Annotated in this window: 49 protein-coding genes (2 of these 49 cut by a window edge); 25 read left to right on the plus strand and 24 right to left on the minus strand. The window is 64.5% G+C overall.

Translation table 11 applies throughout. The features are described from left to right. The 5 genes in view from AC5ZFO_RS02615 to AC5ZFO_RS02635 are tightly spaced (at most 21 nt apart) and all read left to right on the plus strand, a layout consistent with a single transcriptional unit that may run on beyond the window. Nucleotides 1-88, plus strand: the end of a protein-coding gene (locus AC5ZFO_RS02615; protein ID WP_496121268.1) for a CpaD family pilus assembly protein. The gene continues 647 nt to the left of window position 1, outside the view; 88 of the gene's 735 nt are visible here — the last part of the coding sequence; the start codon falls outside the window, past its left edge; the stop codon is at nucleotides 86-88. Beyond that, entirely contained in the window at nucleotides 85-1350 is a 1266-nt protein-coding gene (locus AC5ZFO_RS02620) for a CpaE/TadZ family protein (protein WP_282519995.1), read from the plus strand. Before AC5ZFO_RS02615 ends, AC5ZFO_RS02620 begins: the two co-directional genes overlap by 4 nt. Nucleotides 1351-1371: 21 nt before the next feature. After that, a complete protein-coding gene (locus AC5ZFO_RS02625; RefSeq protein WP_282519994.1) occupies nucleotides 1372-2835 on the plus strand; it encodes a TadA family conjugal transfer-associated ATPase in 1464 nt (487 codons plus the stop codon). 16 nt (nucleotides 2836-2851) lie between these two features. Then, nucleotides 2852-3829 (plus strand): type II secretion system F family protein, encoded by a 978-nt coding sequence (locus AC5ZFO_RS02630; RefSeq protein WP_028148367.1) that lies wholly within the window; start codon nucleotides 2852-2854, stop codon nucleotides 3827-3829. A gap of 9 nt (nucleotides 3830-3838) precedes the next feature. Continuing rightward, on the plus strand, nucleotides 3839-4813 hold the full coding sequence (locus AC5ZFO_RS02635; RefSeq protein WP_063980966.1) for a type II secretion system F family protein: 975 nt from the start codon (nucleotides 3839-3841) through the stop codon (nucleotides 4811-4813). A gap of 63 nt (nucleotides 4814-4876) precedes the next feature. Here AC5ZFO_RS02635 and AC5ZFO_RS02640 read toward each other — a convergent pair whose 3' ends face one another. The 4 genes from AC5ZFO_RS02640 to AC5ZFO_RS02655 form a co-directional block, all read right to left on the minus strand. After that, a complete protein-coding gene (locus AC5ZFO_RS02640) occupies nucleotides 4877-5689 on the minus strand; it encodes a tetratricopeptide repeat protein (protein ID WP_282519993.1) in 813 nt (270 codons plus the stop codon). Nucleotides 5690-5783: 94 nt separating this feature from the next. Beyond that, nucleotides 5784-6194, minus strand: coding sequence for a hypothetical protein (locus tag AC5ZFO_RS02645; RefSeq protein WP_496121271.1), 411 nt, complete (start codon nucleotides 6192-6194; stop codon nucleotides 5784-5786). Between the two features lie 38 nt (nucleotides 6195-6232). After that, nucleotides 6233-7285, minus strand: coding sequence for a metallophosphoesterase family protein (locus tag AC5ZFO_RS02650; protein WP_496121273.1), 1053 nt, complete (start codon nucleotides 7283-7285; stop codon nucleotides 6233-6235). 253 nt (nucleotides 7286-7538) lie between these two features. After that, entirely contained in the window at nucleotides 7539-7742 is a 204-nt protein-coding gene (locus AC5ZFO_RS02655; protein ID WP_018454690.1) for a hypothetical protein, read from the minus strand. 220 nt (nucleotides 7743-7962) lie between these two features. On the opposite strand from AC5ZFO_RS02655, the gene AC5ZFO_RS02660 reads away from it, so the two are divergent. Together AC5ZFO_RS02660 and AC5ZFO_RS02665 are read left to right on the plus strand one after the other, a co-directional pair. Next, entirely contained in the window at nucleotides 7963-9336 is a 1374-nt protein-coding gene (locus tag AC5ZFO_RS02660) for a leucyl aminopeptidase family protein (RefSeq protein WP_496121276.1), read from the plus strand. Then, nucleotides 9329-10183, plus strand: coding sequence for a C40 family peptidase (locus tag AC5ZFO_RS02665; protein ID WP_282519990.1), 855 nt, complete (start codon nucleotides 9329-9331; stop codon nucleotides 10181-10183). Before AC5ZFO_RS02660 ends, AC5ZFO_RS02665 begins: the two co-directional genes overlap by 8 nt. A 111-nt stretch (nucleotides 10184-10294) precedes the next feature. Here AC5ZFO_RS02665 and AC5ZFO_RS02670 read toward each other — a convergent pair whose 3' ends face one another. Next, on the minus strand, nucleotides 10295-10546 hold the full coding sequence (locus tag AC5ZFO_RS02670) for a hypothetical protein (RefSeq protein ID WP_282519989.1): 252 nt from the start codon (nucleotides 10544-10546) through the stop codon (nucleotides 10295-10297). 289 nt (nucleotides 10547-10835) lie between these two features. Here AC5ZFO_RS02670 and AC5ZFO_RS02675 point away from each other — a divergent pair, with 289 nt between their 5' ends. Beyond that, a complete protein-coding gene (locus AC5ZFO_RS02675; protein ID WP_282519988.1) occupies nucleotides 10836-11117 on the plus strand; it encodes a hypothetical protein in 282 nt (93 codons plus the stop codon). A gap of 37 nt (nucleotides 11118-11154) precedes the next feature. After that, nucleotides 11155-11385 carry a hypothetical protein gene (locus AC5ZFO_RS02680; RefSeq protein WP_496121279.1) on the plus strand — a complete coding sequence of 77 codons (231 nt, stop codon included), beginning with the start codon at nucleotides 11155-11157 and terminating at the stop codon, nucleotides 11383-11385. Between the two features lie 89 nt (nucleotides 11386-11474). Here AC5ZFO_RS02680 and AC5ZFO_RS02685 read toward each other — a convergent pair whose 3' ends face one another. From AC5ZFO_RS02685 to AC5ZFO_RS02710, 6 genes are all read right to left on the minus strand, one after another. Beyond that, a complete protein-coding gene (locus AC5ZFO_RS02685) occupies nucleotides 11475-13112 on the minus strand; it encodes an ABC transporter ATP-binding protein (protein WP_282519986.1) in 1638 nt (545 codons plus the stop codon). 7 nt (nucleotides 13113-13119) lie between these two features. Further along, nucleotides 13120-14298 (minus strand): ABC transporter permease, encoded by a 1179-nt coding sequence (locus AC5ZFO_RS02690; RefSeq protein WP_085401891.1) that lies wholly within the window; start codon nucleotides 14296-14298, stop codon nucleotides 13120-13122. Next, nucleotides 14298-15407, minus strand: a complete 1110-nt coding sequence (locus tag AC5ZFO_RS02695) for a microcin C ABC transporter permease YejB (protein WP_028148358.1) — start codon at nucleotides 15405-15407, stop codon at nucleotides 14298-14300. Before AC5ZFO_RS02695 ends, AC5ZFO_RS02690 begins: the two co-directional genes overlap by 1 nt. A gap of 2 nt (nucleotides 15408-15409) precedes the next feature. Further along, entirely contained in the window at nucleotides 15410-17293 is a 1884-nt protein-coding gene (locus tag AC5ZFO_RS02700; protein ID WP_282519985.1) for an extracellular solute-binding protein, read from the minus strand. A gap of 14 nt (nucleotides 17294-17307) precedes the next feature. Continuing rightward, nucleotides 17308-19209 carry an extracellular solute-binding protein gene (locus AC5ZFO_RS02705; RefSeq protein ID WP_282519984.1) on the minus strand — a complete coding sequence of 634 codons (1902 nt, stop codon included), beginning with the start codon at nucleotides 19207-19209 and terminating at the stop codon, nucleotides 17308-17310. A 212-nt stretch (nucleotides 19210-19421) separates the two neighbouring features. Continuing rightward, nucleotides 19422-19976: a c-type cytochrome gene (locus AC5ZFO_RS02710; protein WP_282519983.1), complete on the minus strand. Its 555-nt coding sequence runs from the start codon at nucleotides 19974-19976 to the stop codon at nucleotides 19422-19424. A 219-nt stretch (nucleotides 19977-20195) separates the two neighbouring features. Between AC5ZFO_RS02710 and AC5ZFO_RS02715 the strand changes: the two genes are divergently transcribed. Together AC5ZFO_RS02715 and AC5ZFO_RS02720 are read left to right on the plus strand one after the other, a co-directional pair. Continuing rightward, nucleotides 20196-20936, plus strand: coding sequence for a 3-deoxy-manno-octulosonate cytidylyltransferase (locus tag AC5ZFO_RS02715; RefSeq protein WP_282519982.1), 741 nt, complete (start codon nucleotides 20196-20198; stop codon nucleotides 20934-20936). Between the two features lie 21 nt (nucleotides 20937-20957). Then, entirely contained in the window at nucleotides 20958-21818 is an 861-nt protein-coding gene (locus AC5ZFO_RS02720) for a prephenate dehydratase (RefSeq protein ID WP_496121283.1), read from the plus strand. 168 nt (nucleotides 21819-21986) lie between these two features. Here AC5ZFO_RS02720 and AC5ZFO_RS02725 read toward each other — a convergent pair whose 3' ends face one another. Continuing rightward, nucleotides 21987-23003, minus strand: coding sequence for an LLM class flavin-dependent oxidoreductase (locus AC5ZFO_RS02725; RefSeq protein ID WP_282519980.1), 1017 nt, complete (start codon nucleotides 23001-23003; stop codon nucleotides 21987-21989). Nucleotides 23004-23401: 398 nt separating this feature from the next. On the opposite strand from AC5ZFO_RS02725, the gene metF reads away from it, so the two are divergent. From metF to AC5ZFO_RS02740, 3 genes are all read left to right on the plus strand, one after another. After that, nucleotides 23402-24343 carry a methylenetetrahydrofolate reductase [NAD(P)H] gene (metF, locus tag AC5ZFO_RS02730; protein ID WP_166345253.1) on the plus strand — a complete coding sequence of 314 codons (942 nt, stop codon included), beginning with the start codon at nucleotides 23402-23404 and terminating at the stop codon, nucleotides 24341-24343. A gap of 6 nt (nucleotides 24344-24349) precedes the next feature. Beyond that, nucleotides 24350-28201, plus strand: coding sequence for a methionine synthase (gene metH / locus AC5ZFO_RS02735; protein ID WP_282519979.1), 3852 nt, complete (start codon nucleotides 24350-24352; stop codon nucleotides 28199-28201). 698 nt (nucleotides 28202-28899) lie between these two features. Next, nucleotides 28900-29688 (plus strand): hypothetical protein, encoded by a 789-nt coding sequence (locus AC5ZFO_RS02740; protein WP_496121286.1) that lies wholly within the window; start codon nucleotides 28900-28902, stop codon nucleotides 29686-29688. Nucleotides 29689-29700: 12 nt separating this feature from the next. Here the strand turns inward: AC5ZFO_RS02740 and AC5ZFO_RS02745 are convergent, their stop codons facing one another. Beyond that, nucleotides 29701-30330, minus strand: coding sequence for a glutathione S-transferase family protein (locus tag AC5ZFO_RS02745; RefSeq protein ID WP_282519977.1), 630 nt, complete (start codon nucleotides 30328-30330; stop codon nucleotides 29701-29703). Between the two features lie 225 nt (nucleotides 30331-30555). Here AC5ZFO_RS02745 and AC5ZFO_RS02750 point away from each other — a divergent pair, with 225 nt between their 5' ends. Then, complete coding sequence (locus AC5ZFO_RS02750; protein WP_282519976.1) at nucleotides 30556-31680, plus strand: BBP7 family outer membrane beta-barrel protein; 1125 nt, start codon at nucleotides 30556-30558, stop codon at nucleotides 31678-31680. Between the two features lie 17 nt (nucleotides 31681-31697). On the opposite strand, the gene AC5ZFO_RS02755 is transcribed toward AC5ZFO_RS02750, so the two are convergent. The 10 genes from AC5ZFO_RS02755 to AC5ZFO_RS02800 form a co-directional block, all read right to left on the minus strand. Beyond that, nucleotides 31698-32291, minus strand: coding sequence for a GNAT family N-acetyltransferase (locus tag AC5ZFO_RS02755; protein ID WP_282519975.1), 594 nt, complete (start codon nucleotides 32289-32291; stop codon nucleotides 31698-31700). Between the two features lie 192 nt (nucleotides 32292-32483). After that, complete coding sequence (locus AC5ZFO_RS02760) at nucleotides 32484-34931, minus strand: penicillin acylase family protein (protein ID WP_282519974.1); 2448 nt, start codon at nucleotides 34929-34931, stop codon at nucleotides 32484-32486. Nucleotides 34932-35052: 121 nt separating this feature from the next. Next, the gene (gene glpK, locus AC5ZFO_RS02765) at nucleotides 35053-36558 is read right to left on the minus strand and encodes a glycerol kinase GlpK (protein WP_282519973.1); all 1506 of its coding nucleotides are present in this window, start codon (nucleotides 36556-36558) and stop codon (nucleotides 35053-35055) included. A gap of 263 nt (nucleotides 36559-36821) precedes the next feature. Further along, complete coding sequence (locus tag AC5ZFO_RS02770) at nucleotides 36822-37214, minus strand: endonuclease domain-containing protein (protein WP_282519972.1); 393 nt, start codon at nucleotides 37212-37214, stop codon at nucleotides 36822-36824. A 103-nt stretch (nucleotides 37215-37317) separates the two neighbouring features. After that, on the minus strand, nucleotides 37318-38091 hold the full coding sequence (locus AC5ZFO_RS02775; protein ID WP_282519971.1) for an SDR family NAD(P)-dependent oxidoreductase: 774 nt from the start codon (nucleotides 38089-38091) through the stop codon (nucleotides 37318-37320). Between the two features lie 163 nt (nucleotides 38092-38254). Then, complete coding sequence (gene pimD, locus AC5ZFO_RS02780; RefSeq protein ID WP_282519970.1) at nucleotides 38255-39397, minus strand: pimeloyl-CoA dehydrogenase small subunit; 1143 nt, start codon at nucleotides 39395-39397, stop codon at nucleotides 38255-38257. Nucleotides 39398-39579: 182 nt separating this feature from the next. Continuing rightward, on the minus strand, nucleotides 39580-40770 hold the full coding sequence (gene pimC, locus AC5ZFO_RS02785; protein WP_085403564.1) for a pimeloyl-CoA dehydrogenase large subunit: 1191 nt from the start codon (nucleotides 40768-40770) through the stop codon (nucleotides 39580-39582). 52 nt (nucleotides 40771-40822) lie between these two features. Beyond that, the gene (locus AC5ZFO_RS02790; protein ID WP_282519969.1) at nucleotides 40823-42010 is read right to left on the minus strand and encodes an acetyl-CoA C-acyltransferase; all 1188 of its coding nucleotides are present in this window, start codon (nucleotides 42008-42010) and stop codon (nucleotides 40823-40825) included. After that, nucleotides 42007-43689: a dicarboxylate--CoA ligase PimA gene (pimA, locus tag AC5ZFO_RS02795; RefSeq protein WP_496121290.1), complete on the minus strand. Its 1683-nt coding sequence runs from the start codon at nucleotides 43687-43689 to the stop codon at nucleotides 42007-42009. The genes AC5ZFO_RS02790 and pimA overlap by 4 nt, the downstream gene beginning before the upstream one ends. 217 nt (nucleotides 43690-43906) lie before the next feature. Next, entirely contained in the window at nucleotides 43907-46003 is a 2097-nt protein-coding gene (locus AC5ZFO_RS02800; protein ID WP_282519967.1) for a 3-hydroxyacyl-CoA dehydrogenase NAD-binding domain-containing protein, read from the minus strand. Nucleotides 46004-46133: 130 nt separating this feature from the next. On the opposite strand from AC5ZFO_RS02800, the gene AC5ZFO_RS02805 reads away from it, so the two are divergent. From AC5ZFO_RS02805 to AC5ZFO_RS02845, 9 genes are all read left to right on the plus strand, one after another. Beyond that, on the plus strand, nucleotides 46134-47000 hold the full coding sequence (locus tag AC5ZFO_RS02805; protein ID WP_014498264.1) for an IclR family transcriptional regulator: 867 nt from the start codon (nucleotides 46134-46136) through the stop codon (nucleotides 46998-47000). 66 nt (nucleotides 47001-47066) lie between these two features. Beyond that, complete coding sequence (locus AC5ZFO_RS02810) at nucleotides 47067-47864, plus strand: ABC transporter ATP-binding protein (RefSeq protein ID WP_282519966.1); 798 nt, start codon at nucleotides 47067-47069, stop codon at nucleotides 47862-47864. Further along, complete coding sequence (locus AC5ZFO_RS02815) at nucleotides 47861-48574, plus strand: ABC transporter ATP-binding protein (RefSeq protein ID WP_282519965.1); 714 nt, start codon at nucleotides 47861-47863, stop codon at nucleotides 48572-48574. Before AC5ZFO_RS02810 ends, AC5ZFO_RS02815 begins: the two co-directional genes overlap by 4 nt. Before the next feature lie 12 nt (nucleotides 48575-48586). After that, entirely contained in the window at nucleotides 48587-49465 is an 879-nt protein-coding gene (locus AC5ZFO_RS02820; protein ID WP_063980940.1) for a branched-chain amino acid ABC transporter permease, read from the plus strand. 2 nt (nucleotides 49466-49467) lie between these two features. Continuing rightward, nucleotides 49468-50487, plus strand: coding sequence for a branched-chain amino acid ABC transporter permease (locus AC5ZFO_RS02825; protein ID WP_166345291.1), 1020 nt, complete (start codon nucleotides 49468-49470; stop codon nucleotides 50485-50487). A gap of 40 nt (nucleotides 50488-50527) precedes the next feature. Continuing rightward, nucleotides 50528-51757, plus strand: coding sequence for an ABC transporter substrate-binding protein (locus AC5ZFO_RS02830; RefSeq protein ID WP_282519964.1), 1230 nt, complete (start codon nucleotides 50528-50530; stop codon nucleotides 51755-51757). Nucleotides 51758-51884: 127 nt separating this feature from the next. Then, complete coding sequence (locus AC5ZFO_RS02835; RefSeq protein ID WP_282519963.1) at nucleotides 51885-53111, plus strand: ABC transporter substrate-binding protein; 1227 nt, start codon at nucleotides 51885-51887, stop codon at nucleotides 53109-53111. 241 nt (nucleotides 53112-53352) lie between these two features. Further along, on the plus strand, nucleotides 53353-54582 hold the full coding sequence (locus AC5ZFO_RS02840; RefSeq protein WP_282519962.1) for an ABC transporter substrate-binding protein: 1230 nt from the start codon (nucleotides 53353-53355) through the stop codon (nucleotides 54580-54582). A 184-nt stretch (nucleotides 54583-54766) separates the two neighbouring features. Then, on the plus strand, nucleotides 54767-56050 hold the full coding sequence (locus AC5ZFO_RS02845; RefSeq protein WP_282519961.1) for a glycerate kinase type-2 family protein: 1284 nt from the start codon (nucleotides 54767-54769) through the stop codon (nucleotides 56048-56050). A gap of 207 nt (nucleotides 56051-56257) precedes the next feature. Here AC5ZFO_RS02845 and AC5ZFO_RS02850 read toward each other — a convergent pair whose 3' ends face one another. Next, nucleotides 56258-56779 (minus strand): MarR family winged helix-turn-helix transcriptional regulator, encoded by a 522-nt coding sequence (locus AC5ZFO_RS02850; RefSeq protein ID WP_282519960.1) that lies wholly within the window; start codon nucleotides 56777-56779, stop codon nucleotides 56258-56260. 177 nt (nucleotides 56780-56956) lie between these two features. Here AC5ZFO_RS02850 and AC5ZFO_RS02855 point away from each other — a divergent pair, with 177 nt between their 5' ends. Further along, nucleotides 56957-57671 carry the 5' portion of a branched-chain amino acid ABC transporter permease gene (locus AC5ZFO_RS02855; RefSeq protein WP_282519959.1) on the plus strand. It continues 326 nt past the right edge of the window, so the window shows 715 of its 1041 coding nt (coding positions 1-715); it begins with the start codon at nucleotides 56957-56959; its stop codon lies off the right edge, out of view.

The raw sequence follows: 57671 nt of genomic DNA on the forward strand, positions 1-57671 counted from the left end.
GGCCTTCGAGAAGTATCGCAAGGGAACGACGACGACGACCATCTATCCTGAGGCCGACAAGGCCAAACTCAGCGACACCGGCAAATGATCAGCTACGCTCGCCAGACTCAAGAAGAGCAGCCCGAGGCGCCGACGCCGGTCGAGGAGCATATTGCTCCCTCGCCGCGCGTGTCGGTCCAGGCTTTCTGCGAGACCGTCGAGACCGCTGCCGCGGTGCAGTCGGCCGGCGAAGACCGTCGTCTCGGCAAGGCCCATCTGAAGATCCAGATGGGCGGCATGGCGGCCGCGATCGAAGCCTACCGCTCGGCGCCGACGCCGAACGTGATCGTGCTCGAGAGCGACGGCCGCAACGATCTTCTGACCGGCCTCGACCATCTCGCCACGGTCTGCGACGCCGGCACCCGCGTGGTCGTGATCGGCCGCATCAACGACGTCACGCTCTACCGCGAGCTGGTGCGCCGCGGCGTCAGCGACTACGTGCTCGCGCCGGTCGGCGCGATCGACGTCGTGCGCTCGATCTGCAACCTGTTCTCGGCGCCCGAAGCCAAGGCGGTCGGCCGCATCATTGCCGTGGTCGGCGCCAAGGGCGGCGTCGGCGCGTCCACCATCTCCCACAACGTCGCCTGGGCGATCGCGCGCGACCTCGCAATGGACTCGGTCGTCGCCGATCTCGACCTCGCCTTCGGCACCGCCGGGCTCGACTACAACCAGGACCCGCCGCAAGGTATTGCGGATGCCGTGTTCTCGCCGGATCGCGTCGACACCGCCTTCATCGACCGCCTGCTGTCGAAATGCACCGACCATCTCAGTCTGCTGGCGGCGCCGGCGACGCTCGACCGGGTCTATGATTTCGGCACCGACGCCTTCGATGCCGTGTTCGACACGCTGCGCTCCACCATGCCGTGCATCGTTCTCGACGTTCCGCATCAATGGTCGGGCTGGACCAAGCGCGCCCTGATCGGGGCGGACGACATCCTGATCGTGGCAGCGCCTGATCTCGCCAATCTGCGCAACACCAAGAACCTGTTCGATCTGCTGAAGGCCTCGCGGCCCAACGACCGGCCCCCGCTCTACTGCCTGAACCAGGTCGGCGTCCCGAAACGGCCCGAAATTGCCGCCGCCGAGTTCGCCAAGGCGATCGAGAGCCCGCCGGTCGTCTCGATCCCGTTCGAACCGCAGATCTTCGGCTCGGCGGCCAACAACGGCCAGATGATCGCGGAGATCTCCGCCAACCACAAGTCGATCGAGATGTTCCTTCAGATCGCCCAGCGCCTGACCGGCCGCAGCGAGACGAAGAAGCAAAAGTCGTCCCTGCTTTCACCCCTGATTGATAAGTTGCGGGGAAAATAAGCCGCCGCATGGAGTTGTTAAGTGTTCGGTAAGCGTAGCGGAACAGACACCGATACTCGGGCTCCCAAGCCCGGCGCCGTGGCGCCAGAGCCTGCCCAGGCTCCGGCGCCCGCGGTGTCGCGCGCGCCGCCCCCGCCGGCCGTCGCCTCGCCGCCGCTTGCCCCCGCCCGGCCGGCGCCGGCCATGGAATCCCGTCGCTCGGACAATTACTACGAGGTCAAGGCGACGATCTTCGGTGCGCTGATCGAGGCCATCGACCTCGCCCAGCTCGCCAAGCTCGACTCCGAGTCCGCGCGCGAGGAAATCCGCGACATCGTCAACGAGATCATCGCGATCAAGAACATCGTGATGTCGATCGCCGAGCAGGAAGAGCTGCTCGACGATATCTGCAACGACGTTCTCGGCTACGGTCCGCTGGAGCCTCTGCTGTCGCGCGACGATATCGCCGACATCATGGTCAACGGCGCCGACACCGTCTACATCGAGGTCGCCGGCAAGATCCAGCGCACCGGCATCCGCTTCCGCGACAACCAGCAGCTCCTCAACATCTGCCAGCGCATCGTCAGCCAGGTCGGCCGGCGCGTCGACGAATCCTCGCCGATCTGCGACGCGCGCCTCGCCGACGGCTCCCGCGTCAACGCCATCGTGCCGCCGCTGTCGATCGACGGGCCCACGCTCACCATCCGAAAATTCAAGAAGGACAAGCTGACGCTGGATCAGCTGGTCAGGTTCGGCGCGATCTCGCCGGAGGGCGCGGAAATCCTCCAGATCATCGGCCGCGTCCGCTGCAACGTGCTGATCTCCGGCGGCACCGGCTCCGGCAAGACCACGCTGCTCAACTGCCTGACCAACTACATCGAGCACGACGAGCGCATCATCACCTGCGAGGACGCGGCCGAGCTCCAGCTCCAGCAGCCGCACGTGGTGCGACTCGAAACCCGTCCACCCAACATCGAGGGCGAAGGCCAGGTCACCATGCGCGAACTGGTGCGCAACTGCCTGCGTATGCGCCCCGAACGCATCATCGTCGGCGAAGTCCGCGGACCCGAGGCGTTCGACCTGCTCCAGGCCATGAACACCGGCCATGACGGCTCGATGGGCACGCTCCACGCCAACAACCCGCGCGAAGCGCTGTCGCGCTGCGAATCCATGATCACGATGGGCGGCTTCTCACTGCCCTCGCGCACCATCCGCGAGATGATCTGCGCTTCGATCGACGTCATCGTCCAGGCCGCGCGCCTGCGCGACGGCTCGCGCCGCATCACGCACATCACCGAGGTGATGGGCATGGAAGGCGACACCATCATCACCCAGGACATCTTCCTCTACGACATGGTCGGCGAGGACGCCAACGGCAAGATCATCGGCCGGCACCGCTCGACCGGCATCGGCCGCCCGAAATTCTGGGAGCGTGCGCGCTATTACGGCGACGAGAAGCGCCTTGCCGCCGCGCTCGATGCGGCGGAAGTCGCGCCGAAGACATGAGCAGATCGGCGCAGCCATGAACATGCAGGTCCTTGCCCTCGCCTTCCTCGCCACTGCCGCCGTCGGCGGCATCGCCTGGGTGTTTCTTTATCCGCTCCTGTCCGGAGAGCGGAAGGCGGAAAACCGCCGCGCCTCGATCGCGCGCGCCGATGCGCCCGCGGCCAAGCAGACCGAAAAGAGCCAGCGGTCGCGCCGCGAGCAGGTCGAGACGTCGCTCAAGGATCTCGAGGCGCGGCGCCAGCAGGAGAAGAGCGTCCCGCTCGGTGTTCGCCTGTCGCAGGCAGGGCTCGACTGGACGCCACAGAAATTCTGGATCGTGTCCGCCGTCGTGGCGGGAGTGCTGTTCGCGATCGCCCTGTTCGTCGGCGGCGGCCTGCTTGGCGCCGCCGGTCTTGCCTTCGCCGGCGGCTTCGGCCTGCCACGCTGGGCGCTGGGCTTCCTGAAGAAGCGACGCGAAAACAAATTCCTGGCGGCGCTGCCCGATGCGGTCGACGTGATCGTTCGCGGCATCAAGGCGGGCCTGCCACTGTTCGAATCGATCAAGGTCGTCGCCGCCGACTCGCCTGAGCCGCTGCGCAGCGAGTTCCTGGCCATCATCGAGACCCAGGCGATCGGCATGCCGCTCGGCGAGGCCTGCTCGCGTCTCTACGAGCGCATGCCGCTGCCGGAAGCCAACTTCTTCGGCATCGTCATCTCGATCCAGCAAAAATCCGGCGGCAACCTCTCCGAAGCGCTCGGCAACCTCTCCAAGGTGCTGCGCGACCGCAAGAAGATGAAGGAAAAGATCCAGGCGATGTCGATGGAGGCCAAGGCCTCGGCCGGCATCATCGGTTCGCTGCCGCCGATCGTGATGTTCCTCGTGTATCTCACGACTCCGCACTACATCTCGCTGCTTTGGACCCATCCGACCGGCCAGCTCATGCTGGTCGGCTGCGTCGTCTGGATGTCGATCGGCATCATGGTGATGAAGAAGATGATCAATTTCGATTTCTGACGGTGCCGTATGGTCGAATTCCTCGTTTCGAAACTGCATGATGTCCGCTTCATGACCATGCTGCTGGCGGCCATCGCCGCCAGCGCCACCGTGTATACGCTGGTGATGCCGCTTTTCGCCGGCGAAGGCCTCGCCAAGCGCATGAAGGCGGTGGCGAGCGAGCGCGAACGCATCCGCCAGCGCGAGCGCGAGCGTCTCAACAAGAGCGAGAAGGTCTCGCTGCGCCAAACGCCGAAGCAGGTCGTCTCCCGAGTCGTCGAGGACTTCAACCTCACCAAATGGCTCGCGCAGGAAGCCGCGCGCGACAAGCTCATCATGGCGGGCTATCGCGGCCAGGCGCCCTACATCACCTTCCTCTTCGCCCGCATGGTGGCTCCGCTCGTGCTGTTCGTCGGCTCGATCATCTACGTGTTCCTGATCGCGCATATGCAGCAGTCGATGCCGATCAAGATCGGCATCTGCATCGGCGCGGCCTATCTCGGCCTTCAGGCGCCCATGCTGTTCCTCAAGAATGCGATTTCCAAGCGCCAGCTATCGATCAAGCGCGCCTTCCCCGACGCACTCGACCTGCTGCTGATCTGCATCGAGTCCGGCATGTCGGTCGAAATGGCGTTCCGCAAGGTCGCCACCGAAATCGTGGGCCAGTCGATCGCGCTGTCCGAGGAGTTCACCCTGACCACGGCCGAGCTGTCCTATTTGCAGGATCGCAAGGTCGCCTATGAGAACCTGGCGCGGCGCACCGGGCTCGAGGGTGTCAAGTCGGTGTGTCTCGCGCTTCAGCAGGCGGAGCGCTACGGCACCCCGCTCGGGCATTCCTTGCGCGTCATGGCGCAGGAAAACCGCGACATGCGCATGAACGAGGCCGAGAAGAAGGCCGCCGCGCTGCCGCCGAAGTTGACGGTGCCGATGATCCTGTTCTTCCTGCCGGTGCTGTTCGTCGTCATTCTCGGACCGACCGGCATCAAGATCAGCGAGCTGCACTGACGGTTAAGACGCGGACCGCGCGCGGTCCGCCGCCAGCTTCAGGATTGCAAGATCAGGTTCTGATCAGCCGGGCTGGCTGAGCGAGGCGATCGGCGTCCGCTTCGGCGCGCCGCGCGGAGCGTCGCTGCGGCTCAGCATTTCCTTCAGGTAAGCGACATTGGCCGCGGCCTGGTCCGGCGGCAGGTCGGCCTTCACGATCGTCTCGGCTTCGGCGAAGCGGCCCTGGAGACCGACGACGAGGCCGAGATTCTGCCGCACCCGGGTACTGGCACGCGGCGAGGCGTAGGCCTGCCGCAACGTCTCTTCGGCCTTCGGCAGGTCCTTCGACAACATGTAGGACAGGCCGAGATTGGAGAGCACGCCGGGATCACCCGGCGCGATCCTCAGCGCGCTCGCATAATAGGAGCGCGCTTCGTCGTGGCGGCCCATCTGATCGAGCGCGGTGCCCTGCACCGACAATAGGCGCCAGTCCGGATTGTCGGGCGAGTGCGCCTTCGACAGCACGTCGAAGGCCTGCTGAAAATTGCCATTGTCGGCGAGCGCGCGGCCATACTGCGCGAGCAGCGCCTTATTGCCGGGATTGGCGATGGTCGCCTGCTCGAGCACGGCGGCGGCCTGGGCGCGCTGGCCGTTGGCGCGCAAGGCCTGGCCGTAGCCGAGCGCCGCGTCGGCGTCCTTGGGATTGGCACGGTAGCGCTCGCCATAGACCTCGACGGTGCGCGCGGGATCGGCGGGGGCGGCTTCCGTCCGCGGTCCGACAGAGCCGGTGACGTCGGAGAGTTTCGACATGGCGGTGCAGCCGCCGAGGCCCATGGCCACTGCCGCCACCAGCGAAGTGGACGCGAGAAGCCGGGCAAGACTGAACCGTTGACGCATGACGCTTTTGACTCACGAGCCGATTGATCGAGCCGAACGCGCCAGCAATAGACTGTTAACCCTAACGGCCGGTTAACGTCAGCCTGGCTGCCCCTCACGGCGGTGTCTGCGGCGGCGGGTCGCCACCGAGGGCGAGATCGAGACCGAGCACCTTCACCGGCTCGTTCAGGTCGTGCAACAGCAATTGCAGCCGGCGCCGCGCCTGAGCAACATCGACGCCCGGGCTCGGCATCCCGGGCCATTCGCGCCGGAAGTCGTTGCGGTTGACCAGCCGCTTCGCAAGGAGCTCGTCGAGCTGAACGTCGTCAATGCCGAGCACGTCGGCGCAGTGCTCGACCAGGCGGCGCAGCAGCAACTTCACCGCGGCCAGCGCCTCGGCGTCATCCCTGCGCTCCGATCTCGCGAACTTGCCCGCGATATCGGCCCAGGCCCATGACGTGACGAGATAGGCGTGGAGCGCGCTCGGCCAGTCCACCTCGCCGTCGGCGTAGAAAGCGCGGCGCATCAGGAGCCGCCGGGCCTGTGCGGCAACTTGATCACGCTTCAACATCGCACATGAGGCGATCTCGATGGCCGACTGGACGGCGGGATCGCGGGAAAATCCCGTCCTGCCGGCAACCTGATGACGCCGTCCGGCAGGTTCGAGTCGAGCAGCCCGAAGGTGCCGTCGTTGCGCGGCCGCGAATAGCGCGTGATCGCGAACTGGTGCTCCGTGCGGCCGGCCCGGGACGATGCGCCAAAATGAATGATGTTGAATCCGGCATCGTCACCGGCCTGCCCGGTCGAGGACGGGCAGGAGAGCACGTAGATCGTACGCCAGAAGGCTTCGCCGCTCGCGCTGCGCGTGGCCCGCGGATCCGGGATCGAGTAACGGGTGAGCCCCTCGACATGCCGGTGTCCGTGCAGGACCAGATTGACGTTGAGCGACGTCGCCGCTTCGAGGAAGGTTGCGGGCGCCGCGAGATACATCAGCGGTTCGTCGGGGACGCCGAGAAACCGCTTTCCTTCGCCGGTCGCCTGCGGCAGCGGATGATGATGCAACGCCAGCACGCGCACCAGGTTTTCCGCCGGCTCGGCATAGTCGGCGCGTCCCACGGATCCCATGCTGCCTGCGAGCTCGACGCTCAGCCGGGCGGAATCCGCGACAAGCGCGCTGTAGGCGCTCTCGTCGATATTGCCGCTCGCGAGCGTTGAGAGGCTCGCGCGGTTGGAGTCGAGCAGCACCAGATCGAGGCCAGCCTGGCGGTAATAGACGCTCTTCGAGCTCCGCGGCAGATGCAAATAATCATAGACGTCGTGGCGGCCCGCGCGCTGGCTCGGGCGCTTGACGTCGTGATTGCCCGCGACCGCCTGGATGTCGGTGAACAGTCCGGTCTGCCGGAAGGACGCGATGACGGCGAGCGCTTCGTCCAGGGCGCGCGGCGTCGGGTCGTCCACGAGATCGCCTGTGATCAGCAGAATGCGATCTGGAACGTCCGCGAAGTCCGCCATCGCCTTGCGGATTGCGGCACTGAGCGCCTCGATCGTCGCCAGCAGCCGGCCTGACCCATCCAGATGCAGGTCGGAAATCTGCGCAATAACGAACGCTCTATCCATTTTGCGCCGCTCATTTGCGAATGCTGCGCCCAAACGATGAGAAGAATGCTTTCGACGAACAGGTTTGGCCGGATATCAAGCCGAGCCGCCGCGTTGTTGCGCTCGATGCCAGCAGAACCGCACGACACAATCTAAAATATTCGTCAATAATGCCACAACCGCGGCGCTAGTAAAGCCCCGCGGCCGCGCTCTCGTGAACGGCAGTTCTCAGCATGGATACGAGATCCGCCCGGCGATGGTTTCGCTGACCCGATCAATATTCGATGGCAAGCCGCTTGCGGATTTCGTCGATGCGCTTGTCGAGCGCATCGAACCGCGCGTGGACGGAGCGGTCGTGGAGATAGAAGACGTAACCGCCGGCAAGGAACGCAAATATCCAGTGATGATGCTCGACATAACCAAAGATCGCCTCGACGGCCTGGCCGATGAATGTGACCACGCTCCACACAAATTCCATTGCAGTTTCCTCCCGGCAGGCCTCGTCTTCGGTGGCCGGTCATCTCCTGCACAGTTTTCCCAGTCGATCCGGCGGCCGTTGCCGGAACCTAGCATGGGCCCCTTGCGGCGAGTAGCGGGTCGCTGAACGGTGACAGCAAAGCCGATTGCAGCCGCGGCGAAACTCTGCGAAGTCTCGTCCGTTCGCATGACCTGCTTGATCAGACGATCCGGACCCGCCAATGCCTTCTGTCTTCGAGACATCGCCCACCGCCATCCCGATCACCTTCGTCACCAAGTCGAGCTGGGATCAGGTCGCCGAGAAATTGCCGCCGGTGCAGCGCCGGTTCGCCACCGCCAGCGCCTTTGCCGCCAAGCCGGGCGGCTATCTCGCGCTGCCCGCGCCGGACGGCGCGATCGCGCAAGTGCTGTTCGGACTGGAGGACGAGGGCGCGAGATCACGCGACCTGTTCCGGCCGGGCGCCCTGCCCAGCCTGCTGCCGCTGGGCATCTATCGATTTGCCAATGCACCGCACGATGCGCGGCTGGCATCGCTTGCCTTTGCACTCGGCAGCTACCGCTTCGCCCGCTACCGCAAGGCTGACCGCCCCGCCGTCCGGCTGGTGCCGCCCGATGGCGTCGACGCGGCCGAGATCAATCGTGTGGCGGACGCCGCGATGCTGGCGCGCGACCTCATCAACACGCCGTCCAACGACATGGGGCCGGAGGAGCTGGCCGCGGCCGCGCAAGCGCTCGCCACGGAATTCGGTGCGAGCTTTGCCTGCACCATCGGCGAGGATCTGAGGACGAAATTTCCACTGATCCACGCCGTCGGCATGGCCTCGGACCGCGCGCCGCGCCTGATCGACATCGGCTGGGGCGATCCTGATGATCCCAAGGTGACGCTGGTCGGCAAGGGCGTCTGTTTCGACACCGGCGGACTCGACCTCAAGCCGTCGAGCGGCATGTTGATCATGAAGAAGGACATGGGCGGCGCCGCCAACGTGCTGGCGCTCGCGCGCATGGTGATGGATGCGAAGCTCAAGGTCCGCCTGCGCGTGCTGATTCCGGCGGTCGAAAATGCCGTCTCCAGCAATGCCTTCCGGCCGCTCGACATCTTCACCTCGCGCAAGGGCATCACGGTCGAGATCGGCAACACTGACGCTGAGGGCCGGCTCGTGCTCGCCGACGCGCTGGCGCTGGCCGACGAGGAAAAGCCGGACCTTCTGATCGATCTGGGCACGCTGACCGGCGCGGCGCGCGTCGCGCTGGGGCCGGATTTACCGCCCTTTTACACCAATGATGAGACGCTGGCCGCCGACGTCGCGCGGTGCGCGGCGAAGGAGAACGATCCGTTGTGGCGCATGCCGCTGTGGCCGCCTTACGATGCGTGGCTGGACTCCAAGACCGCCACCATCACCAACGCACCGTCCGGCGGCTTTGCCGGCTCGATCACCTGCGCGCTGTTCCTGCAACGGTTCGTCGAGCAGGCGAAAAGCTGGCTGCATGTCGATATTTACGGCTGGACCCCGTCGGCAAAGCCGGCGCGGCCCGAAGGCGGCGAATGCCAGGCCGCGCGCGCCATCTACGCATTGCTGAGCGAGCGCTATGCATGATCCAGGACACGATCCAAGGCTAACGCCGGCGCGGGGCGACATCGCCGCGAAATACCTCGAAGGCGAGGTGCAAGCCGACCGCTTCGTCACGGGCGAGGAATTCGAGGTGTTCGAGGCGATCGCGCCCGTGCGCGAGCAGCCGTCGTCGAACGCGATGCTGATGACGGAGGCGCTGCGCGGCGAGCGCGTCACGGTCTACGACCGCAACGGCGAGGGCTGGGCCTGGGGCCAGCTTGGTGGCGATGGTTATGTCGGCTGGCTCCCCGACGCAGCGCTGATGAAGCCGGCCGCCGCGTCAACCCACACGGTGAGCGCGCTCCGGACATTCGCCTTCCCCGGTCCCTCGATCAAGCTGCCGCCGGCCGGCACACTCGTCATGGGATCGAAGGTCGCAGTCGCGCGCGAGGACCGCAGCTTCGCCGTGACGCGCGACGGACAATATCTGCCTAGTGGCCATCTCGCCCCGCTCGATCATCGCGAGCCGGACTTCGTCGCGGTCGCCGAACGCTTCGTCGGCACGCCCTATCTCTGGGGCGGCAAGAGCAGCCTCGGCATCGATTGCTCCGGCCTCGTGCAGATCTCGCTGACAGCAGCGGGCATCGGCTGCCCGCGCGACAGCGACATGCAGCAGGCAGGGCTCGGCCGCGCGCTGGAGCCGCATGAGCGGAGCAAGCTGCAACGCGGCGATCTCATTTTCTGGAAGGGCCATGTCGCCATCGTCCGCGATGGCAGCACCATGGTTCACGCCAACGCGCATCACATGGCAGCCGTGATCGAGGCGACCGAGCCGGCGATCGCACGGATCAAGGCGGCAGGCAGCGAAATCGCCGCGATCAAGCGGCTCTAGGGCGGGCACTCGTGAATTCGTCGCGTCCGCTTTGATTTCGGAAGGCCACGTTGAAACCGATATGGCCGCATGTCGATCTTGGGCCCGAAGCGGATCCGCATCTGATGCATGTCAGACGTCGCCATGTTGCTTGGGGACATTGTCGACGCTGGTCTTCGGCTTGGAAATCGGAGGGATGCAGCTGCCGAAGCGTGGATCGAGCGGATCATAACGCGACCTTGTTCTAGCGACGATATACAGCACCGCCAATGCAAAGGAGCCAAGCAGCAGCAGTAGCCACACGGGTGGCCGAATTGCGATCAAAAGCGCCGTTGTTCCGACCAGCAGCAAGGGAACAACGCCCGAAGACAGCTTCGAAGCCATCACCGCCTCCGCGGTAAGCTCTCGGTTCGGATATTATCGTGGATATCGATATATTTGAGCGAAGCCGACTGCGACACTCCAGCGCAGATAGAACCGGAAGTCTCGCACGTTCCCCAAGCTCATTTTTCCGGGGAACACACGCGCGATCATTCATGCAACCCGTCATTCGAAGGGCAGCCCGCGGCCGGCTCATAGGCACTTCGCGGTGCAGCTACGGAACAACGTTACAACTGAGAGATTCGCGGAACGAAAGACGTCGTCAGTCTTTCTCTGCCTTTGGGAGGTGCCCATGAATTCTCAGGCCCGAGAAGGCGCGTGTGCGTTCGCTTGGCGGAACTACTTGCTGCTCCACAGTGGCATCAGCGAGAATGACAACAGGCGTGCCGCCCTCGACCGCTACATCGCCAATCTTCGCGATACCGGCGAAGATGATTTCGATCTCTTGCAAATAGCCGCAGTCGCCTACTTGAAGAAAATGGATGAATTGCATGACGACCAATGTGCCCGACTCGCGGCAGATCAAATCTTGGCCGAGTGTTTGGAAGCACGCAATTCACAACCCGAGAGGTGACTTTAGGCCACAACACCAGAACGAAGGAGCGAGCACCATGGCAGACAAGACCGGTACTGCAAACCATCTCGCACACGACCCACAACGGCGCATCGCCGCAGCGACAGCAATCGGCATGAATGCCTTGAAGCCGATGATCCACTTTCAGGTCTCAATATTGAGGATGTGGGCCGATAGTATTGAGAAGCTTGCGGGCAATTACGAAAAGAGGTTGGAAGAAACAGCGACCACGGTCGAGGCACGGTCAGACAAGGAACGCGCCGCATAGATCAACGCGACTGGCAGGTGCAAGCCCGCAAGCAGAAGCGTCCCCGGGGTTCGCGCTACCGCGCGCCCCGGAATCGCGCCCCGGAGGAATCAGGTCGCCACCGCCCCGTTCCCCGCCGTCTCCAGCCGGAATGCCGCCGCGAACAGCGCGCGCGTGTAATCGGTCTTTGGGCTCTTGAACAGTTCGGCGGCCTGTCCCTCCTCGACCACCTTGCCGCCGCGCATCACGATGAGATGGCTGGCGAGCGAAGCAACGACGCGCAAATCGTGAGAGATGAACATGTAGGTGAGATCGCGCCTGCGCTGGAGCTCCCGCAAGAGATCGACCATCTGTGCTTGAATCAGCATGTCGAGTGCGCTGGTCGGCTCGTCCAGCACGACGAAATCCGGCTCCAGCACCACCGCCCGCGCGATGCTGATGCGCTGGCGCTGGCCACCGGAGAATTCATGCGGATAGCGGTAGCGGGTGTCCGCCTTCAGCCCGACGTCCTCGAGCGCCTTGACGACGCGCGCCTCGCGCTCCTCGCGCGACAGCTCTGGCTGATGCACGGTGAGGCCCTCGGCGACGATGTCGGCGACCGACATGCGCGGGCTGAGCGAGCCGAACGGATCCTGGAACACGATCTGCATGTCGCGCCGGAACGGTCGCATCTCCTTGAAGCGCAGGCCCTGGATGTCCTTGCCGAGGAACACGATGCGGCCGTTCGAGGAGATCAGCCGCATCAGCGCCAGCCCGAGCGTGGTCTTGCCCGAGCCGGACTCGCCGACGACGCCGAGCGTCTCGCCCTTGCGCACGGCAATGCTGACGCCGTCGACCGCCTTGATGTGGCCGACCGTCTTGCGCATCAAGCCGCGCTTGATCGGAAACCAGACCTTCAAATCATCGGCGGACATCACCACCGGTGCACTCGGCTGCGGCGGCGCCGGATCGGGCTTCGGCTCCGCCGCGAGCAGGTCGCGCGTATAGGGATGGTTCGGGGTCCTGAAGACCTGCTCGACCGGCCCCTGCTCGACAATCTCGCCGCCCTTCATGACACAGACATGGTCGGCGATGCGGCGCACGATGCCGAGATCGTGGGTGATGAAGAGCAAGCTCATGCCGAGCCGCGCGCGGATCTCGGCGAGCAGCGCCAGGATCTGTGCCTGCACGGTGACGTCGAGCGCTGTGGTGGGCTCGTCCGCGATCAACAGATCCGGCTCGTTCGCGAGCGCCATGGCGATCATCACGCGCTGACGCTGGCCGCCGGAGAGCTGGTGCGGATAGCTGTTGAGCCGCGTTTCGGGCTCGGGAATGCCGACTTGCGTCAGCAGTTCCAGCGTCCGCTTGCGCGCCTCGGCATTGCTGGTCGGATTGTGGAGCTGGATGATCTCGCCGATCTGCGCCTCGATCGTGTGCAGCGGATTGAGCGAGGTCATCGGTTCCTGGAAGATGATGGAGATGTCGCTGCCGCGAATCTCCCGCATCTCACGCTCCGACTGGTCGATCAGCTCCCGCCCCTTGAAGCGGATGCTGCCCGAGGGATGCGAGGCATTCGGATAGGGCAGGAGCTTCAGGATCGAGAGCGCGCTGACCGACTTGCCGGAGCCGGACTCGCCGACAAGCGCGACGCATTCGCCGCGCTTGATCTGAAACGAGACCTTGTCGACCGCAAGCGTCGTGGCGCCGCCCTGGTGGAAGGCTACCGAGAGGTCGCGGACGGCAAGCAGGGGCTGGTTGATCGCGTCCATCACGCCCTCACTTGAACGTCTTGCGCGGATCGAAGGCATCGCGCACGGCTTCGCCGATGAAGATCAAGAGCGACAGCATGATCGCGACCGAGAAGAAGCCGGAGAAACCGAGCCAGGGCGCCTGCACGTTGGACTTACCCTGCGACAGCAATTCGCCGAGCGACGGCGAGCCGGGCGGCAGCCCGAAGCCGAGGAAATCGAGGGCCGTGAGCGTCATGACCGACGAGGAGACGATGAACGGAAGGAACGTCATCGTCGCGACCATCGCGTTCGGCAGCAAATGCTTGAACATGATCACGGCGTTCGACACGCCAAGCGCCCGCGCGGCCTGGATGTACTCGAAATTGCGCCCGCGCAGGAATTCCGCGCGCACGAGCCCGACCAGCGACACCCAGGAAAACAGGAGCAGGATACCGAGCAGCACGAAGAAGCCGGGCACGAGCACCGACGAGAGGATCAGCAGAAGGTAAAGCGAAGGGATCGCAGTCCATATCTCGATGAAGCGCTGGAACAACAGGTCGACCCAGCCGCCGAAATAGCCCTGCACCGCACCGGCGGCGATGCCGACAACCGAGGAGACAATGGTCAGGCACAGGCCGAACAGCACCGAGATGCGGAAACCGTAGATCAGGCGCGCAACCACGTCGCGGCCCTGATCGTCGGTGCCGAGCCAGTTGTATTCCAGGTCGCGGCAGCTCTTGAGGCCCTTCTTCTCGACGACAGGCTTGCACTGCGCCTCCGTCAACATCCAGGTCGGCGGTGACGGGGCTGGCGTCGGCAGATCAAGATTGTGGGTGTCGTAGGAATAGCGGATCAGCGGCCAGACGATGCTGCCGCCCTTGTCCTTGATCAGCTTCTGCAAATAGGGATCGCGGTAGTCGGCCGCCGTCTCGAAGTCGCCGCCGAAGGTCGTCTCGGAATAGGTGACGAAGGCCGGCCAGTAGAGATGGCCGTCATACTTGATCAGGAACGGCCGGTCATTGGCGATCAGCTCGGCAAACAGCGACACCACGAACAGGATCATGAAGATCCAGAACGACCAGTAACCGCGCCGGTTCGCCCTAAAGTTCTGCCAGCGCCGGCGGTTGAGCGGCGATGGCACGAACGGCTTGCGCGTGATCGGCACGGCATCGCCGAGCGGCGACTTTGCGGTGGTTTCGATCGGGGTCGGGGCGGCCAGTGTCATCAGACCTCCCGCGCCTCGAAATCGATCCGCGGATCGATCCACATGTAGGTCAGGTCAGAGATCAGGTTGATCACGAGGCCGACGAGCGAAAAGATGAAGAGCGTGCCGAACACCACGGGATAGTCGCGGTTGAGAACGCTCTCGAAACTCAGCAGTCCGAGCCCATCCAGCGAGAAGATGGTCTCGATCAGAAGCGATCCCGAGAAGAATGCGTGAATGAAGGTGCTGGGAAAGCCCGCGATCACGATCAGCATCGCGTTGCGGAAGACGTGACCATAGAGCACCCGATTCTCGCTGCAACCTTTCGCGCGCGCGGTCATCACGTATTGCTTGCGGATCTCGTCCAGGAACGAGTTCTTGGTCAGGAACGTCATGGTGGTGAACGCGCCGAGCCCCATGGCGATCAGCGGCAGCGTCAAATGCCAGAAGTAATCGATGATCTTCCAGTACCAGGGAAATTGCGACCAGCCGTCCGACGTCAGTCCGCGCAATGGGAACCAGTTGAAGAACGAGCCTCCGGCGAACAGGATGATCAGGAGGATCGCGAACAGGAAGCCGGGAATCGCGTAGCCGAGCACGAGCACGCTCGACGTCCAGGTATCGAAGCGCGTTCCGTCCTTGACCGCCTTGCGGATGCCGAGCGGAATCGAGATCAGGTAGGTCAAAAGCGTCAGCCAGATGCCGAGCGAGATCGAGACCGGCAGCTTTTCCTTGATCAGCTGGAGCACGCTGACGTCGCGGAAATAGCTGTTGCCGAAATCGAAGCGGGCGAAATTCCACACCATCAGCGCGAAGCGCTCGGGGGCCGGCTTGTCGAAGCCGAATTGCTTCTCCAGCTTCTTGATGAAGTCAGGGTCCAGCCCCTGCGCGCCGCGATATTTCGAATTGATGGCATCGCCACCAGCGCCCAGCTGACCCGGCGCGCGCTGAGCGAAATCACCGCCGCCCGAGATGCGCGAGCTGCCGCCGGTGTCGGCGCCCGAGAGCTGCGCAATCACGCGCTCGACCGGCCCGCCCGGCGCGAATTGCACGACGACGAAGGAGACGAAGAGGATCCCGAGCAGGGTCGGGATCATCAGGAGGATGCGGCGGGCGATATAGGCGCTCATGATTATTTCGCCTGCTCAAGCTTGGCCGCCTTGGCGGCATCGAACCACCAATTCTCTGGCGCGCCGACGCCTTGCGCATATTTCGCCGGCTTGTCGGGATGGCTGAACTGGTCCCAATAGGCCACGCGATGAAAGTTTGCGTACCACTGGGGCACCCAGTAGCGCCCGGCCCGGAACACGCGATCGAAGGCCCGGCATGCTGTGGTCAGTTCCGCCCTCGTCTGGGCGGCAATGATCTTCTCGATCAGCGCGTCGACGATCGGATCGGAGATGCCGGCGAGATTGTACGAGCCTTTGGTCTTGGCCGCCTGGGAGGAGAAGAACGCCCGCATGGCGTCGCCGGGCGTCGCCGACATCGAGAAGCGTTGGATCGTCATGTCGAAATCGAAATCCTCGAGCCGCGCGCGGTACTGCACGGCGTCGACCAGGCGGAACGTGGCGTCGATGCCGAGCGTTGCGAGGTTCTTCAGGTACGGCCCGTGATGCGGCTGGATCGACTGCTCGTCGTTCAGGAACTCGATCGTGAAAGGCTCGCCATTGGGCAGCACCCGCTTGCGATCCTTGATGACGTAGCCCGCCTCGTTGAGCAGCTCGCCCGCCTTGCGCAGCAGGCTACGGTCCTGTCCCGAGCCGTCAGACACCGGCGGCACGAAAGGCTGGCCGAACACTTCGTCAGGCACCTTGCCGCGGAGGGGCTCGAGCAGCGCGAGCTCTTCGGGTGAAGGCGGGCCTGATACCATCATGTCGGAGTTCTGGAATGGCGAGTGCGTGCGCGCGTAGGCGCCGTACATGATCGACTTGTTGGTCCATTCGAAGTCGAAGGCGTAGATCAGTGCCTCCCGCACGCGTGGATCCCTGAATTTGTCGCGGCGGGCGTTGATGAACCAGCCCTGCGCACCCGACGGGGTCTCGTCCGGCAGCTGCTCGCGCTTGACGCGGCCGTCCTTGATCGCCGGGAAATCATAGCGCGTGGCCCAGATGCGCGAGGTGAGCTCCTCGCGGAACAGATAGTTCTTGCCGGTGAAGCCTTCGAAGGCGACGTCGCGGTCGCGGTAGAATTCGTAGCGCACCGTGTGGAAATTGTAGCTGCCGCGGCAGACCGGCAGGTCGGCGCCCCACCAGTCTTTGACGCGCTCGTATTCGACGTAGCGGTTGACCTCGAACCTGCCGACCCTGTACGGGCCGGAGCCCAGCGGCGTATCGAGCGTCGATTCGTCGAAGGCGCGCGTGGCATAATAGGCCTTCGAGAAGATCGGCAGGCTCGCGACATAGAGCGGCACGTCGCGCGCGCGGTTCGGCGCGAAGGTGACGGCCACGGTGGCGTCGTCCAGCGCCTCGGCCTTCACGAAATCGCGGAGCTGCACGATGATCAGCGGATGGCCCTTCTCCTTCAGCGTGTTGAGCGAGAAGGCGACGTCATGCGCGGTGAGCCGGGAGCCGTCGTGGAAGCGGGCCTCGGGCCGTATCGTGAAGGTGTAGGTCAGCTTGTCCGGCGAGATTCGCACCGATTTCGCCGCAAGCCCGTACATCGCGTCGGGCTCGTCATTGGCCCGCGCCATCAACGGCGCGAAGGTCATGTCCATGCCCTGCGCACCTTCGCCCTTCAGGATGTAAGCGTTGAGCGAAGAGAACGTGAAATAGGACTGGTTGTAGGCCCGCACCGAGGGAATGAGCGAGAACGCGCCGCCCTTCGGCGCGTCGGGATTGACGTAGTCGAAATGGTGGAAATCGGCGGAATATTTGAGATCGCCGAACGCCGAGATACCGTGCGCCTCGGTCCCCGCTTCCGATGCGCGTGCGCCGGGCAACATCAGTGCGCCGAGGGACGCACCGAGAGTGCCGCCGACACCCAAGACCAGCACATGGCGGCGTGACATCTGCGTCATGCGGGGGGTGTCCTTCACGACTTCTTTGCGATCCGTGCCGCCTTGTCTGCGTCATACCACCAGATGAACGGGAAGCCGGACTGACCGTATCTGGGCAATTCCGCCGGTCGGCCGAAGCGATCCCAGCGCGCGGTGCGGATCTTCGAATAGGTCCATTGCGGAACGACGTAGTGATTCCACAGCAGCACACGGTCGAGCGCTTTGGTTGCCGCGACTAGATCGTCGCGACCCGTGGCGTAGATCAGCCTCTCGATCAGCTTGTCGATCGCCGGATTCTTGATGCCGGTAATGTTGCGCGACCCGGGGATATCGGCGGTCTTGGACGACCAGAACTCGCGCTGCTCGTTGCCCGGCGACTGCGACTCGCCCCATGAGTTGGTGACGACGTCGAAATCCCAGTCCCGAGTCCTGTTCTCGTACTGAGTCGGGTCGACCGTGCGCACGCTGACCGCGATGCCGAGCCGTTCTAGAGACGGCTTGTAGAACAGCGTGACCCGCTCGAAGCTCGGATCCTGGTTCAGCAGCTCCAGGGTGAACTGCGCACCGGTCTTGACGTCGATCAGCTTGCGGTCGCGCACCTCGTAGCCGGCCTCCTTGAACAGGCGCAGCGCCTCGCGAAGATTGTCGCGCACGGCTTCCGGACTGCCGCCGACCGGATTGGTGTAGGCCGTCGTGAACACTTCCGGCGGGACCTCGGCGCGGACGGTCTCGAGGATCTCGAGCTCTTTCCCCTGCGGTAACCCGGTCGCCATGAGCTCGTCGATACCATCGAAATAGCTGCTGACGCGCTTGTACTGACCGTAGAAGATCTGCTTGTTCATCTCCTCGAAGTCGAACGCATAGTTGAGCGCACGACGCACGCGAGGATCTCTAAACTTTGAGCGGCGCAGGTTCGGCACGAAAGCCTGCATGACGCCCGAGCTGCGATTGGCGAACTCCTCGAGGATTACCCGCTTTTCGGTCACGGCCGGGAAGTCGTAGGCGGTCGCCCAGTTCTTCGCACTGTTCTCGGTGCGCCAGTCCACCTGATCGGCCTTGAAAGCCTCGATCGCCACGGTGGCATCGCGGAAATACTCGTAGCGCATCTCGTCGAAATTGTTGCGGCCCACATTGGCGGCGAAATCGCGCCCCCAATAATCCTTGACGCGCTCCAGCGCGATCGACCGTCCCGCCACGAATTCCTTGACCTTGTAGGGGCCGGAACCGAGCGGTATTTCGAGCGTGGTCGCGGAGACATCGCGCTTGCGGCCTTGCGCGTCGGTCCCCTCCCACCAATGTTTCGGCAAAACCGTGAGCTGCCCGACGATCTGCGGCAGCTCGCGGTTGCCCGGCGCGTCGAACACGAACTTCACCTCGCGCTCGCCGACCTTCTCGGCCTTCACCACATGGCTGTAATAGGCCGAGTACATCGGGTGATGCTTCTTGAAGGCATCCAGCGAGAAGATCACGTCGTCCGCAGTGACCGGCTTGCCGTCATGCCATTTGGCCTGCGGCCGCAAACGATAGGTGACGAAGGAAAAGTCGGCCGGGTGGCTGACGGCCTCGGCCAGCGCGCCGTATTCGGTCGAGACCTCGTCGAGCGACGGCGTCGTGAGGGATTCGTAGATGAACGCGACGGCACCGGCGACCTGCCCCTTCACCCCGGCCACCACGATATTGAAATTATCGAAGGTGCCGACGGCGATCTGGCGCGCGACACCGCCTTTGGGCGCTTCCGGATTGACGTAATCGAAGCGCTTGAAGTCGGCGGGATATTTGACCTGTCCGAACAGCGACAGCGCGTGGCGCCAGGGCGCCTCACTGGCGGATTGCGCCGCGGCCGTGCCGATGACGGGAAGGCCCCCTACGGAACCGAGGGCGGGGAGCACTACGGCGGCAGTGCCGGTGAGCAGGAGATCGCGTCGGGTAATGGCCAAATCAACATTCCTGATCTTGAAGGAGGTTACCCCTTTAAGTGCTCAATATAGGCGAGGTTTCGACGGAATATGTTGCTTTTTCCTCATGTTGGAAGCCCGCGTGGCCCGGCGAATGCGGCCAAACGCCCCGATAAACTCACCGCGAGGCCCGGATAAGCAAACGGCCAGGCTTTTCAGCCTGGCCGTTAATTCCAAGACAGGTTTTTGACGCCTTACTTCGACGCCGTCGGGATCGGCTGAGGATGCTCTGACAGCGAATTCAGATAGGCGATGACGTCGGCGCGCTCGGAGTCCTTCGGGATGCCGGCGAAGCCCATCGCGGTGCCCGGGATGAAGCCCTTCGGGCTGGCGATGAACTTGTTGAGATCGTCGAACGACCAGGTGCCGCCCTTGGCCTTCATGGCGGCCGAGAAGTTGAAGCCGTTGCGGCCCTCGCCCCTGGCTTCGCCAACGACGCCATAGAGGTTCGGACCGACGCGATTCGGGCCGCCCTTCTCGAAGGTGTGGCAGGCGCCGCACTTCTTGGCGGCCGCCGCGCCCTTCTCGACGGACGCGGTCTGGAGCAGCTTTTCGATCGGCTCGGAGGCAGCGGCAGCACCGCCGCCTTCCTTGCCGTGGCCGGCGTCTTCCTTCACGGCAATCTCGAAACCCGGCTTCTCGAGCGGCTTCGGCGTGAACAGCGCCTGGGCGGTGAAGCTCGTCACCAGCAGGATGAGACAGGTGCCCAACACGGCACCGAGAATCTTATTGAGTTCGAAAGAGTCCATTTCCGGCCAGGCCCCACACCACAGTAAGGAAATAGCGGCCTCGCGGCCGCCAGGACGAGCCTCGGGAGAATCAAACGTTCCTTATTGTTTCCCCGAGTTTTGCCATTGAGATATCGGTTTGCCCGGGGTCTGGCAACCCGTATAAGCGACCCGGCTTTCAGCCCGTCCCCACCCCATTTCTCGACGCGGAAAACCTCTCGTTTCCAGGCCCTTGACCCGATGATCGATCCCCGCATCCTGGTGCTGATCCCGGCCCGCATGGCCGCCACCCGCCTGCCCGGCAAGCCGCTCGCCGACATCGCCGGCCTGCCAATGATCGTGCATGTGATGCGGCGAGCAGAGGCCGCCGGCATCGGCCGGGTCGCGGTCGCAACCGATACGGACGAGATCGCCTCCGTGGTCACCGCCCATGGCGGCGAAGCCGTGATGACCCGCCCGGAGCACCCCTCCGGCTCGGACCGCATCCACGAGGCGATGCAGAAGCTCGATCCCTCAGGCAAGGCCGAAATCGTGGTCAATCTCCAGGGCGATTTCCCGACCATTACGATCGACAACATCCGCGAGGTGCTGCCGCCGCTGCAAGACCCGGCGGTGGACATCGCGACGCTGGCCTCGCAGATCCATACCGAGGAGGAGGACCTCGCGCCGAGCGTCGTAAAGGCGATCGGAACCTCGCTGGGCGGGAAACGCATGCGCGCACTTTATTTCACCCGCGCGACCGCTCCGACCGGCGACGGACCGCGCTACCACCATATCGGCCTCTACGCCTATCGCCGCGCCGCGTTGGAGCGCTACGTCCGGCTTCCGCCATCCCCGCTGGAATTGCAGGAGAAGCTCGAGCAGCTCCGGGCGCTGGAGGCCGGGATGCGGATCGACTTCACCATCGTCGACACCGTGCCCCGCGGGGTCGACACGCCCGCGGACCTGGAGACCGCCCGCAGCATCCTTTCCAAATCCTGAGCCGCTGTTACAAGGCCGATCATGAGCAAGCTGAAAATCGCATTCCAGGGCGAGCCTGGGGCCAATTCCCACATCGCCATCGTCGAGGCCTATCCCGACGCCGAGCCGATGCCATGCGCCACCTTCGAGGACGCGCTGTCGGCGATCTCGTCGGGCGAGGCCGATCTCGGCATGATCCCGATCGAGAATTCGGTCGCGGGCCGCGTCGCCGACATCCATCATTTGCTGCCGGCCTCCGGCCTCTTCATCATCGGCGAATGGTTTCTGCCCGTCCGCCATCAGCTGATGGCGGTGAAGGGGACGAAGCTCGGGGACATCAAAAGCGTCGAGAGCCACGTGCATGCGCTCGGCCAGTGCCGGCGCATCATCCGCAAGCTCGGCATCGAGCCGATCGTGCACGCCGACACCGCCGGCAGCGCCCGCGACATCTCCGAGCGCAACGACAAGGCCGTCGCCGCGATCGCCTCGCGGCTTGCGGCAAAGATCTACGGCCTCGACATCCTGGCCGAGGACATCGAGGACGAGGCGCACAACACCACGCGCTTCGTGGTGCTGGCGCGCGAGCCGAAATGGGCGGCGCAGGGCTCCGGCCCGCTGGTCACGACTTTTGTATTTCGCGTGCGCAACTTGCCCGCCGCGCTCTACAAGGCGCTCGGCGGCTTTGCCACCAACGGCGTCAACATGACCAAGCTCGAGAGCTACATGGTCGACGGCAATTTCTTCGCCACGCAGTTTTATGCCGACGTCGACGGCCATCCTGACGACAAGGGGCTCGCCTTCGCGATCGAGGAGCTGAAGTTCTTCTCCCGCGAATTCCGCATCGTCGGCGTGTATCCGGGGCACCCCTTCCGCGCGACGTTCAGCGAGACGCAACAGGATTGATTGGCCACCCTCCCCTGGAGGGGGAGGGTCGATCGCGCGCAGCGCGAGCGGGGTGGGGTGATCTCTCCATTCGGGCAGTATTCGTCGCCGAGAGACCGTCACCCCACCCCGCTACGCATTTTGCTTCGCTCAATGCCTAGCGACCCTCCCCCTCCAGGGGAGGGTAAGCTACGCCGCGGCCGCTTTCAGCCCGAACGCCTCCGCCAGCAGCGAATACGACTTCTTCCGCGCGTCGTGGTCGTACACGGCCGTAATCACCATCAACTCGTCCGGCTTGCTCGCATCGATCAACGGCTGCAGTTTCTTCTGCACCGTCGCCGGACTGCCGACGAAGAGGCGCGAACGGTTGCGCGAGATCGAAATGCGCTCGGCGTCCGTATAGGGATAGGCCAGCGCCTCCTCGACGCTCGGCAGGGGCAGATATTGACCGCGGTCGCGGCGCAGGCGGTTGAGATCGAACGAGGTGGCGAGCTTTTCGGCCTCCTCATCCGTATCGGCCGTGATGACGGCGACGGCGAGGATCGCGTGCGGGCTCGCGCTCCAGGCCGAGGGCTGGAAACGGTTGCGGTAATGCACCATCGCATCGATCGCGTCGTGGGATGCGAAATGATGGGCGAACGCGAAGCCCATGCCGACTTGCGCGGCGAGCTCCGAGGAATAATCGCTGGAGCCGAGCAGCCAGATCGGCGGCAGCTTGGTGTCGTCGGGCATCGCGACGACGTTGTTGTAGGGATGCCCTGCGGGAAATTCGCGGGTCTCCCACAGAATCAGTTCGTGCAGCCGCTCCAGGAAATCGTCGCCCTCGCGGCGGTCGAGACGGCTGCGCAGCGCATAGGCGGTGGCGCCGTCGGTGCCGGGGGCACGGCCGAGACCGAGATCGATGCGGCCGGGAAACAGCGCCTCCAGCATCTTGAAGCGCTCGGCCACCACGAGCGGGGCGTGGTTGGGCAGCATCACCCCGCCGGAGCCGACGCGGATGCGCTTCGTCATCGCCGCGATCTGCCCGATCATCACATCGGGGGCCGGGCTCGCCACCGAGGCGAGGTTGTGATGCTCGGCGAGCCAGTAACGGACATAGCCAAGCCCGTCGACATGGCGCGCCAGATCGATGCTGTTGCGCAGCGCCGCGGCGGGTCTTGTACCTGTGGTGACGACGGAGAGGTCGAGGACTGAGAGCGGGATCATGGCGCGCTAAGGTAGTGAAGGCCGGCGCGGCGGCAATGGGCAGACTGCGCAGGTCTGGCGTGTGCAGGCCGCGAACCCGCACGGCAAGGCCGGTTGAGGCGATGGGACAAGATTTGTCGCGGCAACACCGTCTTCACACTGCCCACGCCCCTTATTTGCTCCTACTCGCCGCCAAATCCGTTACAATTTGTTGATTTATATAACATATTATCGGATCTACGCACTTCCCACTTACACCCTCTCCGTTCAATATTTCCACCGTTACCGGTGAAAGTGGGCCACTTCCCATCCCTGATGGGCTGTCGAGTGCGACCGCTTTGGCTTATCTTGGCCACATCCAATCGAGACCCGACTGCCGGCCGCCGAAAGCCGGACGAGCCCCTGGAGTGAGTGGTGCCATGACCGATCTGACGACGCCTGCCCGAGCCGAAGGGCAAGACGGGCACCTCCAAAACGGGCACCTCTCCTCGAAGCGGCCTGCGATCTCCTTCGAGTTCTTTCCGCCCAAGACGGAGGAGATGGAGCGCAATCTCTGGGAGACCATCAACCGGCTCGCCCCGCTTGACCCGAAATTCGTCTCCGTGACCTATGGGGCCGGCGGCTCGACCCGCGAGCGCACCCATTCGACCATCACCCGCATCCTCAAGGAAACCGCGCTGCTGCCGGCCGCACATTTGACCTGCGTCGGCGCCTCGCGCGGGGAGATCGACGAGATCGTCGACCGCTATCACGAGGTCGGCGTCCGCCACATCGTCGGCCTGCGCGGCGATCCCGCCGGCGGCATCGGCACGCCCTATTCCAGCCATCCCGACGGCTACCAGAGTTCTGCCGACCTCGTTGCGGGCATCAAGAAGCGGCACGGCGACATCGAAGTGTCCGTGTCCGCCTATCCCGAGAAGCACCCTGAAGCGCGCGATTTCGACGCCGACATCGACACGCTGAAGGCCAAGGTCGATGCGGGTGCGACGCGCGCGATCACGCAGGTGTTCTTCGATAACGACCTCTACTTCCGCTATCTCGACCGCGTGCGTGCCCGCGGCATCGACATCCCGATCGTGCCCGGCATCATGCCCATGCACAATTTCAAGCAGGCCCGCAATTTCGTCACCCGCGCCGGCACCTCCGTGCCGGACTGGCTGGCGGAGAAATTCGACGGCCTCGACGACGACGCCGAGACCCGCAAGCTGGTGGCCGCGACCGTTGCCGCCGGCCAGGTGCAGAAGCTGGCGAAGCGCGGCGTCGACACCTTCCATTTCTACACCATGAACCGCGCCGATCTCGTGTTCGCGATTAGCCATTTGCTCGGCATCCGCGCCAAGAGCGCGCAGAAGGCGGCTTAAGATAAAATGACCACTCCCGTTTCTCCCAAGCGAACTGCCCTGCTCAACGCCGCGCGCGAGCGCATCCTCGTGCTCGACGGCGCCATGGGCACGATGATCCAGAACCTGCAGTTCGATGAGGCCGCCTTCCGCGGCGAGCGCTTCAAGGACTTCCATCGCGACCTCCGCGGCAACAACGACCTGTTGATCCTGACCCAGCCGCAGGCAATCGAGGACATCCACGCCGCATACTTGCGCGCCGGCGCCGACATCGTCGCGACCAACACCTTCTCGACGACCTCGATCGCGCAGGCCGATTACGACCTCACCGACATCGTCTACGAGATGGCGCGCGAAGGCGCCCGCCTCGCCGGCAATGCCGCTCGTCGCGTCGAAGCCGAGGACGGCAAGCCGCGCTTCGTTGCGGGGGCCATCGGCCCGACCAACCGCACCGCCTCGATCTCGCCGGACGTTTCCAACCCCGGCTACCGGGCCGTCACCTTCGACGATTTGCGCAAATCCTATGGCGAGCAGATCAACGGCGTGCTCGACGGCGGTGTCGATCTGCTGCTGGTCGAGACCATCTTCGACACGCTGAACGCCAAGGCGGCGCTCTATGCGATCGCCGAAATCACCGAAGCGCGGGGCATCGACGTGCCCGTGATGGTATCGGGCACCATCACCGACAAATCCGGCCGCCTGCTGTCGGGCCAGATGCCGGAAGCGTTCTGGAATTCGGTGCGGCACGCAAAACCCGTCACCATCGGCTTCAACTGCGCGCTCGGCGCGGAAGATCTGCGCGCCCACATCGCCGATATCGGCCGCGTCGCCGACACGCTGGTCTGCGCCTATCCGAACGCCGGCCTGCCCAACGAATTCGGTCAATACGACGAGACCCCGGAATACATGGCGCGCCTGGTCGGCGAATTCGCGCGCGATGGCCTCGTCAACATCGTCGGCGGCTGCTGCGGTACCACGCCGGACCACATCGCGGCGATTGCGGCAGCCGTCGCCCCGCACAAGCCGCGCGTCGTGCCGGAAATCGAACCGCGGCTGCGGCTCTCCGGCCTCGAGCCGTTCATCCTGACCGACGCCATTCCCTTCGTGAATGTCGGCGAGCGCACCAACGTCACCGGCTCCGCCCGCTTCCGCAAGCTGATCACCGCCGGCGACTACACGGCCGCGCTGCAGGTCGCCCGCGACCAGGTCGAGAACGGTGCGCAGATCATCGACGTCAACATGGACGAGGGGCTTCTGGATTCGGAAGCCGCGATGGTGACCTTCCTCAACCTCGTTGCCGCCGAGCCCGACATCGCCCGCGTCCCCGTGATGGTCGATTCCTCGAAATTCTCGGTGATCGAGGCCGGCCTGAAATGCGTGCAGGGCAAGCCGGTCGTCAACTCGATCTCGATGAAGGAAGGCGAGGAGAAGTTCATTCACGAGGCCAAGATCGCCCGGCGCCATGGCGCAGCCGTGGTGGTGATGGCGTTCGACGAAGTCGGCCAGGCCGACACGTTCGCGCGCAAGACCGAGATCTGCAAGCGTGCCTATGACATCCTGGTGGACCGCGTCGGCTTCCCGCCTGAGGACATCATCTTCGATCCGAATATTTTCGCGATCGCGACCGGCATCGAGGAGCACAACAATTACGGCGTCGACTTCATCGAGGCGACGCGCTGGATCCGCCAGAACCTGCCGCACGCGCATATTTCCGGCGGCGTCTCCAATCTGTCGTTCTCGTTCCGCGGCAACGAGCCGGTGCGCGAGGCGATGCACTCGGTGTTCCTGTATCACGCCATCAAGGCGGGCATGGACATGGGCATCGTCAATGCCGGACAGATGATCGTCTATGACGACATCGATGCCGAGCTGCGCCAGGTGTGCGAGGACGTCATCCTCAACCGCGACCCCGGCGCGTCCGAGCGCCTGCTGGCACTTGCGGAGAAATTCCGCGGCAACAAGACCCAGACCAAGGAAGCCGACCTCGCCTGGCGTGAATGGCCGGTGGAGAAGCGGCTGTCGCATTCGCTGGTGCACGGGATCACCGAGTTCATCGAAGTGGACACCGAGGAGGCCCGCAAGGCATCCAAGCGTCCGCTCGACGTGATCGAAGGCCCCTTGATGGCCGGCATGAACGTGGTCGGCGACCTCTTCGGCGACGGCAAGATGTTCCTGCCGCAGGTGGTGAAATCCGCGCGCGTGATGAAGCAGGCGGTGGCGTGGCTGATGCCGTTCATGGAGGAAGAGAAGGCACGCAACCTCGCCAACGGTATCGGCACCGAAGGCTCCTCTTCCGCCGGCAAGATCGTGCTCGCGACCGTCAAGGGCGACGTCCACGACATCGGCAAGAACATCGTCGGCATCGTGCTCCAGTGCAACAATTTCGAGGTCATCGACCTCGGCGTGATGGTGCCGGCCGCTAAGATCGTCGAGACGGTGAAGGCGGAGAAGGCCGACATCGTCGGGCTATCAGGCCTGATCACGCCCTCGCTCGACGAGATGGCGTTCTTCGCCGGCGAATTGCAGCGTGAAGGTTTGAAGCTGCCGCTGCTGATCGGCGGCGCCACCACGAGCCGCGTGCACACGGCGGTCAAGATCGACCCGAGCTATCGCGCCGGTCCCGTCGTCCACGTCAATGACGCCAGCCGTGCCGTCGGCGTTGCCTCCTCGCTGCTCTCGCCCGAGAAGCGCGAGGCTTACGCCGCCGAGGTGCGCGCCGAATACGCCAAAATCTCGGACGCGCATCTGCGCGCGCAGGCCGACAAGAAGCGCCTGAAGCTCGCGGCCGCGCGCGCCAACCGCGTGCCGGTCGACTTCGCCGCGAACAAGCCGGTGAAGCCGACCTTCTTGGGCATCCGCAGCTTCGACGATTACGATCTCGCCGAGCTCGTGCCCTATATCGACTGGACGCCGTTCTTCCAGACCTGGGAGCTCGCCGGCCGCTTCCCCGCCATTCTCGACGATTCCAAGGTCGGCGAAGTCGCGCGCTCGCTCTATGACGATGCGCGCAAAATGCTCGACCTGATCGTCAAGGAAAAATGGTTCCGGGCGCGTGCGACGGTCGGCTTCTGGCCGGCGAACGCTGAAGGCGACGACATCGTGCTCTATGCCGACGAAAGCCGGACCAAGAGAATCGCGACGCTGCACACGCTGCGCCAGCAGCTCGAGAAGCGCGAGGGCCGGTTCAACGCCGCGCTCGCCGACTTCGTCGCGCCCGCCGGCGTGCCCGACTATGTCGGGGGCTTCGTCGTCACGGCCGGCATCGGTGAGGATGTGGTCGCCGACCGCTTCAAGATGGCCAATGACGACTACTCCTCGATCCTGTGCAAGGCCTTGGCCGATCGCCTTGCGGAGGCCTTCGCCGAGCGCATGCACGCCCGCGTGCGCCGCGAGTTCTGGGCTTATGCACCGGACGAAGCACTCTCCTGCGACGATCTGATCCTGGAGAAATACCAGGGCATCCGCCCTGCGCCCGGCTATCCCGCGCAGCCCGATCACACCGAGAAGGCGACGCTGTTCGAGCTGCTCGACGCGGAAGCGACCGCCGGCGTGAGGCTGACCGAGAGCTTTGCGATGTGGCCGGGCTCTTCCGTGTCGGGGCTCTATTTCGCGAACCCCGAGAGCTATTATTTCGGCGTCGGCAAGATCGAGCGTGACCAGGTCGAGGACTATGCCGCGCGCAAGGGCATGACGGTGGCCGAGACCGAGCGCTGGCTCGCGCCGGTCTTGAACTACATCCCGTCGCGAGAGGGCACCGACAAGGCTTTCGCGGCGACACCCGCGAACGACGAGACGTCGAAGGACCTCGCCTCGCATCCGCCCGGCTGCACCTGCGCGGTGCATCTCGTCTGGCAGAAGAAGCGCGCGGGGGCGGGGTAGGCCCCGCCTTCACTTCCCAAGACTAAAAAGTGAAAAACAACCCCATGCACAGTAGGGATGGGGTTGAAAGGCTTGAGGAATTTCGGTCTTACCGAAACGACTTGCTCCGTCGGGCAAAACACCGGTAATATTCCATCATCGCCTGCCGTGCCCGTCTGATACTCTTCGCCTCGCCCGTCGCCGTCATTCGGAGGCGCGCGAAGGTTGCGCCCGGAATGACGGCGACGGGCAACTCAGATCCCACACGCACGGTCCCCATCCTCCCCTGGAGGGGGAGGATCGGTTCGCATGCAGCGAAGCGGAATGCGGACCGAGGTGGGGTGACGGTCTCTCCGCGTTGAGCAATACCCGTGTTGAGAGATCACCCCACCCCGCTCGCGCTTTGCGCGATCGACCCTCCCCCTCCAGGGGAGGGTAAGGGGCATCCGGGCTACAGCAGCCGAACGTGCAACCGCTTCGAAAGCGAAGTCGCCTCACAACTCGCCTCGCCGGCAATTTCGCGCGGGAACCGGGCGGTGTGAACTCGTTCACTTGTCCGCTCAACCTTGATTCGCTACTCTATCGGTCTACTACCTTCAAACCGATGGTTTGCTTGGGATCGAACATATGACGCAGTTCATTGCACTGTTCGTCGCCGCGATCGCCCTTGTCGTGCTGCCCACGATTGCCGCGGCTGACTGCCCGAAAGGCTACGCGCCATGCGGCGAGCGAAACCAGTTGTGCTGCCCGCGAAAGTAGCAAGCCGCAAATGGCTCTGGCTTGGTAGCCTCGTCTTTGTCGCGATAGGCCTGGTGATGGTTGCAGCCTGGGTCGGATTCCCGCGAAAGAAACAGACGATCACGGCCATCCTCTCCGAGACCGGATATTTCGAGGTGGTCCCGCCAAGCACATTCGGCGGTCCCGGCACCATCAACACGATCGAATATCTGAGCGATGGCCGGCTGGAGCTGCATCCGACCTGCGATATCGACCCCACGCTGCTGGCCGACAAGATCCGGAAATCACCGACGGTGGACCGGGACCTGAAGCAATCGCTCGAGAAGAACCTCGACGTGTCCGCGCAGGTCAGGGACAAGCTGTCGGCGGTCGCCGGAATGCAGCAAGTTGATTCAATTCACCTCAAGCTCGAGAACGCCAACATTCTCCTGATTTCCGACGAATCGCTGATATCGACCCGCAATGCATTGCTGAAGGCCGAATGCGAGGGCGCGATCGCCCTGAACATTTCGAGCGGCGGCGTCGTCTGCCAGACGCGCTCCGTGCTGGAAGCCGACGTCGTCTACGAGATCAAATATCACAACACGATTTCGATGGAGGAGCGGGCCAAGCTGACATCCGAGATCGCGGCGAAGCTCGAGCTGGACGCCCACCAGGGATCGGACGACAAGGTGTCCGGCTCTCAATTGTTCTTTGGCATCAGGCTGTCGCCGAATCCGATCGTCCTGAAGTCCGCGGCGGGCGAGATCAAGCCCTGCAACAGGCGATAGGACGGCGCGCTTTCACCCCTTCGGCGGGGCCAGCGGCTGCACGATCTCCCCGAACGGCGCCAGCGCCTCGCAGCGTTCGGCGTGTGCCGACAGCGCCGGATAGCGCGACGGCTCGAGCAGTTGCGGATGCGCTTCGCGGGTGAAGCGGACGACGCAGGCAACCGCAATGTCGGCGTGGCCGATCCGGCCGCCCAGCCAATACGGCGTCGTCACCCCCGCGCGTTCGGCCTCCAGTACGCCGAGTACGTCGCCGATCTGCGCCTGGCAGCGCTCGACCCACAGCGCAAGCTGCTCCTTCCGCAGCACGCGCTCATAGAGCAGGCTCACCGCCTTGTCGCCGAGGCCGGTAGCGAGTGCGCAGATGCGTAAATGCTTTCGCCGCTCGGCGCCGCCGCGCGGCAGCATCGCCTTCTCCGACCCGACGAGCTCATCGAGATAGTCCAGAATGATCGTGCTCTCGATCAGCGCCTCGCCATCGTTGAGCACCAGCGTCGGCACGCGCCGCAGTGGGTTGTACGGCGCGATCTTGTCGGCGTCGCCGAAGGTGGACCATGGCCGGTGCTCAAAGGCGAGGCCGTAGAGCCGCAGCGCGATCGCGACACGGCGGACGAAGGGAGAATCGTATTGGCCAATCAGGAACATGGTTCTCGCTCACTAGTCAGGGCCGGGGCTCGAAGCCGGCCATTCATCTTCTTCACAAGGCTATTATCGAACGACACAGCCAGCGAGCGGTGCCCAACGGCAACAGCTACACATTTTCGTCTCGGCACCGCCTCAACTCCAGCTTGCCGAACAAATTGTCGCATGGTTCATTCCGCGGACCCAGAGGGAAGCCAAATGAATCGGCGGGCATTGAGAGCGGCAGCGGTGGGCCTAGCTCTTACGGCGATCGTGCCCGACGTCACGTCAGCAGCCGATCTGCCGATGAAGGCGCCGCCCAAACCTGCCGACTTCAATCCGTTCTGGGCCGAGGCCGACTACCTTGCCTGGAGCGTGACGGGCGACAAGCTGCCGGCGCTGGTGACCACGAGCCCGGTCGGCACGCCGCTGGGAGTTGTCGGCGTGCTCGGCCAGCCCACGACGACCGTGCTGTTCGGCAATTCCAGTGTGAACAACGACTGGCGTTCGGGCGGGCGCATCACCGCCGGCTACTGGTTCGATCCGCAGCGCAGCCGCGGCATCGAAGCCTCGTTCTTCGGGCTGGAGAATCTCTCGACCGGATTTGCGACCGACACCAATGCCAATCCGATCCTGGCACGGCCCTTCACCAATGCGCTGACGGGATTTCCCGACGCGCTGATCGCGGGATTTCCGGGGCTGGCCACCGGCAGTGCCAGCGCGAGCGAAACCTCGCGCCTGCTCGGCGCCGGCGCGCTCTATCGCTGGGATCTCGGCGCGTGGAGCGGACAGCGCGTCAGCGCGCTGGTTGGCTATCGCTATCTGCGGTCGACCGACACGCTGACGATCTCCAATACCGCGGCCATTCTTGCCTTCGGCACCTTCAGCCCCACCGACAATTTCAAGGCGTCGAGCAATTTCCACGGCCTCGATCTCGGCCTTACCGGCGATTGGCGCAATGGCCCGTGGTCGCTGGAGTGGCGCGGCAAGGTGGCGCTCGGCGCCAATCTCAACAGCGCCGACATTTCGGGCTCGACCGCCTCGACCGTGGCCGGCGTCACCACGACGGCCCCGGGCGGCTTCCTCGCGCTGTCAAGCAATATAGGCCATTACGACCAGACCCGCTTCGCCGTGGTGCCGGAGCTGTCGTTGAAGGCGGGATATCAGGTTGCGCCCGGCTGGCGGCTGATCGCCGGCTACGACGTGATGTACTGGACCGGCGTACAGCGCGCCGGCGGGCTGATCGACACCACCGTCAATCCGAACCTCGCGCCACCGCCGGCCGGCGGCGGGCCGAACCGGCCCGGGCCGGTGCTCAACACGACGAACCTGCTTGCGCAGGGGGTCAGCTTTGGCGTGCGGTATAATTATTGAGGGCGCGTAGCCCGGCATTACTCAATGATCGGCACATGCCTCGCCGCCGTCGGCGACGCCGTTCCATCGAGGCGCGGATCATCGGCCACCTCGATCTGGCGACGGAACGGGCGGAAGCCGGAGCGCTGATAGAACGTAACGGCGGACGGATGATCAAAGGTGCAGGTGTGCACCCAGACGCGGCGTAGCTGGCGCGACCAGGCAGTCTCCAGCGCGCGGTTCATCAAGAAGCGAGCTGCGCCAGTCCCGATCAATCCGGCGGTGACGCCGAAATAAACCAGCTCGCACTGGCTGGCCTCGCGGAAATCCAGCTCCAGCAGGCCTTCGTCGCGGCCGTCCACGACCAGGGCATAGACCTCGACGCCCGGCGCGTGGATAATTGCGGCAAGCTCTGCGTCATTCAGGCGCGCACGCGAGAACCACAGCCACTCCTCGCCGACACGGCGATGGAGATCGCGATACCAATGAAGCGCGGGCGCGTCGACCTTGCGCAAGGACCACGTTCCTGGAGGATCATCGCGGCGCGCGGGAGGTGCGGTCATCTCCAGATGGGTGACGACCGCGGCGATCTTGCCGGCGGGGATGTCGGAATAGCCGTCGGGGATGATCATGGGGCCTCTTGGAAAGACATGGCGAACAGCTCGCTTGCGGCTCATCCTTCGAGACGCCCGCCTACGGCGGGCCCTCAGGATGAGGTCGCGTTTCGCGGCGAGATATCAGACCCTCATGGTGAGGAGCCCGCCTAAGCGGGCGTCTCAAACCATGCAGGCCGCGCTCTTCCGGCCCTCCAGCCAACAAGTCGCTCATCGCGGCGTCAAAATGATCGCTTCCGCGGTCGCGGCTTCGACGGCCGGGCGGCTGTAGAGCAGCGGGACATATTGGCCCGTTGCCCAGAGCGGAGCGAGGTCGCGGTAATGGGCGCTGAAGGGATCGCCGGATTGGCCGGGCGTGTTGATGGTGCGGCTCGCATCCCAATTGCCGACGTCGAGCACCATGCGGAACGATGCGCCGGCGAACAGCTGGTAATCGGCGCGGCGGTAGGTGGCCGCGCGCGGCACGTTGGCGGCACCGCCATAGGCGAGCGGGCCGACCGAGAGCTGCGCGGCGGTGGCCTTGTCGGCGAGCGGCATCAAGGCATGGTCGAACTTCGCGACATGCAGCCGGCCCCAGCGCCAGGTCGAGGCATCCGGCCCGAGCTTGCCCGTGACGTCGGCCACCGCGGCGCCGACGCTGTCGCGCAGGATCTGGTCGCGCGCGGCAGCGGGGTCGGCGCCGAATGACGCATCAGGAGATTCCAGATAGGCGACCAGCGCCGAAATGCTCGACGCCTCCGGCGCGATCAGATCGGCGGCCTTGGGAGCCGTGGTCTTCAGCAGCCTTGGGCCGAGATGATTGGCGATCCAGACCTCGAACACTGCAGCCGCCGCGCTGTCGGCGGCATCCCGCGCGTCCCATGGCTTGAGCAGCTCGAGCCCCTTCTTCACATTGGGATCGTCGGAGGTGAGCGGCTGCAACAGCTTGACGAGGCGCCGCCCCAGCATCGCGGTGTCGTCGTTCTGCAAATCCATGGCGTCGGCGAGCGTGACCTTGCTGTTGGCCGCGAGCACCTCGGTGATGCGCTGCCAGCGCGCGCTGTCGGACCATTCGAAGCCGACCTTGCGTTCGGCGATCGGGTAATCGGCCGGCAGGTTCATCTGGTTGGCGGTGGCGAGAAAGCCCTGCTTGGGCTGATAGGCTTTCGGCAATTCGTCGAGCGAGAGAAAGCCCTGCCACTCATAGCGACCGTCGCCGGGCACCGGCATCAGGCCGTCGAAGTTGGCGCGCCGCGGCGTCTTGCCGGCGGCGACCCAGCCGATATTGCCGCGGGTGTCGGCATAGACCTGGTTCTCCGACGGCGCGCCCCAGCGCCGCATGGCGGCGAGGAAGCCGTTCCAGTCCTTCGCGGTCATGTAGTCGGAGGACCCGAAATAGGCGGAGGTGCCGGGCTCGAACCAGATCGAGCGGACTGCAAAGGCGCGCTTGTTCGCATCGTCGACGAAGATGACGGGACCGTGCCGGGTGAATTTCAGCTCGAGGTCGCGATCGGCCTCGCCTTTGACCTGTTCGGTCTCGTGGACGATGCGCATGTCTTCCCAGCCATTGCCGTAGCGGTACTGGTTGGGGTTTTGCGGATTGAGCTCGTAGACGTAGAGGTCTTCCTGGTCGACGTTGAAGATGGTGAGGCCGAAGGCGATGGTGCCGTTGTGGCCGATCGAGATGCCGGGCAGCGCCGGCTCGCCGGCACCGATCACGGAGAGGCCCGGCGCATTGAGGCCGACGATGTAACGCAGCGAGGGCACGCTGTGCTCGCGATGCGGATCGTTGGCGAGGATCGGGCGGCCCGTCGCCGTGCGCGAGGCCGCGATCACCCAATTGTTGGAGCCGATGGTGTCGCGCTGCTGGTCGGCCTCGGTGAGGTATTTGTCGGGATCGTGCGCGAGTGCGGCCTGCTTGTCCTTCGGTGCCGCGAAGGCGACCGGGCGCGTTGCAAGATCGTAGGCCGCGAGCACGGCCTTCGGCACGCTGCAGGGGTCGAGACCATCGGGGACTTTCGTGGTCCATGCCGGCTCGAGCTTGACGCGGAACCGATCGGCATCGAGGCCGGCCGCGCAGGCGACCAGCGAGCGCTTGACCTCGGAGGCGACATTGCGCGTCAGGCCGTGGCTGCGGATGCGGACGACGTCATCCGCCGTCCACGGATCAGGCATGGTGCCGGCGATCCTGAACTCGATCGGCAGCGGACGTTTTCCTGCGCGCACATCGGCGACATAGGCATTGACGCCTGCGACAAACGCGTCCGCATAGGTCTTCGCCTTGGGGCCGTAGGCCGCCCACTCCGCATTCATGTCGCCGCGATAGAGGAACAGCCGCAGCGCCTTGTCCTGCTCGGCATAGGCCGGGCCGAAATCCTTTGCGAGCAGGCCGAGGCCGCGCTTGCGCCAGAGATCGATCTGCCAGAGCCGGTCGCGCGCGGCGTTGAAACCCTGCAGGAAGAACAGGTCGTGCTCGTTGCCGGCATAGATGTGCGGGATGCCCCAGACGTCGACCAGGATCTGGGCGGGCGCGTCGAGGCCCGCGACATCGGTCTTGAGCTGCCGCGCACTTCCGAGCGGGTTCGGCTTGTCGCGTGCGATGGCTGTCGAGGTCAGCAGCGCGGCGCAGATCGCTGCGCCGCAGAGTTTTTGGATGACCCGGTTGAGATCCGTGTTCATTGTCTTCTCCCGTTGTTGTTATTTTGTCCGTAGCCCGGATGGAGCGAAGCGTAATCCGGGAATATTGCTCGTGGAGAAAACCCCGGATTGCGCTTCGCTCCATCCGGGCTACGACATCCGCCTATCCCTCTCCCTCGTCACTCGCGAGCACGCCCTTCACCGCCCTCGCCCAGCCCGCAAGCTTCCGCTCGCGCGTCGCCTGGCTCATGTTCGGCTTGAAGCGATGCTCGAGGCGCCAATTGTCGGCGAACTTCGTCGGCTCGGGATAGACGCCGGCCTGGAGGCCGGCGAGATAGGCCGCGCCCAACGCCGTGGTCTCCTGGATCGCGGGGCGATCGACCGGTGCGTCCAAGAGATCGGCGAGGCGCTGCATGGTCCAGTCGGAGGCGGTCATGCCGCCGTCGACACGCAGCACGACGCTCGCGACTTCCGAACTCGGCCAGTCCGCGCGCATCGCGGCCCAGAGGTCGAAGGTCTGGTAACACACGCTCTCCAGCGCGGCGTGCGCGAGCTCGGCGGGGCCGGTGTTGCGGGTGAGGCCGAACAGCGCACCGCGCACGCGCGGATTCCAGTAGGGCGCGCCCATGCCGACGAAGGCCGGAACCAGATAGACGCTCTGCATGGAGTCGGATTGATCAGCGAGCGGTCCGGTCTCGGCGGCGTGCTTGATGATGCCGAGGCCGTCGCGCAGCCACTGCACCGCCGAACCCGCAACGAAGATCGAGCCTTCGAGCGCGTAGGTGCGCTTGCCCTCGAGCTGATAGGCGACGGTGGTGAGCAGCTTGTTCTTGGAGACGACGGGCGTCGTGCCGGTGTTGAGCAGCGCAAAGCAGCCGGTGCCGTAGGTCGACTTCATCATGCCCGGGCGGAAGCAGGCTTGTCCGATCGTCGCGGCCTGCTGGTCACCCGCGATGCCTGAGATCGCGATGGCGCCGCCAAAGAGGTCAGGCACGCTCTCGCCGAAGCGGGCGGAGGAATCCTTCACCTCAGGCAGCATCGAGCGCGGCACGCCGATGATCTCCAAGAGCTCGTCGTCCCACTGGCCGGTGTGGATGTTGAACAGCAGCGTGCGCGAGGCGTTGGTGGCGTCGGTGGCGTGCACCTTGCCGCCGGTGAGGCGCCAGAGCAGATAGCAGTCGATGGTGCCGAACATCAATTCGCCGCGCGCGGCACGCGCCCGCGCGCCGGGAACGTGATCGAGGATCCAGGCGACCTTGGTGCCGGAGAAATAGGGATCGATGATCAGGCCGGTCTTTTGCGAGATCACGGGCTCGCGGCCGTCGGCCTTGAGTTTCGCGCAGATGTCGGCGGTGCGGCGGTCCTGCCAGACGATGGCGCGGTGCACGGCTTGTCCCGTGGCGCGATCCCACACCACGGTGGTCTCGCGCTGGTTGGTGATGCCGATCGCGGCGATGTCCTTTGCGGTGATGCCGGCCTGCTCGATCGCGTCGCGGCAGACCGTCACGGTCGAGGTCCAGATGTCCTCCGGCTCGTGCTCGACCCAGCCCGAGGCCGGAAAATGCTGCGGAAACTCCTGCTGCGCGCGGGCGGCAATCGAGATGTCACTGCGAAAAACGATGGCGCGCGATGAGGTGGTGCCCTGGTCGATGGCGAGGACGAAAGACATGGAAGCTACCTTGGCGTTTCCCTGAGAGGGGTCATTGTGTCGCGCCAAAGGGAGCGGATTAGGGCGGGAAGGTCAAGGTTGGTCTCGCTTACCCTCCCCTGGAGGGGGAGGGTCGGCTCACATGAAGCGCAGCGGAATGTGAGACGGGGTGGGGTGACAGTCTTTCCGCATCGCGCGGTGCCCGTGCGGAGAGATCACCCCACCCCGCTCGCGCTACGCGCGATCGACCCTCCCCCTCCAGGGGAGGGTAAGATAGCGAACTTCTACTTGCGTCGATGTTTCAATCGGATCGTTTCTGCCTCTCGCGATCCGTACAGCTCGGCATAGATCCGTTCGAGCACGGCGGTCAGATCGCTGTTGATCTCCGAATTCCAGAATCGGATGACGCGATAGCCTTCGTTCTCGAGCCAGCTCTGCCGCGTGCTGTCTCGCGCGGCCGTCTCATCTTCGTTGTGGTGTCCGCCGTCGAGTTCGATGATGAGGTGTTTGGCCGGGCAGAAGAAGTCGACGATGTAAGGACCGATCGGCGCTTGGCGGCGGAAGTGTGAACCTTCGATCGGAAGCTCTTTGAGGGCACGCCACAACATTCGTTCGTGCGGCGTTGTGTTCGCCCGAAGCTTCTTCGCGGCAGCGCGTCGGATTAATGTTGAGACCATTTTTGTGGCTTCACCCCACCCCGCTCGCGCTGTGCGCGAGCGACCCTCCCCCTCCAGGGGAGGGTGAAGTGAAGCGCCACTTCAATACAATTGCAAGTGAGAGCTACACCGCCGCCGTGGTGACGCCGCCGTCGATGACGATGGTCTGGCCGGTCATGAAGCTCGACGCGTCGGAGGCGAGGTAGGCGACGGCGCCGGCGATTTCGTCGGGTTCGCCGATGCGGCGAAGGGGCGTGGTGGCGGTGCGGCGCTTGAGGTTGGCTTCGTCTTCCCACAGCGCGCGGGCGAAATCGGTCTTGACGAGGCCGGGCGCGATGCAGTTGACGCGAACGCCCTTCGGGCCCCATTCGCCGGCGAGCGAGCGGCACAGCGCGAAGTCGGCGGCCTTGGAGATGCCGTAGGCGCCGATCACGGTGGAGCCGCGCAAGCCGCCGATCGAGGAGATGATGACGACGGAGCCGTTGCCGCGCTCGGCCATCTGCGGGATCGCCAGCGCGGAGAGCCAGATGTTGCTCTTGACGTTGCTGCCCATGATCTTGTCGAAGGCCTCGTCGGTGATGTCGAGCAGCGGGCCGTAATACGGATTCACGGCGGCGTTGCAGACCAGGATATCGATCTTGCCGTAGTGCTTGATCGTGCCCGCGATCAGCGCCTCGACCTCGGTCTTGCGCGCGATGTTGCAGGGAATGACGGTGGCATCGCCGCCGGCAGCAACGATGCCGTCGGCGACCTCCTTGCAGGCGTCCGCTTTCCGCGATGACACCACGACCTTGGCGCCGAGTTTTGCGAGCAGCTCCGCCGAGGAGCGGCCGATGCCGCGGCTGGAGCCGGTGACGATTGCGACCTTGCCGGTGAGATCGAACGGGGTGTTCTTCATTGTTGTTGGGCTCCGCTGATTCCATTTACTCGATGTCATCGCCCGACTCGATCGGGCGATCCAGTACTCCGCGGCTGAAGTTGCGTGAACGAACTACCGCCGCGGAGTACTGGATGCCCCGGTCAAGCCGGGGCATGACAGTCTTCGCGTGGCTTAGATCAACTCAGATCAACCCACTCCCATCCGCGACGCGGCGCTGGTGGTAATCGGTGTCGCCAAAGCTGTTCTCGATCATGGTGAGCCGCTTGAAGTAGTGGCCGATCTTCGCCTCCATGGTCATGCCGATGCCGCCGTGGAGCTGGATCGCCTGCTGTCCGACGAACTTCAGCGACTTGCCGATCTGCACCTTGGCCGCGGCGATGGCGTTGGAGCGCTCCTTGGCGTCCTCGAAATCGCCGGCCATGGTCGCGAACATCGACATCGAACGGGCCTGCTCGGCAGCGACGAACATGTCGGAGGCGCGGTGCTGCAACGACTGGAACGAGCCGATCGCAACGCCGAACTGTTTTCGCGTCTTGATGTACTCGACCGTGGTCTTGAGCGACTCATCCATCAGGCCGACCGCTTCGGCGCAGAGTGCGATGCGGGCTTCATCGACCACGCGCTCGATCAGCGCGAGGCCGTCGTCGGGATTGCCGAGGACTGCATCGGCACCGACCTCGACACCGGTGAAGGTGATGTCGGCGGCGTGCAGGCCGTCCTGAGTCGGGTACGACTTCTTGGTCACGCCCTTGGCATTCGCCGGCACCAGGAACACGCCGATGCCGGACTTGTCGCGGCGGTCACCCTTGGTGCGCGCGGTGACGATCAGGGTCTCGGCGTTCTCGCCGTTCAGCACGACGAATTTTTCGCCGTCGATGACCCAGCCGTCGCCCTTCTTCTTCGCGGTCGTCGAGACGTCGAAGAGATCGTAGCGCGAGTTCTTCTCGAGCTGGGCGAACGCCAACGTCTTGCTGCCGTCGATGATCCCGGGCAGGTGCGCGGCCTTCTGCGCATCGGAGCCGGCGTGGCGCAGGAAGCCGCCGCCGATCACGACCGTTGCGAGATACGGCTCGAGCACCAGCGCCTTGCCGAGCGCTTCCATCACGATCATGGTCTCGACGCCGCCGCCGCCGAAGCCGCCATCGGCCTCCGCGAAGGGCAGGCCGAGCAGACCCTGCTCGGCGAGCTTGCCCCAGACGGCCTGGCTCCAGCCGCCCTTCTCCTTCATGTACTTCTTGCGGCTCTCGAAATCATAGGAATCGGTCAGCAGGCCGTCGATGCTGTCCTTGAGAAGCCGCTGCTCCTCGTTCAGATCAAAATCCATGTCTCTCTCCAAATCGGCGGGAATTGCCCTACCGTCGCCTCACCCTCAGACGTCATCCCCGCGAAAGCGGGGATCCAGTAAACGCAGCCGCCTGCCGTACTCGCGACCGCCGCGGCGTACTGGGTCCCCCGCCCCAGTGCGCAACTGCGCACAAGGCGGCGGACGACACCGTCATTGTCGACTCACAGCCCCAGCACCGCCTTGGCGATGATGTTGCGCTGGATCTCGTTGGAGCCGCCGTAGATCGAGACCTTGCGGTTGTTGAAGTAGCTTGGCGCGATCTGGGCAGTCCACTCCATGGCTTCGTTCGAGCCGTCGTCGCCGTGCACGTCGTAGGGTGCCGCGAACGGACCGATCACTTCCATCAGCAATTCGGTGGTGGTCTGTTGGATCTCCGAGCCCTTGATCTTCAGCACCGAGGACGCCGGATTGGGCTTGCCCTTGCCGTGCTTGCCTTCGTCGGCGACGACACGGAGCTGCGTCAACTCGAGCGCCTTCAGCTCGATCTCGCACGCCGCCAGCTTCTCGCGGAACGCCGCATCCTGGATGATCGGCTTGCCGCCGGATTCGACCTTGGAGGCGAGATCGCGGATGCGGCGCAGCCGCTCCTTGGACACGCCGACCCGGGCGATGCCGGTGCGCTCATTGCCGAGCAGGAATTTGGCGTAATCCCAGCCCTTGTTCTCCTCGCCGATCAGGTTCTCGATGGGCACCTCGACGTCGTCGAAGAACACTTCGTTGACCTCGACGCCGCCGTCGATGGTCTGGATCGGACGCACGGTGACGCCCTTCGACTTCATGCTGAAGACGATGAAGGAGATGCCCATCTGCTTCTTGGCGGAGGGGTCGGTGCGGCAGAGGCAGAAGATCATGTCGGCGTGCTGGGCGAGCGTCGTCCAGGTCTTCTGGCCGTTGATGATCCACTTGTCACCCTTGCGCTCGGCCTTGGTCTTGAGCGAAGCGAGGTCGGAGCCGGAGCCGGGCTCGGAGAAGCCCTGGCACCACCAGTCGTCGACATTGGCGATGCGCGGCAGATACTGCTTCTTCTGCTCTTCGTTGCCGAAGGTGTAGATCACAGGGCCGACCATGCTGACGCCGAAGGCGAGCGGCTGCGGCGCCGGATAGGACTGCAGCTCCTCGTTGAAGATGTAGTGCTGCACGGAGGTCCACCCCGTCCCGCCATACTGCTTCGGCCAGTGGCTGACGCCCCAGCCCTTCTTGTTGAGGATGCGCCACCACGTCACCATCTCGTCCTTCGAGAGGTGACGGCCCTCGACCAGCTTGCGCCGCGTATCCGGCGGCACGTTGTCGCGGAAGAATGATCGCACTTCCTCGCGAAACGCCTGCTCTTCCCTAGTGAATGCGAGATCCATCGGATCCTCCTGTGAGCTTCTTTGTTTCGTCGCCGTCAGGACGACGGTGAAATTACTGCAACACCTCGAAAAGTCCCGCCGCGCCCATGCCGCCGCCGACGCACATGGTGACGACCGCGTACTTCGCCTTGCGGCGGCGGCCTTCGATCAGGGCGTGGCCGGTGAGGCGCGCGCCCGACATGCCGTAGGGATGGCCGACCGAGATCGCGCCGCCGTCGACGTTGATCTTCTCGGGATCGATGCCGAGCTTGTCGCGGCAGTACAGCACCTGCACCGCGAAGGCTTCGTTCAGCTCCCAGAGGCCGATGTCATCGACGGTGAGGCCGTGGCGCTTGAGCAGGCGCGGCACGGCGAAGACCGGGCCGATGCCCATCTCGTCCGGCTCGCAGCCGGCGGAGACGAAGCCGCGGAAGATGCCGAGCGGCTTGAGGCCGCGCTTGGAGGCTTCCTTGTCGCTCATGATGACGGAGGCGCTGGCGCCGTCGGAGAGCTGGCTGGCATTGCCGGCGGTGATCGAAAAGCCTTCGCCGCGCACGGGCTTGAGGCCGGCAAGGCCTTCAGCCGTGGTCTCGGGGCGCGGGCCCTCGTCCTGCGACAAGGTCACCTCCTTGAACGAGACGGCGCCGGTCGCCTTGTCGGTGACCGCCATCTGCGTCGTGATCGGCGCGAGCTCATCCCTGAACTTGCCGCCCTGCTGGGCCGCGGCGGTGCGGCGCTGGCTCTCCAGCGAATATTCGTCCTGCTTCTCGCGCGAGATGCCGTAGCGCTTGGCGACGATCTCGGCGGTGTCGATCATGGGCATGTAGACCTCGCCCTTGATCTTGAGCAGCGCGGGATCTTGCGCGTGGAAGCCGTTCATCTTGTCGTTCTGAACCAGCGAGATCGACTCGCCGCCGCCGCCGACCGCGATCTCGACGCCGTCGAAGATCACCGAGCGCGCGGCGAGCGCGATCGCCTGCAGGCCCGAGGCGCATTGCCGGTCGATGGTGGTGCCGGCGACGGTCACGGGGAGACCCGCGCGGAGCAGCGCCTTGCGCGCGATGTTGCCGCCGGTCGCGCCCTGCTGGAGCGCCGCGCCCATCACGACGTCCTCGACCTCCTTCGGATCGACCTTGGCGCGGGCGACGGCCTCGCCGATGGCGTGGCCGAGCAGCGTTGCGCCCTCGGTGGCGTTGAGCATGCCGCGATAGGCCTTGCCGATCGGCGTGCGGGCGGTGGAAACGATGACGGCGTCGGTCAAGAGCGACCTCCTGATACGGGTTGGGTGGATTGTGACGGTTTCTGCTGCTGGCGCAATTCGTGGCGCGACAATTTTCCGACCGGCGTGCGCGGCAGATCGTCGACGAACTCGACCGCTGCCGGCAATTCGTGCTTGCCGACCTTGCCGGCGAGCTGTGCGCGCAGCTCGTCGAGCGAGAACGGCTTGGTGTCCGGCCTGAGCTTGATGAAGGCCTTGGCGGCCTCGCCGCGATACGGGTCGGGAATCCCGAGCACGATCACCTCGTGCACGCCAGGGATGGTGTAGATCGCCTGCTCGATCATCTGCGGATAGACGTTGAAGCCGCCGGAGATGATCATGTCCTTCTTGCGGTCGACCAGGAAGAAATAGCCGTCGGTGTCGACATAGCCGATGTCGCCGGTAAGGAAGCGGCCGTCCGAAAAGGACTCCGCGGAGCCCTTCGGCTTGTTCCAGTAGCCCTTGGTGACGTTCGGGCCCTTGATGCGGATCTCGCCGACTTCACCCGGCGGCAGCACTTTTGTCGGATCGTCCAGCGAGACCACGTCCATCTCGATGCCGGGCAGCATCAGGCCGATCGACCCCGGCTTGTCTGGTCCCGTCGGCGGGTGGCCGGTGCCGGGCGAGCAGGTCTCGGTCATGCCCCAGCCGCTGCGCAGCTTCTTGCCGACCTTGCGCTCGAAGAAGCTCGCGACCTCCACCGGCAGCGGCGCGCCGCCGGAGCCGATGGTGGCGAGCGACGAGAAGTCGCGCTTGTCGAGATCAGGCAGTGCCGCGATCGCGATCCACATCGTCGGCACGCCCGGGAAATAGGTCGCGCGCTTGATCTCGATGTCGCGCATCACCGCCTCGACATCGAAGCGCTGGTGGAGCGAGATCAGATTGCCGCGGCTGAGCGAGGACAGCAGCACGACGGTGAGCGCATAGATGTGGAACAGCGGCAGCACGCAGATCACGCGCTCGACGACGTCGCCGCGCGCCTCACGCGACGGCTTGCCCCAGACATCGTAGATCGACACCGCCGAGGTGAGATTGCCGTGAGTGAGCATCGCGCCCTTGGGCAGGCCGGTCGTGCCGCCGGTATATTGCAGCAGCGCGACGTCGTCGACCGTCACGGACGGCCACTCAGCCGGCGCGGCCGCGCCCTCGACGAAGCTCTTGAAGGTGACGATGCGGGGATCGTCGGGGATCGGCGCCTGCGGCGTGCCGACCTTGCCCCAATCGTCGTCCTCGCAGACGACGAGACGATCGATCAGGCCCTTCTCCAGGAACTTCAGCGCGGTCGGCAGCAGCGCCGCGAGGTTGGAGGTCACGAGCAGGCGCGAGCCGGAATCCGAGACCTTGTGCGTCAGCGCGATCTCGCCGTCGAGCGGGGAGAGATGCGCGACGCGGCTACCTGCCTTCAGCGCGCCGAAGAAATTGACCGGATGGTCCGGGGTGTTGCCGAGGAACAGCGCCACGGAACTGTTCTTGCCGCAGCCGGCGCGCAGGAACGCAGCCGCGGCACGCTCGGCCAATGCGGCGAGGTCGGTATAGCTGATCGGACGATCGCGGAATTCCAGCGCGGTGCGCGGGCCGAAATCGGCGGCGGCTTGCGACAGCAGGTCAGGCAGCGAGCCCTGGACGATGGTGTCGTCCCAACGCACGCCCTCGGGATAGAACTGTTCGCCGGGATGGGTCATTTGGGTTCGTTACTCTGCAACGCTAACCGCGATTCCAAGTGAGGTGAGCAGACTGCCCGGGCTCCCTTCCCCCTTGCGGGGAAGGGTTGGGGAAGGGGGTAGCCACAAACGCTGACCTCACCCGGGGCTACCCCCCTCCCCAACCCTCCCCCGCAAGGGGGGAGGGAACGGAGAAAGCGTTGCCCGGTGCGAGCCATCGCGGCCACAGCCAACCCGATCACGCCGCCTTCGACGCCGCCGCCAGCGACGCGAACGTCTTGCCTTCGGCCGCGAGCTTCTTCAGCAGCGGCGCGGGCTCGAGACTCGGGTCGTTGGTCTCCTTGGCGTAGAAGGAGAGACGATCGGCGATCTGCTTGAGGCCGACGGTGTCGGCCCAGAACATCGGGCCGCCGCGGTAGATCGGCCAGCCGTAGCCGTAGAGCCAGACCACGTCGATGTCGGAAGGACGCGCCGCGATGCCCTCTTCGAGGATCTTCGCGCCCTCGTTGATCATCGGGTACATCATGCGCTCGAGGATCTCCTCGTCGCTGACGACGCGCTTCTTGCGGCCGAGACGGAGCAGCGTCTCGTCGATCAGCTTCTCGACCTCCGGATCGGGCAGCGCCGAGCGACTTCCTGCTTCATACTTGTAGTAGCCCTTGCCGGTCTTCTGGCCGAAGCGGCCGGCTTCGCAGAGCGCGTCCGCGATCTCCGACTTGATGCCGCGGTCCTTGCGCGAGCGCCAGCCGATGTCGAGGCCGGCGAGATCGCCCATCGCGAACGGCCCCATCGGCATGCCGAATTTGGTGACCACGGCGTCGACCTGCTGCGGCAAGGCACCTTCGAACAGCAGCTTTTCGGACTGCTTGCCACGCTGCGCCAGCATGCGGTTGCCGACGAAGCCGTCGCAGACGCCGACCACGGCCGGCACCTTCGCGATCTTGCGCGCGATGGTCACGGCGGTGACCAGCGCATCCGGCGCGGTCTTGTCGGCGCGCACGATCTCGCACAGCTTCATGACGTTGGCAGGCGAGAAGAAGTGCATGCCGAGCACGTCCTGCGGCCGCTTGGTCGACTTCGCGATCTCGTCGATGTTGAGGTAGGAGGTGTTGGAGGCGAGCACGGCGCCGGGCTTGACGTATTGGTCGAGCTTGCCGAACACTTCCTTCTTCACCGCCATGGTCTCGAACACGGCCTCGATCACCAGGTCAGCATCGCCGACATTCTCGATGCCGACGACGCCGTTGATCAGCGCCATGCGCTTGGCGGGCGCGTCGGCCGGGATGCCGCCGCGCGCGGCGGTCGCTTCCCAGTTCTTCTGCATGATGCCCATGCCGCGCTTGAGCTGCTCCTCGCCGGTCTCGATAAGGGTGACGGGCACACCGGCATTGGCAAAGGACATCGCGATGCCGCCGCCCATGGTGCCGGCACCGAGGATCGCGACGCGGTTCACGGGTCGCGACTTGGTGCCCTCAGGCACGCCGGCGATCTTGCTGGCCTCGCGCTCGGCGAAGAAGGCATAACGCTGCGCCTTGGACTGGTCACTGGCGACGAGCTTGAGGAAGCCCTCGCGCTCCTTCTTCAGGCCCTCGTCGAACGGCAGGTCGATGGCGTAGCCGACGGCGTCGGCGGCCGCGAACGGCGCTTCCAGGCCGCGCGACTTCTTGGTCATGGCGGCGACCGCATTGGTGAAGATCGAGCGATCGGCCTTGGCCGCCGCGAGCTTGGAATCGTCGTCGCGCAGGCGCCGCAGCGGACGCTTCTCGGCGAGCAGCTTGCGGACGAAGGCTTCGCCGCCGGAGGCCGGACCCTCGACGACCTCCTCGATCAGGCCATTCTTGAGCGCTTCGGCAGCACCGATCGGATCACCGCCGACGATCATCTTGACCGCGAGTTCCGGCCCCACCGCGCGCGGCAGGCGCTGGGTGCCGCCGGCGCCGGGCAACAGGCCGAGCTTCACCTCGGGCAGGCCGAGCTTGGCGTCCTTCACGGCCACGCGGAAATGACAGGCCAGCGCGACCTCGAGGCCGCCGCCGAGCGCGGTGCCATGGATCGCGGCGACGACCGGCTTGGCCGAGTTCTCGATCTCGGCGAGGACGTCGTTGAGGGCGGGCGGCTTCGGCGGCTTGCCGAATTCGGTGATGTCGGCACCGGCGATAAAGGTGCGGCCGGCGCAGGTCAGCACGATGCCCTTGATCGCGGGATCGGCGATCGCTTCCTTGATGCATTCGAGAATGCCGCCGCGCACTGCGGCACTCAGCGCATTGACCGGAGGACTGTTGACCGTGACGATCCCGACTTCGTCATGACGCTCAAGCTTGACCACTTCGCTCACGGCTTCCCTCCTTGGTGGGGATTTACTTTTGTTCGATTTCGCGGTGCGGAATTTAATTCCGCATCTTGACGGCAGGGTTATTTTGAAGCACGGACGTTGTCAACGACTCCGCGCAAGAAGCAGATCAGGGATGAAGCGTACAGGCAAGAAGACTGCGACCGATCGGAATTTCGTCGTCGCGCTTTCCCGCGGACTAGATGTTTTGCGCGCATTCCAACCCAGCGACGGGCTTCTCGGCAACCAGGAGATCGCTGCGCGTACGAACCTGCCCAAGCCGACCGTTTCGCGCCTGACCTACACGTTGACGAAGCTCGGTTATCTGACACCGGTTCCCCGTTTCGAGAAGTATCAGCTCGCGCCGGCCGCGATGGCGCTCGGTTATGCGGCGTTATCCAATCTCGGCGTTCGGCATTTGTCCGAGCCATTTCGCGAGGAAGTGATGCGCGCGACCGGCGGCGCCGTCGCGATCGGCGGCCGCGACCGTCACAGCATGATCTATTTCGGGCAAAGTCGCGGCAGCGAGACGGTCGGCGTTCAACTGGACGTCGGTTCCCGCGTGCCGATTGCAACCAGCGCGATGGGCCGTGCCTATTTCTGGGCGCTCGACGAAGAAGGCCGCGCCGAGGTGTCCCGCATTCTGCGCGAACATTACGGCAGCCGCTGGCCGAAGATGCGCGACGGACTGGAACGTTCAGGCGAGACGGTTGCGAAATACGGTTTCGCGATGTCCGTCGGCGACTGGCACGACGACATCGGCGCCGCCGGCGTCGCGCTCAAGCTCAACGACGGAACCGGACCTTACGCATTCAATTGCGGCGCACCCGCATTCCGCTTCACGGAAGAGCGTTTGATCAACGACATTGGACCGCGTCTGCTTGCGATGGTAAGGAACATTGAGGCGGCACTCGGGGGACTGATGCCGCAATCCAAAAAAGAAGTCAGCAAAAAGCTGAAATCAGGAGGGAAAGTTGCGCGTGTGGCCGAGGGGTTCAGATAGCCTTTGTCATCACCGGGAGCGGTTCGCATCGCCCCTTCGCCCACTGACGTGTGTGGGCGAGACGAGATGACGCAGGCACAGCTCGCGCGGGGGACATCGCCCCTGCTCGCGGTTCGCGACGTCAGCGTCGTGTTCGGCGGCATCGTCGCGCTCAACGGCGTGTCCTTTGACATGCACAAGGGCCAGATCCTCGGATTGATCGGCCCCAACGGCGCCGGCAAGACCACGCTCTTCAACTGCCTCTCGCGGCTCTATCAGCCGTCATCGGGCGACATCCTGATGGAAGGCGCGAGCATCCTGTCGCGGCCCCCGCACCGGATCGCCGAGATCGGCATCGGCCGCACCTTCCAGAACGTGGCGCTGTTTCCGAACCTCTCGGTGATGGACAACGTCCGCGTCGGCGCCCATTCGAAGACCTCCAGCGACATCATCAGCGACTCGCTTCGGCTCGCCTGGGTCCGGCGCAGCGAGACCGACGTCAACAAGAAGGTGCAGGAGATCCTCGCCTATCTCAAGCTCGAGGACGTCGCCCACACCGTCGTGTCCGGCCTGCCTTTCGGCACGCAGAAGCGTGTCGAGCTGGCGCGCGCGCTCGCGGCCGACCCGAAGATCCTGCTGCTCGACGAACCGGCCGGCGGCCTCAACCACGAGGAAGTCTACGTGCTCGGCGATCTCATCCGCCGCATCCGCGACGACCGCCACATGACCGTGCTGCTGGTCGAGCACCACATGGGCCTCGTGATGTCGATCGCCGACCACGTCGTCGCGCTGAATTTCGGCAAAAAGCTCGCGGAAGGCACGCCCGCCCAGGTGCAGGCGGACCCCGACGTCATCAAGGCCTATCTCGGGAGCAAGGACCAATGACGACGCTGCTCAACGTCAAGGACCTGCGCGCCTATTACGGCCAGGTCCAGGCGCTCCATGGCCTGTCCTTCTCGCTCAACGAAGGATCGTTGACGACGCTGCTCGGCGCCAATGGCGCCGGCAAGACCACCACCCTGCGCGCGATCTGCAACATGGTGCGTTCCACCGGTGCGATAGAGTTCGAAGGCAAGCCGCTGAGCAACCGCTCCACCGAGAGCATCGTGCGGTTCGGCATCGCCCACGTGCCGCAGGGCCGCGGCACCTTCACCACCATGACGGTCGAGGAGAACCTCCAGCTCGGAGCCATCACCCGCAAGGACAGCGCGGGCATCGTTTCCGACATCGAGCGCATGTACGCGCATTTCCCGGTGCTGAAGCAGCGCCACACCCAGCAGGCCGGCACGCTCTCGGGCGGCGAGCAGCAGATGCTCGCGGTCGCCCGCGCGCTGATGCTGCGGCCGCGCCTGATGCTGCTCGACGAGCCGTCCTTCGGATTGGCACCGCTGGTCGTGCGCGACCTGTTCGGCATCCTCGGCAAGATCAATCGCGAGGACAGGGTGTCGATCCTGGTGGTCGAGCAGAACGCCCAGCTCGCGCTCGAGCTCGCCGACCAGGCCTATGTGATCGAGACCGGACGCATCGTGATGTCGGGCAATGCCAAGGACATCGCGAACAACGAAGAAATCCGCAAATCCTATCTGGGTTACTGAGGAGCCGGCACGATGGAGCTGTTCACCAACCAAGTGCTGGCCGGCATCGCCACGGGCGCGATCTACGCCTGCATGGCGCTCGCCGTGGTCATGATCTACCAGGCGATCGACCATCTCAACTTCGCGCAGGGCGAGATGGCGATGTTCTCGACCTTCATCTCGTGGCAGCTGATGCAGTGGGGCGTGCCCTACTGGGCCGCCTTCATCCTCACGCTGGCGCTCTCCTTCGTCGCCGGCATCGCGATCGAGCGCATCCTGTTCAAGCCGCTGGCGAAAGCGCCGGTGCTGACCAACGTCGCCGGCTTCATCGCCCTGTTTGCGATCATCAACTCCTCGGCCGGCCTGATCTGGGACTTCACCATCAAGCAGTACCCGACCCCGTTCGGCTCCGCGCCGTTCCTGGGCAGCCAGCTGATCTCGACCCACCAGGCCGGCATGATCGGCGTCACGGTGCTGCTGCTGCTCGGCCTCTACTTCTTCTTCCAGTATACGCGCATCGGCCTGGCCATGCGTGCGGCCGCCTCGGTGCCTGAATCGGCCCGCCTCGTCGGCATCAACACGAGCTGGATGATCGCGCTCGGCTGGGGCATGGCGACCGCGATCGGCGCGATCGCCGGCATGCTGATCGCCCCCGTCGTGTTCCTCGAACCCAACATGATGGGCGGCGTGCTGATCTACGGCTTTGCCGCCGCGGTGCTCGGCGGTCTCACCAGCCCGTTCGGCGCCGTGGTCGGCGGCTTCCTGGTCGGCATCTTCGAGAACCTCGCCGGCACCTACATCCCCGGCGTCGGCAATGAGCTGAAGCTCCCGATCGCGCTCGCGCTGATCATCTCCGTCCTGGTCGTCAAACCCGCTGGCCTGTTCGGCCGGCACATCGTCAAGCGAGTTTGATCATGAGCGCTGCAGAAGAAGTCGTTGCAGAAGGCCACGAGGCGGTCGAGGCTGTTCCGAAGCGCGCCATGACGCTGGGCACCGGCACCTCGCTGGTGGTGCTCGCGGCGCTGCTGATCGCGCCCGTCTTCGTCAAGAACTTCATCATCTTCCAGATGACGATGCTCCTGATCTACGGGCTCGCGGTGCTGGCGCTGAACATCCTGACCGGCGGGAGCGGCCAGTTCTCGCTCGGCCAGAGCGCGTTCTACGCGGTCGGCGCCTATACGACAGCCGTGCTGATGGAGCACTTCAACGTCAATTACGCGCTGACGCTGCCGATCGCCGGCGTCGTCTGTTTCGGCTTCGGCTTCCTGTTCGGGCAGCCGGCGCTGCGGCTCTCCGGCGTCTACCTCGCGCTCGCGACCTTCGCGCTCGCCACCGCCATGCCGCAGCTCCTCAAGCTGAACTTCCTCGAGCACTGGACCGGCGGCGTGCAGGGCCTCGTCGTCACCAAGCCGGACGCGCCGTTCGGGCTGCCGATGTCGCAGGACATGTGGCTGTACTACTTCACGCTCGTGGTCGTGATTGCGATCTACATCTTCTCGGTGAACCTGCTGCGTTCCCGCTCGGGCCGCGCCTTCATGGCGATCCGCGACAACGAGATCGCGGCCTCCGCGATGGGCGTCGACGTCGCGCTGTACAAGACACTGGCCTTCGGCGTCTCCGCCGCCATCACCGGCATCGCCGGCTCGCTCGGCGCCATCGCGGTGCAGTTCGTCGCGCCCGACAGCTACACCATCACGCTCGCGATCTCGCTGTTCCTCGGCATGGTCGTCGGCGGCGTCGGCTGGCTGCCCGGCTCGATCGTCGGCGCCGCCTTCATCATCTTCGTGCCGAACATCGCGGAGGGCATCTCCAAGGGCCTCTCCGGCGCGGTGTTCGGCGTGCTCCTGTTCCTCGTCATCTACCTCGTGCCGCATGGCGCAAGGCAAGTCGCGATCATGGGCCAGCAACTCGCCGGTCGGCTCAGGAAGAACTGAAACGTCCATCCAGACTGTTGTTTTAACCAAGGAGACCCAATTGCTTTTCGGAAGAATACTGCGAACCACCGCACTCGTAACGGCGGTCGCGACCCTCACCTCCGGCGCAGCACTTGCCCAGAAGAAATACGACACCGGCGCGTCCGACACCGAGATCAAGATCGGCAACATCATGCCGTACAGCGGTCCGGCATCGGCCTATGGCATCATCGGCAAGACCGAAGAAGCCTATTTCAAGATGATCAACGACAAGGGCGGCATCAACGGCCGCAAGATCAACTTCGTCACCTATGACGACGCCTATTCGCCGCCGAAGGCCGTCGAGCAGGTCCGCAAGCTGGTCGAGAGCGACGAAGTGCTGGCCGTGTACAATCCGCTCGGGACGCCCTCGAACACCGCGATCCAGAAGTACCTGAACGCCAAGAAGATCCCGCAGCTGTTCGTCGCCACCGGCGCCACCAAGTGGAACGACCCGAAGAACTTCCCCTGGACCATCGGCTGGCAGCCCTCCTACCAGAGCGAAGCGCAGATCTACGCGAAATGGCTGATGAAGGAAAAGCCGAACGCCAAGGTCGCGATCCTCTACCAGAACGACGATTTCGGCAAAGACTACCTCAAGGGCACCAAGGACGGTCTCGGCGCCAAGGGCGCGTCCATGATCATCATGGAAGAGAGCTACGAGATCTCCGAGCCGTCGATCGACGGCCACATCGTCAAGATCAAGGCCGCCAATCCCGACGTGCTGCTGATCTACGCGACGCCGAAGTTCGCGGCCCAGACCATCAAGAAGACCGCTGAGCTCAGCTGGAAGCCGCTCCAGATCCTCACCAACGTGTCGATCTCGGTTGGCAGCGTGATGAAGCCGGCCGGCTTCGAGGCCTCGCAGGACGTGCTGTCGGCGGCCTATGCCAAGGATTCCACCGACCCGCAGTGGAACAACGATCCCGGCATGAAGAAGTGGAACGAGTTCGTCGACAAATACATGCCCGGCGCCGACAAGACCGACACCGGCATGGTCTACGGCTACGGCGCGGCGTCGACCCTGGTCAAGACGCTGGAAATGTGCGGTGACGACCTCACCCGCGCCAACCTGATGAAGCAGGCCGCTTCCTTGAAGGATTTTGCACCGGACACGCTGCTGCCCGGCGTCAAGATCAACACCAGCGCCACCGACTTCGCCCCGATTTCGCAGCTCCAGATGCAGCGCTTCAAGGGCGAGAAGTGGGAACTCTTCGGCGAGATCATCAGCGGCGACGTCGCTTCCGAGTGACGCTGACGCAATAGTCCAAATCTAGTCAAATCTGACAAAGCCCCCGCGGGCGACCGCGGGGGCTTTTTGTTGACGTCAGGCGTCAATCTTGTTCAATGCGGCGCCGATCCATTCCGGGTGGAGAAAGATGACTGTCGTTCGATTTCAGGTTGCGGCCGTTTCGGCCGCGCTCGCGTTGTGCACTGCGATGAGCAGCCCGGCACAGGCGCAAAAGAAATACGACAGCGGCGCTTCCGATAGCGAGATCAAGATCGGCAACATCATGCCCTATAGCGGGCCGGCCTCCGCCTATGCCGCGATCGGCAAGGCCGAGGAAGCCTATTTCAACAAGATCAATGCCGAGGGCGGCATCAACGGCCGCAAGATCAAGTTCATCTCCTACGACGACGGCTATTCGCCGCCGAAGACCGTGGAGCAGGCGCGCAAGCTGGTCGAGAGCGACGGTGTGCTGCTGATCTTCGGCTCGCTCGGCACCTCCACCAATGGCGCCATCCGCAAATACATGAACGAGAAGAAGGTGCCGCAGCTGTTCGTGGCGAGCGGCGCCTCCAAGTGGAACGATCCGAAGCAATATCCGTGGACCATGGGCTGGCAGCCGAGCTACGCCAGCGAGGCGCGCATCTACGCCAAATACATCATGAAGGAGAAGCCGGACGCGAAGATCGGCGTGCTCTACCAGAACGACGATTTCGGCAAGGACTATCTGAAGGGGCTGAAGGACGGCTTAGGGGCCAAGGCATCGATGATCGTGCTCGAAGACGGCTACGACACGTCGGAGCCCGCGATCGACGAGCACGTCGTGAAGCTGAAGGCCTCGGGCGCCGACGTCTTCCTCAGCGTCACCACGCCGAAATTCGCCGCGCAGTCGATCAAGAAGGCGGCCGAGATCAACTGGCATCCGGTCCACATCATCTCCAACGTCTCGGCTTCGGTCGGCGGCGTGCTCGAGCCCGCGGGCCTGGAGATCTCGCAAGGCATCCTGTCGGCGAGCTACACCAAGGACGGCTCCGACCCGCAATGGAATGCCGATGACGGCATGAAGAAGTTCTATAACTTCCTCGCGCAGTACGACCCCAAGGCCAACAAGCTCGATGCCGGCGTGGTGTTCGGCTATGCCGCGGCCCAGACCATGGTGAAGGTGCTGCAGATGTGCGGCGACGAGCTCACCCATGAGAACGTCATGAAGCAGGCCGCTTCCTTGAAGGATTTCGAGCCCGACACGCTGCTGCCCGGCATCAAGATCAACACCTCCGCCGATAATTTCGCCCCGATCGAGCAGCTCCAGATGATGCGGTTCAAGGGCAGGAAATGGGAGCTGTTCGGCGACATCATCTCGAGCGAGCTCGGCCATTGAAGCCGCGCAACTCAAAATCGCCTCCGACCGGTTAATCAACTCAAGACAGCCGCGCCGTCTCGCAATCGCACACGAGCGCGCGACGGTCCTTGACTACTAAAGGAGCAGTCCCTGTGACACCGCCGCGGGGGCTTTCTGTTGAAGGCTCCCGGTAAATCGTATTGAATTGCATCCGCGTCGCCAAAAATAATCGAGCCAAGAAAAGGAAGCGCACACACACCAAGAAAATAGGGAGATAGGAATGCCCGCTGTCACCGGCAAACTTGCGGCCGCGTCACTGGCGCTTGCGCTCATTGCGGCCTCGGCCTCCACTGCATCGGCCCAGAAGAAATACGATACCGGCGCGACCGACACCGAAATCAAGATCGGCAACATCATGCCCTACAGCGGACCGGCCTCCGCCTACGGCATCATCGGGCGGACCGAAGCCGCCTACTTCAAGAAGATCAACGACGAGGGCGGCATCAACGGCCGCAAGATCAATTACATCTCCTATGACGACGCCTACTCGCCGCCGAAGACGGTGGAGCAGGCTCGCAAGCTGGTCGAGAGCGACGAGGTGCTGTTCATCTTCAACTCGCTCGGCACGCCGCCGAACTCGGCGATCCACAAATACATGAACTCGAAGAAGGTGCCGCAGCTGTTCGTCGCGACCGGCGCCACCAAGTGGAACGATCCGCAGAACTTCCCCTGGACCATGGGCTGGCAGCCCAATTACCAGAGCGAGACGCAGATCTATGCGAAGTGGCTGCTCAAGAACAAGCCGGACGCCAAGATCGCGGTGCTTTACCAGAACGACGATTACGGCAAGGACTATCTCAAGGGCCTCAAGGACGGCCTCGGCTCGAAAGCCGCCTCGATGATCGTCATCGAAGAGAGCTACGAGACCTCCGAGCCGACCATCGACAACCACATCGTCAAGCTGAAGTCGACCGGTGCCGACGTCTTCATGAACATCACGACGCCGAAATTCGCCGCGCAAGCGATCAAGAAGAATGCCGAGATCGGCTGGAAGCCGCTGCACTTCCTCAACAACGTCTCGGCCTCCGTCGGCAGCGTGATGAAGCCGGCCGGCTTCGAGAATGGCCAGGACATCATCTCGGCCGACTATCTCAAGGACGTGTCGGATCCCGCGTGGAACAACGATCCCGGCATGAAGGAGTTTCTGGCCTTCATGACCAAATACTTCCCCGAGGGCGACAAGCTCGATAAGGGCACGATCGTCGGCTATGCCGTGGCGCAGACACTGGTCCAGGTCTTGAAGCAGTGCGGTGACAATCTCACACGCGAGAACATCATGAAGCAGGCGGCGAACGTGAAGGACTTCCGCACCGAGGCGCTGCTGCCGGGCGTCAAGATCAACACCTCGCCGACCGATTTCGCGCCGATCAGCCAGCTTCAACTCGAGAAGTTCAAGGGCGAGAAGTGGGAGCTGTTCGGAGACGTGATCAGCGCCGACGTCGGCGGCTAGCCCCAAACGACAGAGAGCCCCCTGCGCGGCCATCGCAGGGGGCTTTTGCTTGCGCGCGGATTATGATCACGCGATTGCACAATCGAATGATTGTAAAGCCCGCTTACGCTTTGGCGCCTGATGCGGTAGGCAGGGAGCCGGCGATTGTGTCGCCATCATTTCAGTTCGCTGAAGGCCTTTCGTCATGACCGACCGACGTCCCCTGCTCCGCGCGCTCTACGACGCCGCCGTTGCCGCCGCCCATCCCAGCACGATTCTGGCGCCGCATCTGCGGCCCGCGCCGAAAGGGCGCGTGATCTGCCTCGCCGCCGGCAAGGGCGCGGGTGCGATGGCCGCGGCCGCCGAACGGCATTATCTCGACACGCTCAAGCTCGCGCCGGAGCGCCTCGTCGGCATCGCCACCACGCGCCACGGCTACGGCGTGCCGACGCGCCGCATCCGCGTGGTCGAGGCCGGCCATCCCGTGCCCGATGAAGCCGGGTTGAAGGGCGCCGCCGATACGCTTGCGCTCGCGAGCGAGGCCGGACCCGACGATTTGCTGCTGGTGCTGCTCACCGGCGGCGGCTCGGCGAACTGGATCGCGCCGGTGGACGGCATCAGCTTCGCGCAGAAGCAGGCGGTCAACAAGGCGCTGCTCCGGTCGGGCGCGCCGATCGGCGAGATGAACACGGTCAGGAAACATTTGTCGCGGATCAAGGGCGGCCGGCTGGCGCGCGCCGGCAGGAATGCCGCCGAGATCGTGACGCTCGCGATTTCCGACGTGCCGCACGACGATCCGTCCGCCATTGCTTCCGGCCCCACCGTGCCCGATCCGACCACGCTGGCCGATGCGCGCGCGATCGTCGCAAAATACAAGCTCGCCATCGACGACGCCGTCCGCCGCGCACTCGACGATCCCGCCAACGAAAGCGCCAAACCTGATGATGCCGCCTTCGCGCGCGCGCATTTCGAGCTGATCGCGCGGCCCAAGCAATCGCTCGACGCCGCGGTGAAGCTCGCCAAGGAAGCGGGCTACGAGACCATCGATCTCGGCGCCGATCTCGAAGGCGAGGCCCGCGAGGTCGCCGCCGATCACGCCAGGCTCGCGCTTCAGGCCCGCGCGCAAGGCAAGCGCCTCGCGATCCTCTCCGGCGGCGAGCTCACGGTGACCGTGCGCGGCAACGGGCGCGGCGGCCCGAACCAGGAATACGCGCTGGCGCTCGCGGGCCTGCTGAAGGACACGCCTGACATTTCTGCTCTCGCCGGCGACACCGACGGCGCCGATGGCGGCGCCGGCCACCCCACCGACCCCGCCGGCGCGCTGATTGATGCTGCGACCTTCGCGAAGATGAAGGCCCTGGCGCTTCAGCCGCAGGCGTACCTGGACAACAACGACGCGACGACGTTCTTCGAGGCGACCGGCGATCTGCTGATGCCGGGACCAACGCTGACGAACGTGAACGATATCAGGGTGATTTTGGTGGATTGAGGCGCCTCGTACTCCGCTGCGTTCCCTCCCCCCTTGCGGGGGAGGGCTAGGGAGAGGGGTGTCACACGACGCGCGCTCTCGATGGAGTGCGCACCAAGAGTCCGCTGTTGTCTGCAGCGCGCAATACGTCGCGCACCTTTTGCTAGGCTACCCCCCTCCCCTACCCTCCCCCGCAAGGGGGGAGGGAGCGGAAAGAGCGCGGCCCCCTCAAAACTCGTTCGCGATCTTCGACAGCATCCCGATCAGGGCTTCGCGGTTGGCCTGCCCGAGCAGCTGGTTCAGCCGGGATTCGTGCTTGGTGGCGACGAGCTTTTTCGCCCGGGTCAGCACGGCCTTGCCCTTGTCGGTCAGCACCAGGATGTGCGAGCGGCGGTCGTTGGTGGAGCGGATCCGCGCGCAGAGGTCGCGGCTCTCCAGATTGTCGAGCATCGCCACGAAGTTCGGGCGCAGGATACCCAGGGTCGAGGCGATCTCGGTCTGGTTACGGCCCGGATTCTTCTCGACCAGCAGCAGCACGGAGAACTGCGCGGGCGTGAGCTGGAGCGAGGCCATGCAGCGCAAAAAGTTCTCGAACACCTTGAGCTGCGCCCGCTTCAGCACGTAGCCGAGCTGCTCGGAGAGCTCGCCAAGCTGGAGGGCTTCAGGGTGGGCCTCGGCCGCGTCCTTGCGGCCCTTGGCCGCGTCACCGGGCTTTTCAGAAGACTTTTCAGCGGTTTTGGAAACGGTCATCGCCTCGTGCTCGTGATCCCGCTAAATTCGGGGCGGGTCGTCCGCCCCACCCTTGAAGTTATATTTGATAATTGTTATGGATCATATCAATTATCGTCAGCGTTTCAATGGCTGTGAGCGGACCGTCCACCGCAATTGCGGAGCCCGGTCCCGATCTTTGAGGGGGAGCGTCCGGTCTTGAATACCACCATCATGCTGTTCCTGGTACAGGACGGCATCACCAATGGCGCGATCTATGCGCTGCTCGGCCTGGCGCTGGTGCTGGTGTTCGCCGTCACGCGCGTCATCCTGATTCCCCAGGGCGAATTCGTCACCTACGGCGCGCTGACCTATGCCTCGCTGGCCGCGGGGCAGATGCCGGGCACGGCAAAGCTCGCGCTGGCGCTGGGCATCGGCGCCTTCGTGTTCGACCTGTTCGTGGCGCGCAAGGCGCTGCACGGCCGCCTGGTCGTGCGCAGCCTCGTCACCAACATCGTGCTGCCGGCCATCGTGCTGGCGCTGACCATCTACTTCGCCGCCCAGAAGCCGCCGGTGGCGGTCTGCATCGCGCTGTCGCTGGTGATCGTCGCGATGATCGGCCTCTACCTCTACCGCATCGCGTTCCAGCCGCTGGCGCACACCTCCGTGCTGGTGCTGCTGATCGCATCGGTGGGCGTCCACCTCGCGCTGCAGGGCCTCGGCCTGCTGTTCTTCGGCGCCGAAGGCCAGCGCGGACCTGCCGTGCTGTCCGGCTCCTTCACCGCCGGCGCACTGCGCTTCACCGGCCAGAGCATCACCGTCTACGGCATCACCATCGCCTTCATCATCGGGCTCTGGCTGTTCTTCGGGCTGACGCTCTACGGCAAGGCGCTGCGCGCGACCGCCGTGAACCGGCTCGGCGCCCGCCTTGCCG

Source organism: Bradyrhizobium sp. Unk1, from assembly GCF_059512345.1.

Coding starts and splice junctions, on each gene's coding strand:
- AC5ZFO_RS02620 (WP_282519995.1), top strand. CDS start 85: ATGATCAGCTACGCTCGCCAGACTCAAGAAGAGCAGCCCGAGGCGCCG.
- AC5ZFO_RS02630 (WP_028148367.1), top strand. CDS start 2,852: ATGAACATGCAGGTCCTTGCCCTCGCCTTCCTCGCCACTGCCGCCGTC.
- AC5ZFO_RS02635 (WP_063980966.1), top strand. CDS start 3,839: ATGGTCGAATTCCTCGTTTCGAAACTGCATGATGTCCGCTTCATGACC.
- AC5ZFO_RS02640 (WP_282519993.1), bottom strand. CDS start 5,689: ATGCGTCAACGGTTCAGTCTTGCCCGGCTTCTCGCGTCCACTTCGCTG.
- AC5ZFO_RS02645 (WP_496121271.1), bottom strand. CDS start 6,194: ATGCGCCGCGCTTTCTACGCCGACGGCGAGGTGGACTGGCCGAGCGCG.
- AC5ZFO_RS02650 (WP_496121273.1), bottom strand. CDS start 7,285: ATGGATAGAGCGTTCGTTATTGCGCAGATTTCCGACCTGCATCTGGAT.
- AC5ZFO_RS02655 (WP_018454690.1), bottom strand. CDS start 7,742: ATGGAATTTGTGTGGAGCGTGGTCACATTCATCGGCCAGGCCGTCGAG.
- AC5ZFO_RS02660 (WP_496121276.1), top strand. CDS start 7,963: ATGCCTTCTGTCTTCGAGACATCGCCCACCGCCATCCCGATCACCTTC.
- AC5ZFO_RS02665 (WP_282519990.1), top strand. CDS start 9,329: ATGCATGATCCAGGACACGATCCAAGGCTAACGCCGGCGCGGGGCGAC.
- AC5ZFO_RS02670 (WP_282519989.1), bottom strand. CDS start 10,546: ATGGCTTCGAAGCTGTCTTCGGGCGTTGTTCCCTTGCTGCTGGTCGGA.
- AC5ZFO_RS02675 (WP_282519988.1), top strand. CDS start 10,836: ATGAATTCTCAGGCCCGAGAAGGCGCGTGTGCGTTCGCTTGGCGGAAC.
- AC5ZFO_RS02680 (WP_496121279.1), top strand. CDS start 11,155: ATGGCAGACAAGACCGGTACTGCAAACCATCTCGCACACGACCCACAA.
- AC5ZFO_RS02685 (WP_282519986.1), bottom strand. CDS start 13,112: ATGGACGCGATCAACCAGCCCCTGCTTGCCGTCCGCGACCTCTCGGTA.
- AC5ZFO_RS02690 (WP_085401891.1), bottom strand. CDS start 14,298: ATGACACTGGCCGCCCCGACCCCGATCGAAACCACCGCAAAGTCGCCG.
- AC5ZFO_RS02695 (WP_028148358.1), bottom strand. CDS start 15,407: ATGAGCGCCTATATCGCCCGCCGCATCCTCCTGATGATCCCGACCCTG.
- AC5ZFO_RS02700 (WP_282519985.1), bottom strand. CDS start 17,293: ATGACGCAGATGTCACGCCGCCATGTGCTGGTCTTGGGTGTCGGCGGC.
- AC5ZFO_RS02710 (WP_282519983.1), bottom strand. CDS start 19,976: ATGGACTCTTTCGAACTCAATAAGATTCTCGGTGCCGTGTTGGGCACC.
- AC5ZFO_RS02715 (WP_282519982.1), top strand. CDS start 20,196: ATGATCGATCCCCGCATCCTGGTGCTGATCCCGGCCCGCATGGCCGCC.
- AC5ZFO_RS02720 (WP_496121283.1), top strand. CDS start 20,958: ATGAGCAAGCTGAAAATCGCATTCCAGGGCGAGCCTGGGGCCAATTCC.
- AC5ZFO_RS02725 (WP_282519980.1), bottom strand. CDS start 23,003: ATGATCCCGCTCTCAGTCCTCGACCTCTCCGTCGTCACCACAGGTACA.
- metF (WP_166345253.1), top strand. CDS start 23,402: ATGACCGATCTGACGACGCCTGCCCGAGCCGAAGGGCAAGACGGGCAC.
- metH (WP_282519979.1), top strand. CDS start 24,350: ATGACCACTCCCGTTTCTCCCAAGCGAACTGCCCTGCTCAACGCCGCG.
- AC5ZFO_RS02740 (WP_496121286.1), top strand. CDS start 28,900: ATGCGGCGAGCGAAACCAGTTGTGCTGCCCGCGAAAGTAGCAAGCCGC.
- AC5ZFO_RS02745 (WP_282519977.1), bottom strand. CDS start 30,330: ATGTTCCTGATTGGCCAATACGATTCTCCCTTCGTCCGCCGTGTCGCG.
- AC5ZFO_RS02755 (WP_282519975.1), bottom strand. CDS start 32,291: ATGATCATCCCCGACGGCTATTCCGACATCCCCGCCGGCAAGATCGCC.
- AC5ZFO_RS02760 (WP_282519974.1), bottom strand. CDS start 34,931: ATGAACACGGATCTCAACCGGGTCATCCAAAAACTCTGCGGCGCAGCG.
- glpK (WP_282519973.1), bottom strand. CDS start 36,558: ATGTCTTTCGTCCTCGCCATCGACCAGGGCACCACCTCATCGCGCGCC.
- AC5ZFO_RS02770 (WP_282519972.1), bottom strand. CDS start 37,214: ATGGTCTCAACATTAATCCGACGCGCTGCCGCGAAGAAGCTTCGGGCG.
- AC5ZFO_RS02775 (WP_282519971.1), bottom strand. CDS start 38,091: ATGAAGAACACCCCGTTCGATCTCACCGGCAAGGTCGCAATCGTCACC.
- pimD (WP_282519970.1), bottom strand. CDS start 39,397: ATGGATTTTGATCTGAACGAGGAGCAGCGGCTTCTCAAGGACAGCATC.
- pimC (WP_085403564.1), bottom strand. CDS start 40,770: ATGGATCTCGCATTCACTAGGGAAGAGCAGGCGTTTCGCGAGGAAGTG.
- pimA (WP_496121290.1), bottom strand. CDS start 43,689: ATGACCCATCCCGGCGAACAGTTCTATCCCGAGGGCGTGCGTTGGGAC.
- AC5ZFO_RS02805 (WP_014498264.1), top strand. CDS start 46,134: ATGAAGCGTACAGGCAAGAAGACTGCGACCGATCGGAATTTCGTCGTC.
- AC5ZFO_RS02810 (WP_282519966.1), top strand. CDS start 47,067: ATGACGCAGGCACAGCTCGCGCGGGGGACATCGCCCCTGCTCGCGGTT.
- AC5ZFO_RS02815 (WP_282519965.1), top strand. CDS start 47,861: ATGACGACGCTGCTCAACGTCAAGGACCTGCGCGCCTATTACGGCCAG.
- AC5ZFO_RS02820 (WP_063980940.1), top strand. CDS start 48,587: ATGGAGCTGTTCACCAACCAAGTGCTGGCCGGCATCGCCACGGGCGCG.
- AC5ZFO_RS02825 (WP_166345291.1), top strand. CDS start 49,468: ATGAGCGCTGCAGAAGAAGTCGTTGCAGAAGGCCACGAGGCGGTCGAG.
- AC5ZFO_RS02835 (WP_282519963.1), top strand. CDS start 51,885: ATGACTGTCGTTCGATTTCAGGTTGCGGCCGTTTCGGCCGCGCTCGCG.
- AC5ZFO_RS02840 (WP_282519962.1), top strand. CDS start 53,353: ATGCCCGCTGTCACCGGCAAACTTGCGGCCGCGTCACTGGCGCTTGCG.
- AC5ZFO_RS02845 (WP_282519961.1), top strand. CDS start 54,767: ATGACCGACCGACGTCCCCTGCTCCGCGCGCTCTACGACGCCGCCGTT.
- AC5ZFO_RS02850 (WP_282519960.1), bottom strand. CDS start 56,779: ATGACCGTTTCCAAAACCGCTGAAAAGTCTTCTGAAAAGCCCGGTGAC.